At 59.8% G+C, this 57,671-nt stretch carries 47 protein-coding genes and 3 pseudogenes (1 of these 50 running past the window's edge); 37 read left to right on the top strand and 13 right to left on the bottom strand.

Going from position 1 to position 57,671, the window contains the following annotated elements:
- The 4 genes from recD to yfiB all read left to right on the top strand — a co-directional run.
- On the top strand, positions 1-70 hold the end of the coding sequence (gene recD / locus ACZRMS_RS22350) for an exodeoxyribonuclease V subunit alpha (RefSeq protein WP_463997110.1). 2,015 nt of this gene lie to the left of the window's left edge; only the last 70 of its 2,085 coding nucleotides appear in the window; the start codon falls outside the window, past its left edge; the stop codon is at positions 68-70.
- 114 nt (positions 71-184) lie between these two features.
- A complete protein-coding gene (gene yfiR / locus ACZRMS_RS22345) occupies positions 185-760 on the top strand; it encodes a regulatory sequestration protein YfiR (protein WP_463997109.1) in 576 nt (191 codons plus the stop codon).
- On the top strand, positions 757-2,013 hold the full coding sequence (gene dgcN / locus ACZRMS_RS22340) for a diguanylate cyclase DgcN/YfiN (protein WP_463997108.1): 1,257 nt from the start codon (positions 757-759) through the stop codon (positions 2,011-2,013). The genes yfiR and dgcN overlap by 4 nt, the downstream gene beginning before the upstream one ends.
- Before the next feature lie 20 nt (positions 2,014-2,033).
- On the top strand, positions 2,034-2,537 hold the full coding sequence (yfiB, locus tag ACZRMS_RS22335; RefSeq protein WP_463997107.1) for an outer membrane lipoprotein YfiB: 504 nt from the start codon (positions 2,034-2,036) through the stop codon (positions 2,535-2,537).
- Positions 2,538-2,700: 163 nt separating this feature from the next.
- Here yfiB and ACZRMS_RS22330 read toward each other — a convergent pair whose 3' ends face one another.
- The 4 genes from ACZRMS_RS22330 to ACZRMS_RS22315 all read right to left on the bottom strand — a co-directional run bounded on the left by ACZRMS_RS22330 (position 2,701) and on the right by ACZRMS_RS22315 (position 5,818).
- Entirely contained in the window at positions 2,701-2,976 is a 276-nt protein-coding gene (locus tag ACZRMS_RS22330; RefSeq protein ID WP_463997106.1) for a bacteriocin immunity protein, read from the bottom strand.
- A gap of 23 nt (positions 2,977-2,999) precedes the next feature.
- Positions 3,000-3,254 carry a bacteriocin immunity protein gene (locus tag ACZRMS_RS22325; RefSeq protein ID WP_458508948.1) on the bottom strand — a complete coding sequence of 85 codons (255 nt, stop codon included), beginning with the start codon at positions 3,252-3,254 and terminating at the stop codon, positions 3,000-3,002.
- A 7-nt stretch (positions 3,255-3,261) separates the two neighbouring features.
- Positions 3,262-4,605, bottom strand: coding sequence for an S-type pyocin domain-containing protein (locus ACZRMS_RS22320; RefSeq protein WP_463997105.1), 1,344 nt, complete (start codon positions 4,603-4,605; stop codon positions 3,262-3,264).
- A gap of 265 nt (positions 4,606-4,870) precedes the next feature.
- Positions 4,871-5,818 (bottom strand): LysR family transcriptional regulator, encoded by a 948-nt coding sequence (locus tag ACZRMS_RS22315; protein ID WP_463997104.1) that lies wholly within the window; start codon positions 5,816-5,818, stop codon positions 4,871-4,873.
- A gap of 264 nt (positions 5,819-6,082) precedes the next feature.
- Between ACZRMS_RS22315 and ACZRMS_RS22310 the strand changes: the two genes are divergently transcribed.
- Both ACZRMS_RS22310 and mmsB read left to right on the top strand, forming a co-directional pair.
- A complete protein-coding gene (locus ACZRMS_RS22310; protein ID WP_463997103.1) occupies positions 6,083-7,597 on the top strand; it encodes a CoA-acylating methylmalonate-semialdehyde dehydrogenase in 1,515 nt (504 codons plus the stop codon).
- Between the two features lie 11 nt (positions 7,598-7,608).
- Positions 7,609-8,496, top strand: a complete 888-nt coding sequence (mmsB, locus tag ACZRMS_RS22305) for a 3-hydroxyisobutyrate dehydrogenase (protein ID WP_463997102.1) — start codon at positions 7,609-7,611, stop codon at positions 8,494-8,496.
- A gap of 54 nt (positions 8,497-8,550) precedes the next feature.
- On the opposite strand, the gene ACZRMS_RS22300 is transcribed toward mmsB, so the two are convergent.
- Both ACZRMS_RS22300 and ACZRMS_RS22295 read right to left on the bottom strand, forming a co-directional pair.
- Positions 8,551-8,895 (bottom strand): cupin domain-containing protein, encoded by a 345-nt coding sequence (locus tag ACZRMS_RS22300; RefSeq protein ID WP_048362053.1) that lies wholly within the window; start codon positions 8,893-8,895, stop codon positions 8,551-8,553.
- A 171-nt stretch (positions 8,896-9,066) separates the two neighbouring features.
- Complete coding sequence (locus ACZRMS_RS22295; protein ID WP_463997101.1) at positions 9,067-10,470, bottom strand: amino acid permease; 1,404 nt, start codon at positions 10,468-10,470, stop codon at positions 9,067-9,069.
- A 277-nt stretch (positions 10,471-10,747) separates the two neighbouring features.
- On the opposite strand from ACZRMS_RS22295, the gene mdaB reads away from it, so the two are divergent.
- From mdaB to ACZRMS_RS22260, 7 genes and pseudogenes are all read left to right on the top strand, one after another.
- Positions 10,748-11,338 carry an NADPH:quinone oxidoreductase MdaB gene (gene mdaB, locus ACZRMS_RS22290; RefSeq protein ID WP_048362055.1) on the top strand — a complete coding sequence of 197 codons (591 nt, stop codon included), beginning with the start codon at positions 10,748-10,750 and terminating at the stop codon, positions 11,336-11,338.
- A gap of 148 nt (positions 11,339-11,486) precedes the next feature.
- Positions 11,487-12,398: a LysR substrate-binding domain-containing protein gene (locus ACZRMS_RS22285; protein WP_463997100.1), complete on the top strand. Its 912-nt coding sequence runs from the start codon at positions 11,487-11,489 to the stop codon at positions 12,396-12,398.
- Positions 12,399-12,521: 123 nt separating this feature from the next.
- A pseudogene (gene ggt, locus ACZRMS_RS22280) lies at positions 12,522-14,189 on the top strand (gamma-glutamyltransferase).
- 171 nt (positions 14,190-14,360) lie between these two features.
- The gene (locus ACZRMS_RS22275) at positions 14,361-15,806 is read left to right on the top strand and encodes a SulP family inorganic anion transporter (RefSeq protein WP_463997099.1); all 1,446 of its coding nucleotides are present in this window, start codon (positions 14,361-14,363) and stop codon (positions 15,804-15,806) included.
- Positions 15,807-16,052: 246 nt separating this feature from the next.
- Positions 16,053-17,402, top strand: a complete 1,350-nt coding sequence (locus ACZRMS_RS22270) for a GntT/GntP/DsdX family permease (protein ID WP_463997098.1) — start codon at positions 16,053-16,055, stop codon at positions 17,400-17,402.
- Positions 17,403-18,263, top strand: coding sequence for a MurR/RpiR family transcriptional regulator (locus ACZRMS_RS22265; RefSeq protein ID WP_463997097.1), 861 nt, complete (start codon positions 17,403-17,405; stop codon positions 18,261-18,263). It begins immediately after the preceding gene.
- A gap of 1 nt (position 18,264) precedes the next feature.
- Positions 18,265-19,695, top strand: a complete 1,431-nt coding sequence (locus ACZRMS_RS22260; RefSeq protein WP_463997114.1) for an N-acyl-D-amino-acid deacylase family protein — start codon at positions 18,265-18,267, stop codon at positions 19,693-19,695.
- A 108-nt stretch (positions 19,696-19,803) separates the two neighbouring features.
- Here the strand turns inward: ACZRMS_RS22260 and ACZRMS_RS22255 are convergent.
- Positions 19,804-20,400 (bottom strand): annotated as a pseudogene (locus ACZRMS_RS22255) (methyl-accepting chemotaxis protein); the annotation flags it as partial.
- Positions 20,401-20,706: 306 nt separating this feature from the next.
- Positions 20,707-21,726 (bottom strand): annotated as a pseudogene (locus ACZRMS_RS22250) (methyl-accepting chemotaxis protein); the annotation flags it as partial.
- Between the two features lie 368 nt (positions 21,727-22,094).
- On the opposite strand from ACZRMS_RS22250, the gene pmrG reads away from it, so the two are divergent.
- The gene (gene pmrG / locus ACZRMS_RS22245) at positions 22,095-22,817 is read left to right on the top strand and encodes a lipopolysaccharide core heptose(II)-phosphate phosphatase PmrG (protein ID WP_463997096.1); all 723 of its coding nucleotides are present in this window, start codon (positions 22,095-22,097) and stop codon (positions 22,815-22,817) included.
- A 65-nt stretch (positions 22,818-22,882) separates the two neighbouring features.
- On the opposite strand, the gene ACZRMS_RS22240 is transcribed toward pmrG, so the two are convergent.
- Both ACZRMS_RS22240 and ACZRMS_RS22235 read right to left on the bottom strand, forming a co-directional pair.
- Complete coding sequence (locus ACZRMS_RS22240) at positions 22,883-23,389, bottom strand: hypothetical protein (protein ID WP_463997095.1); 507 nt, start codon at positions 23,387-23,389, stop codon at positions 22,883-22,885.
- 92 nt (positions 23,390-23,481) lie between these two features.
- Positions 23,482-24,942 carry an ArnT family glycosyltransferase gene (locus tag ACZRMS_RS22235; protein ID WP_463997094.1) on the bottom strand — a complete coding sequence of 487 codons (1,461 nt, stop codon included), beginning with the start codon at positions 24,940-24,942 and terminating at the stop codon, positions 23,482-23,484.
- A gap of 185 nt (positions 24,943-25,127) precedes the next feature.
- Between ACZRMS_RS22235 and ACZRMS_RS22230 the strand changes: the two genes are divergently transcribed.
- The 13 genes from ACZRMS_RS22230 (at position 25,128) to ACZRMS_RS22170 (ending at position 40,596) form a co-directional block, all read left to right on the top strand.
- Positions 25,128-26,141: an ATP-grasp domain-containing protein gene (locus ACZRMS_RS22230; protein ID WP_463997093.1), complete on the top strand. Its 1,014-nt coding sequence runs from the start codon at positions 25,128-25,130 to the stop codon at positions 26,139-26,141.
- A gap of 94 nt (positions 26,142-26,235) precedes the next feature.
- Complete coding sequence (locus ACZRMS_RS22225; protein ID WP_463997113.1) at positions 26,236-27,372, top strand: phosphoribosyltransferase domain-containing protein; 1,137 nt, start codon at positions 26,236-26,238, stop codon at positions 27,370-27,372.
- Positions 27,362-28,120 carry an HAD family hydrolase gene (locus ACZRMS_RS22220; protein WP_048362069.1) on the top strand — a complete coding sequence of 253 codons (759 nt, stop codon included), beginning with the start codon at positions 27,362-27,364 and terminating at the stop codon, positions 28,118-28,120. Before ACZRMS_RS22225 ends, ACZRMS_RS22220 begins: the two co-directional genes overlap by 11 nt.
- Complete coding sequence (locus ACZRMS_RS22215; RefSeq protein ID WP_463997092.1) at positions 28,113-29,207, top strand: cysteine protease StiP family protein; 1,095 nt, start codon at positions 28,113-28,115, stop codon at positions 29,205-29,207. Before ACZRMS_RS22220 ends, ACZRMS_RS22215 begins: the two co-directional genes overlap by 8 nt.
- Positions 29,207-30,166, top strand: a complete 960-nt coding sequence (locus tag ACZRMS_RS22210; protein ID WP_463997091.1) for an HpcH/HpaI aldolase/citrate lyase family protein — start codon at positions 29,207-29,209, stop codon at positions 30,164-30,166. Before ACZRMS_RS22215 ends, ACZRMS_RS22210 begins: the two co-directional genes overlap by 1 nt.
- Positions 30,163-30,837, top strand: coding sequence for an HAD-IB family hydrolase (locus tag ACZRMS_RS22205; protein ID WP_463997090.1), 675 nt, complete (start codon positions 30,163-30,165; stop codon positions 30,835-30,837). The genes ACZRMS_RS22210 and ACZRMS_RS22205 overlap by 4 nt, the downstream gene beginning before the upstream one ends.
- Before the next feature lie 73 nt (positions 30,838-30,910).
- Entirely contained in the window at positions 30,911-31,501 is a 591-nt protein-coding gene (locus tag ACZRMS_RS22200) for a TerD family protein (RefSeq protein ID WP_463997089.1), read from the top strand.
- Positions 31,498-32,721, top strand: a complete 1,224-nt coding sequence (locus ACZRMS_RS22195) for a TerD family protein (protein ID WP_463997088.1) — start codon at positions 31,498-31,500, stop codon at positions 32,719-32,721. Before ACZRMS_RS22200 ends, ACZRMS_RS22195 begins: the two co-directional genes overlap by 4 nt.
- 66 nt (positions 32,722-32,787) lie before the next feature.
- Positions 32,788-33,237 carry a tellurite resistance TerB family protein gene (locus tag ACZRMS_RS22190; protein ID WP_463997087.1) on the top strand — a complete coding sequence of 150 codons (450 nt, stop codon included), beginning with the start codon at positions 32,788-32,790 and terminating at the stop codon, positions 33,235-33,237.
- 7 nt (positions 33,238-33,244) lie between these two features.
- The gene (locus ACZRMS_RS22185) at positions 33,245-34,291 is read left to right on the top strand and encodes a TerC/Alx family metal homeostasis membrane protein (protein ID WP_463997086.1); all 1,047 of its coding nucleotides are present in this window, start codon (positions 33,245-33,247) and stop codon (positions 34,289-34,291) included.
- Positions 34,292-34,317: 26 nt separating this feature from the next.
- Positions 34,318-34,893, top strand: a complete 576-nt coding sequence (locus tag ACZRMS_RS22180) for a TerD family protein (RefSeq protein ID WP_463997085.1) — start codon at positions 34,318-34,320, stop codon at positions 34,891-34,893.
- A gap of 37 nt (positions 34,894-34,930) precedes the next feature.
- The gene (locus tag ACZRMS_RS22175; protein WP_463997084.1) at positions 34,931-35,509 is read left to right on the top strand and encodes a TerD family protein; all 579 of its coding nucleotides are present in this window, start codon (positions 34,931-34,933) and stop codon (positions 35,507-35,509) included.
- A 377-nt stretch (positions 35,510-35,886) separates the two neighbouring features.
- Complete coding sequence (locus ACZRMS_RS22170) at positions 35,887-40,596, top strand: AAA domain-containing protein (RefSeq protein WP_463997083.1); 4,710 nt, start codon at positions 35,887-35,889, stop codon at positions 40,594-40,596.
- A gap of 30 nt (positions 40,597-40,626) precedes the next feature.
- On the opposite strand, the gene ACZRMS_RS22165 is transcribed toward ACZRMS_RS22170, so the two are convergent.
- Complete coding sequence (locus ACZRMS_RS22165) at positions 40,627-43,821, bottom strand: S8 family serine peptidase (RefSeq protein ID WP_463997082.1); 3,195 nt, start codon at positions 43,819-43,821, stop codon at positions 40,627-40,629.
- Between the two features lie 340 nt (positions 43,822-44,161).
- Here ACZRMS_RS22165 and ACZRMS_RS22160 point away from each other — a divergent pair, with 340 nt between their 5' ends.
- The 4 genes from ACZRMS_RS22160 to garD all read left to right on the top strand — a co-directional run bounded on the left by ACZRMS_RS22160 (position 44,162) and on the right by garD (position 49,235).
- On the top strand, positions 44,162-44,911 hold the full coding sequence (locus tag ACZRMS_RS22160; RefSeq protein WP_463997081.1) for a FadR/GntR family transcriptional regulator: 750 nt from the start codon (positions 44,162-44,164) through the stop codon (positions 44,909-44,911).
- A 327-nt stretch (positions 44,912-45,238) separates the two neighbouring features.
- The gene (gene kdgD, locus ACZRMS_RS22155) at positions 45,239-46,150 is read left to right on the top strand and encodes a 5-dehydro-4-deoxyglucarate dehydratase (protein ID WP_463997080.1); all 912 of its coding nucleotides are present in this window, start codon (positions 45,239-45,241) and stop codon (positions 46,148-46,150) included.
- Between the two features lie 164 nt (positions 46,151-46,314).
- Positions 46,315-47,670 carry an MFS transporter gene (locus tag ACZRMS_RS22150; RefSeq protein ID WP_463997079.1) on the top strand — a complete coding sequence of 452 codons (1,356 nt, stop codon included), beginning with the start codon at positions 46,315-46,317 and terminating at the stop codon, positions 47,668-47,670.
- Positions 47,671-47,681: 11 nt separating this feature from the next.
- Positions 47,682-49,235, top strand: a complete 1,554-nt coding sequence (gene garD, locus ACZRMS_RS22145; RefSeq protein WP_463997078.1) for a galactarate dehydratase — start codon at positions 47,682-47,684, stop codon at positions 49,233-49,235.
- A 147-nt stretch (positions 49,236-49,382) separates the two neighbouring features.
- On the opposite strand, the gene ACZRMS_RS22140 is transcribed toward garD, so the two are convergent.
- Positions 49,383-49,958 (bottom strand): ANTAR domain-containing response regulator, encoded by a 576-nt coding sequence (locus ACZRMS_RS22140; RefSeq protein ID WP_463997077.1) that lies wholly within the window; start codon positions 49,956-49,958, stop codon positions 49,383-49,385.
- Between the two features lie 14 nt (positions 49,959-49,972).
- The gene (locus ACZRMS_RS22135) at positions 49,973-51,184 is read right to left on the bottom strand and encodes a CmpA/NrtA family ABC transporter substrate-binding protein (protein WP_463997076.1); all 1,212 of its coding nucleotides are present in this window, start codon (positions 51,182-51,184) and stop codon (positions 49,973-49,975) included.
- 320 nt (positions 51,185-51,504) lie between these two features.
- On the opposite strand from ACZRMS_RS22135, the gene ACZRMS_RS22130 reads away from it, so the two are divergent.
- The 6 genes from ACZRMS_RS22130 to ACZRMS_RS22105 all read left to right on the top strand — a co-directional run bounded on the left by ACZRMS_RS22130 (position 51,505) and on the right by ACZRMS_RS22105 (position 57,533).
- Positions 51,505-52,416 carry a TauD/TfdA dioxygenase family protein gene (locus ACZRMS_RS22130; RefSeq protein ID WP_463997075.1) on the top strand — a complete coding sequence of 304 codons (912 nt, stop codon included), beginning with the start codon at positions 51,505-51,507 and terminating at the stop codon, positions 52,414-52,416.
- A gap of 38 nt (positions 52,417-52,454) precedes the next feature.
- Complete coding sequence (locus ACZRMS_RS22125; RefSeq protein WP_463997074.1) at positions 52,455-53,549, top strand: ABC transporter substrate-binding protein; 1,095 nt, start codon at positions 52,455-52,457, stop codon at positions 53,547-53,549.
- A gap of 145 nt (positions 53,550-53,694) precedes the next feature.
- Entirely contained in the window at positions 53,695-54,597 is a 903-nt protein-coding gene (locus ACZRMS_RS22120; protein WP_463997073.1) for an ABC transporter permease, read from the top strand.
- On the top strand, positions 54,594-55,379 hold the full coding sequence (locus ACZRMS_RS22115; RefSeq protein WP_463997072.1) for an ABC transporter permease: 786 nt from the start codon (positions 54,594-54,596) through the stop codon (positions 55,377-55,379). The genes ACZRMS_RS22120 and ACZRMS_RS22115 overlap by 4 nt, the downstream gene beginning before the upstream one ends.
- A gap of 25 nt (positions 55,380-55,404) precedes the next feature.
- Positions 55,405-56,169 carry an ABC transporter ATP-binding protein gene (locus ACZRMS_RS22110; protein ID WP_463997071.1) on the top strand — a complete coding sequence of 255 codons (765 nt, stop codon included), beginning with the start codon at positions 55,405-55,407 and terminating at the stop codon, positions 56,167-56,169.
- Between the two features lie 32 nt (positions 56,170-56,201).
- On the top strand, positions 56,202-57,533 hold the full coding sequence (locus tag ACZRMS_RS22105) for an LLM class flavin-dependent oxidoreductase (RefSeq protein WP_463997070.1): 1,332 nt from the start codon (positions 56,202-56,204) through the stop codon (positions 57,531-57,533).
- Positions 57,534-57,671: the final 138 nt, after the last annotated feature.

Here is a 57,671-nt window from a genome sequence, read left to right as displayed (position 1 = left end):
GGGGGTTTTTGAAGAGGCTGTGCAGCGTAAGGTCAAACGTCTGAGCGGGTTGATGCTGGGGCTGGGGTAACACTTGTTTCCTGTGGGCTCCAGCGCTCACAGGTTGTGACCTGCATCACAGTTAGTCCGCAGGTCGTGCTATCGTTGTGACACTATTCCTACAAAGATTACAGAGAAATCCCGCATGGACGTGGCTGTCTCCTCGACAGAACAGCACTTTGGATGGCGGCTCCGGCTGCTTTCACTTTGCCTGTTACTGATGAGCACTCCCTGCCTGGCCCAACCTGAACCGCCCATAAACCTGGCTGATCAGCGTGCCAAGGCTGTGACCCAAGTGGTCCTGGGCATCCTCAGCTATGCACGTTGGCCCACTGAACCGGCGCAACTGCAGCTGTGCGTGATCGGCCCGACCGAATACACCGATGACCTGCTCAAAGGCGCCACTCAGTCCAGCGGCCGGCCGGTACAGGCCCGTCGTGTACTGGCGAGTGATCCGGGCATAGCCAGCAATTGCAATGCGGTGTATCTGGGCAAGTTAAGCGTTGACGAGCGCAACCGGCTTTTCTCCAGCCTCAATACCCAAGCGGTACTGAGCATCAGCGAGGACGGTGATCAATGCACCGTAGGCAGTCTTTTTTGTCTGCATGTACGTGATGAACAAGTGTCATTTGAGGTCAACCTCGACTCCGTCGCCCGCAGTGGCGTGCGGATTCACCCCAGCGTGCTGCAACTGTCGCGTCGCCGGGCGGCTCAGCCATGATCATTTCCAGAAAGCCTAAAAACCGGCACAGATTGCGTTCGGTATTGCGCCGCGGGCACCTTGGAGTGGCACTGGTGGCCGTCACACTGGCCAGCGCCTCCATGACCCTGCTGGGGGTGCTGGCGCTCAAGGTGTACGCCGACCACAACCTGCATCTGATTGCCCGCTCCATCAACTACACCGTGGAAGCAGCCGTAGTGTTTGATGACCGTGCGGCGGCAACCGAAGCGCTGGCCTTGATTGCTTCCACCGAAGCGGTTGCCGAGGCTCAGGTCTACACCGCCGATGGTGAGTTGCTCGCGCAATGGCAGCGCCCGGAAACCGGTTTGCTGTCCAGGGTCGACATGTGGTTGGCCGATAGCTTGCTGGAACAACCGATCACCGTGCCGATTTTGCATCAGGGCCAGGAAGTCGGCCTGGTAACCGTGCGTGGGCACGGGGCCAATATGCTGAGCTTTTTGCTGAGCGGGCTGTTTGGCGTGATGGTATGCACGGCGCTCAGCGCCTGGAGTGCGTTGTATCTGTCGCGCCGGCTCCTGGGTGGCATCACCGGCCCTTTGCAGCAACTGGCTGAAGTGGCCCACGCCGCACGCCGCGAGCGGGCGTTCGACCGGCGCGTGCCGCCGGCGCATATTGCCGAGCTGGACAGCCTGGGCAACGACTTCAATGCGTTGCTCGATGAGCTTGAGTCCTGGCAAAGCCATCTGCAAAACGAGAACGAAACCCTGGCGCATCAGGCCAGTCACGACTCGCTGACCAACCTGCCCAACCGCGCCTATTTTGAAGCACGGCTAACGCGCACCCTGCGCTCGCTGAACAAAATCAGCGAGAAAGTCGCCGTGCTGTTTCTCGACAGCGATCGTTTCAAGGATATCAATGACACCTATGGCCACGCTGCAGGTGATGCGGTGCTGGTTGCCGTAGCCACGCGCGTGCGTGGCCAGTTACGCGAGGACGATGTAGTGGCGCGCCTGGGCGGCGATGAATTTGCGATTTTGCTGAGCCCGCTGCACAAGATCGAAGACGCCCAGCGCATCGCCGGCAAGATCATTGCCAGCATGCTGGAGCCCATTGAGTTGCCGGGCCAAAGCAGTGTCGTGACCTCGCTAAGCATCGGCATCGCCGTTTACCCCGAACATGGTGCAACCCCGGATTCGCTGCTCTGTGCTGCGGACCTGGCGATGTACCAGGCAAAACGTCTCGCCCGAGGCGGGCAACATGTTGCGGAGTTGGAGTACCCCGCAACTCCATGATCATCAGGAGCTACCCCCCCATGCATGTATTGACCCGGCGTTATCTGCAGTTTTTTAGCGTTGCCCTTTTACTGGCAACGCTGTCGTTGACCGGATGCCAGACCGCCCCGCCAAAAGGCCTGACCCCGGCGCAGATTACGGTACTCAAACAACAGGGCTTTGAGCTGACCGAGGAGGGTTGGGCGTTCGGCTTGTCGGGCAAAGTGCTGTTTGGCAGTGACCTTGAAGTGCTCAACGCGCAAAGCCAGGAAATCGTCGAGCGCATCGGCACTGCCTTGCTCAGCGTGGATATCCAGCGTGTACGGGTTGATGGTCACACCGACTCGTCCGGCAAAGAGTCCTACAACGAACAGCTGTCCGTGCGTCGCGCCAACAGCGTGGTCAAGGCGCTGCTCAAGGTCGGCATGCGCCCCGAGAACATCCAGATCCGGGGGTTGGGCAGCCGCGAGCCGGTGGCCAGCAACAATACCCGGGCGGGTCGTACTGAAAACCGTCGCGTATCGATCGTCGTGATTGCCGACTAGGGATTTGCACTACACCCTCGTAGGAGCGAGCCCGCTCCCACGAGGGCATGGGTCACCCCACAAATCTCATCCCCCGGGTTTCACCCTGCAACAGCGCCGCATTCTGGACTACCCGGTAGCTTCGCACCGTGGCATCGTCACACGTTGGGCCAGGTACTGGAAATCAATTGTCCTTGAATCCCGGCAAGCCATTAGCAGCGCGCCATTCTTTCACAATCTGCGTCACGCTCTCAGGGGAGTTATCTGCTCCCGGCTCTGGGTAGTAGATCAAGTCTGACCCTGCTGGGTGTTCGCTTACTTTCTCGAAGTGCAACAAGAGTAAGTCGGCACGATCATCGTTTTCGGCTTCTTCGTCTTCCTTGGCGAGTTTCTCCAGCAGCTTGATAAATTCGGCTTCGGTGTACTCCGATAAGCTGTTTTTCAGTAGCGTGTCCGTCATGTTCGGAAAATATCGCCCCTCGGTCACTCGTCTTTGAATCCCGGTAAGCCCTCAGCAGCACGCCATTCCTTCACCGTCTTGGTGACACCTTCGGCAGAGTTGTCCGCACCGGGTTCTGGGTGGAAAATCAAATCGTAGCCGTCGGGATGGCCTGCAAGCTGACTGAATTTCTCAAGCAACTCGCCAAGCTCTTCATCCGTGCCGCCTTTGTTGACGACACGTATGTTTTTGATGAAAGCGATGAATTCGGCTTCGGTGAAATCAGAAATGTTTTCCATGCTGTGCCTACTTTTTCTTGTGAAGGTCAATGTGGTTTCGAGGGGTATTCACCCTTAGGTTGTCCGCGTCGTACACCGCCCCCCCATCTTTAATTAGCTCGACGTGGTGTATTTCATAGGTGACCCGTTTGCCTACCGAGTCTCTGAATCGAACAGTAGGGGCGTTCCCAGTTAGCACACGCGCCTGATCGTCCTCACTCAGTTGGCTAAATAGCTCAGGATCGTTGCTTACTGCCTTCCAGAATGCCGCCCTGAAAGTATCGAAGCTCTTAAACTCTCGCCCCCGTAATACGTCCGCTATCCGGGTAGGGATTGGAGCACCTAACCCTGTGCCAGCTCCGGCAAGCCAGATGCCGAACACATCTTCACCCCGTCCCGTTGCGATTCCCGGTGAATACCGGGCGCTGATAACGATGTACAACGGCTGCACACCAGAATCAGCCGGGAACACCAGAATGAAATCTTTGTACGCGTCTGGGTAAATCGGACTGACGATGATGTTATCAGCCTGTTCGGTAGGCGGATAAATCCAAATCTGTGGCGCCTGTGGTGCGCCTTCTAACGCAGGAGTCCCTAAGGTGCTGGACGGGTCAGCTGCTGGGGTCCATATCAAGGTTACACCGCCACCAAAGTCAGCCACTTGCTGGGAGCCTTGGGCAACGAACTGCACTACGGGAATCATTTCCCAGTCGCGGCGCTTCTGGGTGTTGTACCCGTATCCCTTCAAAGTGCCATCGGCCTGTTGCTCAACGGTTAATCGGACACGTGTACGTCCTTCTTTAAGCGACTGGAGCTGTTCTTCTGTATATAGGCTGCTGTCGCCCAAGCTGGATGGCCACAGCAATGCAACTACTCCCGTCAATGCACCAGCAGCAACACCAGACGTAACCCCGGACGCCACAGCGCCAGCCGTACACAAACCACCACAAGACACACCGCCAGCGGTGGCAGTAGCAACGCCGCCTAATAGAAGTGTTCCCAGTGAGGCGGGTAGGGTGCCACTGATTTTCTTGAGAGGAATGTTTCCTTGTGCATCCGTTTCACGGCCACCCAGCAAGGCAAACTCGCCATATTGGCTAATCAGGTCAGTAGGAATGTATCCACCAGCGTTGTGGTCGATCACACCGTCAGGAAGGTTGCAGCTCTTGGCGAAGACGCATCCACGTGAGGCCACTTCATCCTGCTTCTTGATCGAATTCCTACGTGCGTCAGCTTCCCGCTCGTTCCTTGCATTCGCCGCCAGTGTTCTGTCCCAAGCTGTCTGTGCTTCCTCTGTCGCCTCTGCATGTCGCCTGTTGCCATCTATCCCATTACATCCCAGAGTACTCGGGAAGAGATTTTTAGCCGCCATAACACCCCCTGTGCAAATTGACCATCCATGTTTCGCCGTTTAAATGCGACAGGACGCTACTTCACGGTTGTTTGGTATGTCTGCAGGACGATTCTCAAAAGTTATGAAAAGTCGTCTGTGGCTGCATGAGTGGGGTGACGCCATTGAGCGAGGCGAAATGCAAGCGTCGGCGTGTTAGCAAGTTACGTTCGAATTCCTGTTACAAACTGTTGGGAAAGGTCTGCTCATCTCGTTACGATTCCACCACCTGATTCCTTGAAAATCCTTAGTCGGCGAACAGCATCTCGCGAGTCTCACCCATCAACAGAGCCTGATTCTGCTCAGTGACTGAACGGATGTAATCCCACAGTAAGGTGATGCGTTTCAACTTCCTCAGATCCTCCCGGCAGTACATCCAGAACTGCCGCGTAAGGTTGATCTCATCCGGCAACACGGGCAGCAAACGCGGGTCCTGGGCTGCCAGGAAGCACGGCAGAATCGCCAGCGAGCGCCCCTGCTGCGCCGCCACGAATTGCGCAATCACACTGGTGCTGCGCAGGTTGGCGCTGGCGCCCGGCAGCACATTGGCCAGGTACAGCAGCTCTGAACTGAACGCCAGATCGTCCACGTAACTGATAAACGTATGCTCCGACAAATCAGCCGCACGGCGTATCGGTGGGTGTTGGTCCAGATATTCCTGGGTCGCAAACAGCTGCAAACGGTAGTCGCACAGTTTGCAGCACACATACGGCCCGTGCTCCGGGCGCTCCAGGGCTATGACGATATCCGCTTCGCGCTTGGACAGGCTGATGAAATGCGGCAGCGGCAGGATATCCACCGAAATGGCCGGGTAGGTGTCCACAAAATGGCTGAGCTGCGGGGTGATGAAAAAACTGCCGAAGCCCTCGGTACAGCCCATGCGCACATGACCCGACAACGCCACGCCAGACCCTGAAACCTGCTCGCAGGCCATGTGCAGCGTGCTTTCGATCGACTCGGCATAGCCCAGCAAACGTTGGCCTTCCGGGGTCAGGGTAAAGCCATTGGTGCGCGACTTTTCAAACAGCAAAGTCCCGAGTGCGGCCTCCAGCGAGCTGATCCGCCGCGACACGGTTGTGTAGTCCACCGACAGCCGTTTGGCAGCGCTGCTGGCTTTGCGGGTGCGGGCCACCTCAAGAAAAAATTTCAGGTCGTCCCAGTTCAATGCGCTTAACGATGTGATGTTTTTTTGCATGTTAGACCGGCTTTTATGTGCGTTCTTATTAGAAGAACGCACACCTATACTCCAAAAACAGTCCTGCGACCAATTAAGGGGTTGTTGGCGTTTCGTTGTGAGCCGCGTCGCTGGGTCAAATTTTGCCAGGCAAGGCGCAGGGCGAAGGGAATGGTTGTTCCCTTCTCAAGCCCTGCAACGCAGCCTGGCGAAATTTGACACGCGACCCGAAACGCCAACAGACCCTCAACGCCCGTACTCACAAGAATAATTCCGGAGACTTCCATGAGCGCTTCTAGCACCCCGTACCAAAATGCCCGCTTACTGATTGATGGCGAATGGGTCGAGTCGCAGACCACCGAGTGGCACGACATCGTCAACCCGGCCACTCAGCAAGTGCTGGCCAAAGTCCCGTTTGCCACCGCCTCGGAAGTCGACGCTGCCATCGCCAGTGCCCAACGCGCTTTCCAGACCTGGAAGCTGACGCCGATTGGCGCGCGGATGCGCATCATGCTCAAGCTGCAGGCGCTGATTCGCGAACACTCCAAGCGCATTGCCATCGTCCTCAGTGCTGAACAAGGCAAAACCATTGCCGACGCCGAGGGCGATATTTTTCGCGGCCTGGAAGTGGTCGAGCACGCGTGCTCCATCGGCACGTTACAGATGGGTGAATTCGCTGAAAACGTAGCAGGCGGGGTGGATACCTACACCTTGCGCCAACCGATCGGCGTCTGCGCAGGGATCACGCCTTTTAACTTCCCGGCCATGATCCCGCTGTGGATGTTCCCGATGGCCATCGCCTGCGGTAACACCTTCGTGCTCAAGCCTTCCGAGCAAGACCCGCTGTCGACCCTGATGCTGGTCGAACTGGCGATGGAGGCCGGGGTTCCGCCGGGCGTGCTGAACGTGGTGCACGGCGGCAAGGACGTCGTGGACGCACTTTGCACCCATAAAGATATCAAGGCCGTTTCGTTTGTCGGTTCAACCGCTGTCGGCACCCACGTCTATGACCTGGCAGGCCGCCACGGCAAACGCGTGCAGTCGATGATGGGCGCCAAAAACCACGCCGTGGTGCTGCCTGATGCCAACCGTCAACAAACCCTCAACGCACTGGTTGGCGCAGGTTTTGGCGCTGCCGGTCAACGCTGCATGGCCACTTCGGTTGTGGTGCTGGTGGGCGCGGCCAAGCAGTGGTTGCCGGACCTCAAGGCGCTGGCGCAACAACTCAAGGTCAATGCCGGCAGCGAGGCGGGCACCGACGTGGGCCCGGTGATCTCCAAGCGTGCGAAAGAGCGCGTGCTGGGACTGATTGAAAGCGGGATCAAAGAAGGCGCGGTGCTTGAGCTGGACGGCCGTAACGTCAAGGTCCCGGGGTTTGAGCAAGGCAACTTTATCGGCCCGACCCTGTTTTCAGGCGTTACCACCGACATGCAAATCTACACCCAGGAAATCTTTGGCCCGGTGCTGGTGGTGATTGCAGTCGATACCCTCGACCAGGCCATCGCGCTGGTCAACGCCAACCCGTTCGGCAACGGCACCGGCCTGTTTACCCAAAGTGGCGCGGCGGCACGCAAGTTCCAGACTGAAATCGATGTGGGGCAGGTCGGTATCAACATTCCGATTCCTGTGCCGGTTCCATTCTTCAGCTTCACCGGCTCCCGTGGTTCGAAACTCGGCGATCTTGGTCCGTACGGCAAGCAAGTGGTGCAGTTCTATACTCAAACCAAGACCGTCACCAGTCGCTGGTTCGATGATGAAAGCGTGAATGATGGCGTTAACACCACCATCCATCTTCGTTGAGGGCACACACCATGAACATCGCATTTATTGGCCTGGGCAACATGGGCGCGCCAATGGCGCGCAACCTGATCAAGGCCGGGCATTCGCTGAACCTGTTTGACCTGAACAAAGACATTCTGGCCGAACTGGCAGCCCTGGGCGGCCAGATCAGCACTTCGCCCCGCGAGGCCACCAAAGGCACCGAACTGGTGATCACCATGCTCCCCGCTGCTGCCCATGTGCGCAGCGTGTGGCTGGGTGAAGACGGGGTGCTGGCGGGCATCGACCAAGGCGTGCCAGCGGTGGATTGCAGCACCATCGACCCGCAGACCGCCCGCGACGTGGCCGCCGCAGCCGCCAAACAAGGCGTGCACATGGCCGATGCGCCGGTGTCCGGCGGCACCGGTGGCGCACAGGCCGGCACCTTGACCTTCATGGTCGGCGCCAGCCAGGCCCTGTTCGACACCCTGCACCCGGTACTCGCACAAATGGGTCGCAACATAGTCCATTGCGGGGATGTGGGCACCGGCCAAGTGGCTAAAATCTGCAACAACCTGCTGCTCGGGATTTCAATGGTGGGCGTCAGTGAAGCCATGGCATTGGGCGCGGCACTGGGTATCGACAGCGAAGTGCTGGCCGGGGTGATCAACAGCTCCACCGGCCGCTGCTGGAGTTCCGAGGTGTACAACCCGTGGCCGGGCATTGTTGCAACGGCCCCTGCATCGCGCGGCTATACCGGCGGCTTTGGCGCCGAGCTGATGCTCAAGGATCTGGGGCTGGCCACTGAAGCAGCACGCCAGGCCCATCAACCTGTAGTGATGGGCGCCGTGGCACAACAGTTGTATCAGGCGATGAGTTTGCGCGGCGAAGGCGGCAAAGACTTCTCGGCCATCATCAATAGCTATCGCAAGCCCGAATAGGGCTTTTCCGGGAATCCGCGTCGGGCGGATTCCCGGTTTTTTGCGTGGGTAAAATCAGGCGAACACGAAATACTTGCGCACGGTTTCGACCACTTCCCACGTGCCTTTCATGCCCGGCTCCACGATAAAGATATCCCCGGCCCGCAGATGGATCGGTTCTTTGCCCTCAGGGGTGATGATGCAATACCCCTCGCGGAAGTCGCAGTATTCCCACTTCACATACTCCACGTACCACTTGCCGGGCGTGCAAATCCACGTGCCCATGATCTTGCTGCCGTCTTCGCTGGTGTAAGCGTTGAGGTTGACGGTATGCGGGTCGCCTTCAAGCTTTTCCCATTTGCAGGCATCGAGCACGGGCAGGGGATGGGTGTCGCGAAGCACGGTGATTGGCGCAGACATAAGACCTCCGGTGATGGGTTATCGAAACCCACCCTAACCGGGGCGCTGCTCTGGCAGATGCCTGGTTCCGACACCCAGTGACCCGAATGCGCAACTCTTCAGTGGGAGCGAGCCTGCTCGCGAACGGTCTTCGCGAGCAGGCTCGCTCCTACAGTTGAGTTCACACCCTGCTTAGTGCGTGTTGGCCAGCGCCTGGCCTTTGCTCAGGCGCAAACGGTAGAACCCGTAGATGATCAGCAACCACACCGGGATCGCATACACCGAGGCGCGGACATCGGGGATCATCCAGATCACCGAGACGATCACGGCCATAAACACCAGGCACAGCACATTGCTGAACGGGAACCAGAACGCCTTGAACGAAGGCGTTACGCCTTGTACCGCCATGGCCTTGCGGAACTTGATATGGGTGAGGCTGATCAGCGCCCAGTTGATCATCAGCGACGCAACCACCAGCGCAAACAGCAGCTCCAGCGCCTTGTGCGGCGCCACATAGTTGACCACCACACACAGCAACGTCACCAGCGCCGACACGCCCAGTGCGCGCAATGGAACGCCATTTTTGGTCAGCTTCATCAGCGCTTTTGGCGCATCACCCTGTTCGGCCAGGCCAAAGAGCATGCGGCTGTTGCAGTACACGCCGCTGTTGTAGACCGACAGCGCGGCGGTCAGCACCACAAAGTTGAGGATCTGCGCTGCGGTATCGCTGCCGATCAAGGCAAAAATTTGTACAAACGGGCTGCTGCCGTAGGCATCGCCACCGGCGCCCAGGGTGACCAGCAACTGATCCCACGGGTACAGCGCCAGCAGTACGGTCAGTGCGCCCACATAGAAAATCAGAATCCGGTACACCACCTGGTTGATAGCCTTGGGGATCACTTTTTTCGGCTCGCTGGCCTCGGCGGCGGTGATGCCCACCAGCTCCAGGCCACCGAAGGAAAACATGATAAAGGCCATGGCCATCAGTAGCCCGGTGCCGCCGTTGGGGAAAAACCCGCCGTGGCTCCACAGGTTACTGAACGACGCTTGCGAGCCGCCGGTGCCGCTGATCAGCAGGTAGCAGCCGAGCACGATCATGCCGATGATCGCCACCACCTTGATGATCGCGAACCAGAACTCCATCTCGCCGAAGACCTTCACGTTCAGCGTGTTGATCAGGTTCACCAGCACAAAGAACACCACCGCACTGACCCAGGTCGGCACCTCGGGCCACCAGAACTGGATGTACTTGCCCACCGCCGTCAGCTCGGCCATGCCCACCAGCACGTACAGCACCCAATAGTTCCAGCCCGACAGGAAGCCCGCGTAGCCGCCCCAGTACTTGTGGGCGAAGTGGCTGAAGGAGCCGGCCACCGGCTCTTCGACAATCATCTCGCCCAGCTGGCGCATGATCAGGAACGCGATAAAACCGGCAATCGCATAGCCCAGGATCATCGACGGCCCGGCCGACTTGAGTACGCCCGCCGAGCCCAGGAACAGGCCCGTGCCGATGGCGCCGCCCAAGGCGATCAGCTGGATATGGCGATTCTTCAAACCGCGTTTGAGTGTGACCGGGGGAGAGTTGTCGTCAGCCATCGGGTGCCCTGTTCGTTGTTGTTTTCAGTGTTGATCGGAATCACTCGCGCTGTGGCAGCGGGTGTCAGCAGACCGGGATCTTACTCCCGCAAAAAACGCAGGCATACAGGGGATAACCACAGGCAACAATCAAAACTATATTCGTGCATTTGAAGCAAAGGTCATTTGACTCATCACGGGTTTTTCTTACACAGGCAGATCGATATTCTGCCGGCATGTTTTTGAACCCCCCCATGCCGCTCAACAGCGCTGAGGGTTTACCCCCTGGAGGCTGATGATGAAAAAAGTACTTTTGCTTAACGGCGCGAAAAAATTTGCCCACTCCGATGGTCGCTACAACCTGACCATGCACGACACCGCACTGGCGTTCTTTGACCGTCAGGGCTTTGAAGTCAAAGTGACCCACATCGACGAAGGCTACGACATCGCCGAAGAAGTCGAAAAATACCTGTGGGCGGACGTGATCATTTACCAAATGCCGGGCTGGTGGATGGGGGCGCCGTGGATCGTTAAAAAATACATCGACGAAGTCTTCACCGAAGGCCACGGCAAGCTGTACGCCAGCGACGGCCGCACCCGCTCCGATGCTTCGCAGCGCTACGGCAGCGGTGGTTTGATCCAGGGCAAGCAGTACATGTTGTCGCTGACCTGGAACGCTCCGCAGCAAGCGTTTGACGACCCGGCCGACTTCTTTGAAGGCAAAGGTGTGGACGCGGTGTACTTTCCGTTCCACAAAGCCAATGAGTTCCTGGGCATGACCGGCTTGCCGACCTTCCTGTGTGTTGACGTGATGAAGCGCCCGCAACCCGAAGTCGACGCCGGCCGTTATGAGCAGCATTTGACTGAAGTGTTCGGCCTCAACGCCTGAGCCCTGTAGATAGTCTGTTATCGGTCTGGACCCCATGCGGGAGCGAGCCAGCCCGCGAATAATCTTCGCGAGCTGGCTCGCTCCCGCGTTAGTCTCTCTGTAGCCGCTGACGAGGCTACTCTAGGGTCATCACCAACGAGGGGCACGCGTGAAAGCCAGATCCGATGAGCTGCAAATTTTTGTTTCGGTGATTGAGTGCGGCTCGATTTCCGCCGCCGCCGAACAAGCAGGGCAAACACCTTCCGCCGTCAGCCGCACGCTGTCACGGCTGGAGGCCAAGCTCGAAACCACTTTGATCAACCGCACAACGCGGCGCATGGACCTGACAGAAGAGGGCAAGTTTTTCTTCGAGCGGGCCAAGCTGATCCTTGAGCAAATGGACGAGCTTGAAGAGCGCCTGATCTCACACCAGCGCACCCCGTCCGGGCGCCTGCGCATCAATGCCGCCTCGCCCTTCATGTTGCATGCCATCGTGCCGTACCTCCCCGAGTTCCGGGCGCTGTACCCCGAGATCCAGCTGGAACTCAACAGCAACGACCTGATCATTGACTTGCTGGAGCAGAGCACCGACATCGCGATTCGCATCGGCACCCTGGCCGACTCCACCTTGCACGCCCGCTCCCTGGGTTGCAGCCCGCTGAACATCCTCGCCAGCCCCGACTACATCGCCCGATGCGGCGCACCCGCCAGCGTTGCCGATCTGGCCAGCCACACCCTGATCGGGTTTACCCAGAACGATGGCCTCAACCAGTGGCCGCTGCGTTATGCACAGGGTGATCGCTGGCCCATCCAGCCTGCCATCAGCGCCTCCAGTGGCGAGACGGTCCGGCATTTGGCGCTGCAAGGGCAGGGCATCGCCTGCCTGTCGCACTTCATGACCGTTGAAGACATCAACGCCGGGCGCCTGCAGGTAGTGCTGGGCGAATTCAACAGCGGCTACCGCCAGCCGATCAACGCCGTGTACTACCGCAACTCGCAACTGGCGCTGCGTATTCAGTGTTTTCTGGACTTTATCCAGGACAAGCTGGCCAGCTATGCGATTTGCGACTTCAGGGGATAAACCTTGTGGGAGCGGGCTCCCGCACTTTGCATACTCCTTCGCACTTTTACTTTTGTTGTTTGAAAACGTTTCTGAAATCAGACAAGGTTCAGCATCGTCCTACAAAAACAAAAGGAAGTTGCAATGCGTGTTGTATGGTTCAAAACCCTGGCCTTGACGGCTGCCATCGCGGCCAGTTCTTCAGCTTTTGCCGTCACGCTGGACGGCGGCGCCGTTGCCGCCCCGGATCAATACGGTGCCGAAGTTGCGGCACAAATCCTTAAAAAAGGCGGTAACGCCGTAGACGCCGCAGTGGCCACCGCCTTCACCCTGGCAGTGACTTACCCCGAGGCCGGCAACATCGGCGGCGGCGGTTTCATGACGATGTACATCGACGGCAAACCCTACTTCCTGGACTACCGCGAAACGGCCCCCAAAGCCGCTACCCGCGATATGTACCTCAATGACAAAGGCGAAATCATCGAAAACCTGAGCCTGGTGGGCACTCGCGCCGCAGGCGTGCCCGGTACGGTGATGGGCTTGTGGGAAGCGCACCAGCGCTTTGGCAAGTTGCCGTGGGCCGAGTTGCTGACCCCGGCCGTGGGTTACGCCAAAAACGGTTTCAAGGTGGCCGACCAGCAATACCAGTACCGCGAAGATGCGCTGGCGCTGTTTAACGGCACCACCAACTTCAGCGACTACTTTGGCACCATGAAGCCCGGCGAAACCTTCAAGCAACCGGAGCTGGCCAAGACCCTGGAGCGCATCGCCGACCAGGGCGCCAAAGAGTTCTACCACGGCCAGACCGCGGATCTGCTGGTTGCACAAATGCAGCAGGACAAAGGCCTGATCACCAAAGAAGACCTCAACGAGTACAAGGTCAACTGACGTGAGCCGATGCGTGTGGATTTCCGTGGCAATACCCTGTACACCGCGCCGCTGCCAAGCTCGGGCGGGATCGCGCTGGCGCAGTTGATCGGTATCAAGGAAGACCGTGCGGCAGACTTCAAGGGTGTTGAGCTGAACTCCGCACCCTATATCCACTTGCTGGCTGAAATTGAAAAGCGCGTATTCGCTGACCGTGCCGATTACCTCGGCGACCCGGACTTCGGCAAGATGCCGGTGGCAGAACTGACCGACCCGGCCTACATCGCCAAGCGTGCGAAAGAGGTCAACCCGAAAGCGATTTCGCCGACGGCCAATATCAAGCCGGGCCTGGAACCGCATCAGACCACGCACTTCTCCATCGTCGACAAACAGGGCAACGCCGTCAGCAACACCTACACCCTGAACTGGGATTACGGCAGCGGCGTTGTAGTTAAAGGCGCAGGCTTTTTGCTGAACGACGAAATGGATGACTTCAGCTCCAAGCCGGGCGTGGCCAACGCCTTTGGTGTGGTGGGCGGCAATGCCAACGCCATCGAACCGGGCAAGCGCATGCTGTCGTCCATGAGCCCGAGCCTGGTGACCCGCGATGGTCAGGTCACGCTGGTGCTGGGTACTCCGGGTGGTTCGCGGATTTTCACCTCGATTTTCCAGGTGCTGAACAACATCTACGACTACAACCTGCCGCTGGAAAAAGCCGTGGCTGCACAGCGTGTGCATCACCAGTTGCTGCCTAAAGACACCATCTATTTCGACGCTTATGCGCCGCTGACCGGCAAAGTGGCCGATGAGCTCAAAGCCATGGGTTACACCCTGGAAGATCAGGGCTGGAACATGGGCGATATCCAGGCCATCCGCGTGAACGGCACCCAGCTTGAAACCGCCTCCGATCCCCGTGGCCGTGGGGTTGGCATGGTGGTGAAATAAGCGCGTCACCGGTGTGAACTCAAGTGTGGGAGCGAGCCTGCTCGCGAAAGTCTCCTTAAGGATCTTCGCGAGCAGGCTCGCTCCCACAATGGTTTTATAGCCTGCACAATTTGTTACCATCTGCTGCTTGTTACTCCCTCCGTTTATCCAGTCCCGAATTTTAGGTAAACCATGAAACTCAAACGTCTGCGCGCTGATGTCCTGGCCGGGCTCACGACGTCGTTCGCCCTTTTGCCCGAGTGCATCGCATTCGCGCTGGTGGCCCATCTCAACCCGCTGATGGGCCTGTACGGCGCGTTTATCATTTGCACTCTCACCGCGCTGTTCGGCGGGCGGCCGGGCATGGTCTCCGGTGCAGCCGGGTCCATGGCCGTGGTGATCGTCGCGCTGGTGGTGCAACACGGTGTGCAGTACTTGCTGGCGACCGTGCTGCTGGGCGGGGTGATCATGCTGGCGTTCGGTCTGCTCAAACTCGGCAAATTGGTGCGCATGGTGCCGCACCCGGTGATGCTCGGTTTCGTCAACGGTCTGGCGATCGTGATTGCCATGGCGCAACTGGACCACTTCAAGGACGGGGACACCTGGCTCAGTGGCATGGCGCTGTACATGATGGTCGGGCTGGTGGCGCTGACCATGGCCATCGTCTATCTGTTGCCGCGCCTGACCCGCGCTGCGCCGCCTGCACTGGTGGCGATTCTGGGCGTTGGCCTGGCGGTTTACCTGCTGGGCCTGCCGACCCGCACCCTGGGCGACATGGCGCACATTGCTGGCGGCTTGCCGACCTTTAGCCTGCCGCAGATTCCCTGGACCCTGGAAACCCTGTACATCATCGCGCCCTACGCCATCGTAATGGCAGTGGTCGGTCTGCTGGAGACCCTGCTGACGTTGAACCTGACGGACGAGATCACCGAAAGCCGTGGCTACCCGGACCGCGAGTGCGTGGCACTGGGCGCCGCAAACATGGTGTCGGGGGTGTTCGGCGGCATGGGCGGTTGCGCGATGATCGGGCAAACCGTGGTCAACCTCAGCTCCGGTGGGCGGGGTCGCCTGTCCGGCATCACGGCCGGGGTGATGATTTTGCTGTTCGTGCTGTTTCTGTCGCCGTTTATCGAACGTATCCCGTTGGCGGCGCTGGTGGGCGTGATGTTTGTGGTTTCGCAGCAGACCTTCGCCTGGGCCTCTTTGCGGGTGCTGAACAAGGTGCCGCTGAACGATGTGCTGGTGATCATCGCGGTGACGGTGATTACCGTGCTCACCGACCTGGCAGTGGCGGTGATGTGCGGGGTGATTATTGCGGCGCTCAACTTTGCCTGGCAGCAGGCGCGCCAGCTGTATGCCGACGCGGATTTGCAGAGTGATGGCAGCAAGCTTTACCGCGTGCATGGCACGCTGTTTTTTGCGTCCACTACGGCGTTTCTCAAACAGTTCGACCCGGCCAGCGATCCGGCTCAGGTGACGCTGGATTGCCGCCACCTGAACTTCATGGATTACTCGGCCATCGCGGCGCTGGACACCCTGCGCGAGCGCTATCGCAAGGCGGGCAAGCATCTGCGGGTGCTGCATTTGTCCGAGCGCAGCAAGAAGTTGCTCAAGCGCGCCCGTGTGCATCACGAATAACCGGTGGGAGCGGGCTTGCTCGCGATGCCGGCGTCGCGGTGTGTCTGGCATCACGCGGAGCAGGCCCGCTCCCGCAGAGCGATGTAAATCCACTCCCGCGATTTTCATTTTTGACTGTCGCTCATACCTGAACGCGACAGCACATACCGGTTTGCGAAAGTAATTTTCATAAAGATTGAAAATAGCCTTCGGTAATGCTTTTTGAGTTTCACAAGAACTCAAAAAATATTGCCGGGGGAACCTCGTATGACGCCATCGTCGGGCTACGGGCTGCTGCTGTACGCCGCCATTGCCATCATTGCGCTGATCGTTCTGATCGCGCGCTACAAGATCAACCCGTTTATCGTCATCACCCTGGTTTCCATCGGGCTGGGCCTGATGGCGGGCATGCCTGCAGGCAGTGTGATGGGGGCTTATGAGGGCGGTGTCGGCAAAACCCTGGGGCATATTGCGCTGGTGGTCGCGCTGGGCACGATGCTCGGCAAGATGATGGCCGAGTCGGGGGGCGCCGAGCAGGTGGCGCGCACCTTGATTGACCGCTTCGGTGAGCGCAACGCGCACTGGGCCATGGTCTGCATCGCGTTCCTGGTGGGCTTGCCGCTGTTTTTTGAAGTCGGTTTTGTATTGCTGGTGCCGATTGCCTTCACCGTTGCGCGCCGGGTCGGGGTGTCGGTGCTGATGGTCGGTTTGCCGATGGTGGCCGGTTTGTCCGTGGTGCACGCCCTGGTGCCACCGCACCCGGCGGCGATGCTGGCGGTGCAGGCGTATCAGGCGTCCGTTGGGCAAACCCTGATGTACGCGATTCTGATCGGTATTCCCACGGCGATCATCGCCGGGCCGCTGTTCGCCAAATTCATCGTGCCGCGCATTCAGTTGCCTGCCGAGAACCCGCTGGAAAAACAATTTATCAACCGCGAACCCCGCACACGCCTGCCGAGTTGCAGCATCACCCTGGGCACGATCCTGTTGCCGGTGGTGCTGATGCTGATCGGCGGCTGGGCTGACCTGATTTCCACCCCGGGCAGCGGCTTCAACCAGTTTTTGCAGTTCATCGGCAACTCGGTGATGGCACTGCTGATCGCCACTGTGGTCAGCTTCTGGACCTTGGGCCTGGCCCAGGGCTTTAGCCGCGAATCGATCCTCAAGTTCACCAACGAGTGCCTGGCGCCAACGGCGAGCATCACGTTGCTGGTGGGCGCGGGCGGTGGCCTGAACCGGATTCTGATCGACTCGGGGGTGACCACTGAAATTGTCGGTCTGGCCCAGGATTTTCAATTGTCGCCGCTGTTTATGGGCTGGGTGTTTGCCGCGCTGATGCGTATCGCCACCGGCTCGGCCACCGTCGCCATGACCACCGCCTCGGGGGTTGTGGCGCCGGTGGCGATTGGCCTGGGTTATCCGCACCCGGAATTATTGGTGCTGGCCACGGGCGCTGGCTCGGTGATTTTTTCCCACGTGAACGACGGCGGCTTCTGGCTGGTGAAGGAATACTTCAATATGACCGTCGCCCAAACCTTCAAAACCTGGACGGTGCTGGAAACCCTGATTTCCGTGGTGGCGTTTGGTTTTGTCCTGATCCTTTCAGAGCTGATTTAAATGGACATCCTGTATCAAATTCGCGTTCGCCAGGACACCTTCAGCGCCGCCGAAGCGCGCATCGCCCGGCTGATGCTCAGCGACATCGGCTTTGCCGCGAGCGCCAGCCTCGACGAACTGGCGCTGCGGGCCGAGGTCAGCAGTGCCACCTTGTCGCGCTTTGCCCGCAGCGTTGGTTGCCGCGACTTGCGTGACCTGCGCCTGCAATTGGCCCAGGCCAGCGGGGTGGGTAACCGCTTTCTGGACAGCGCGAGCATGCCTGAGCAATCGGCGTTTTTTCGCCAGATCGTGGGGGATATCGAATCGACGCTGCATGAGCATCTGGCCGGTTTCAACGGTGAACGATTTGCCGATGCGGTGCGGGTGCTGAGCGAGGCGCGGATGATTCACGCGTTCGGCATGGGCGGTTGTTCCAGTGTGTGCAGCGATGAATTGCAGGTGCGCCTCGTGCGGCTGGGTTACCCCATCGCCGCCTGCCGCGACGCCGTGATGATGCGGGTGGTGGCTGCGACCCTCGGGGCGGAACACGCCGTTATTGTGTGTTCTTTGACGGGGCAGACCCCGGAGCTGATCGAGGCGGTCAAGCTGGCCCACAACTATGGCGCCAAGGTGATCGCGATCACCCGGCCCGACTCGCCGCTGGCTGAGCTGGCAGATGTGGTGCTGGCGCTGCAAGGCGTGGAAACCAGCTTTATCTACAAGCCCACCGCTGCCCGTTACGGCATGTTGCTGGCCATTGACGTGCTCGCCACCGAGCTGGCGCTGTCGATGCCCGAGGCCAATCAGGAGCGCTTGCGCCGGATCAAACTGGCACTGGACGACTATCGTGGCGGCGACGACTGCCTGCCGTTGGGGGATTGAAATGCGCTACGACACACTGATTCGCAATGCACGGGTGATTGATGGCAGCAACGCGCCAGGCTATATGGCCGATGTGGCGGTGCGCGCCGGGCGTATCGAGCGCATCGGCGAGCGGATCGATGCCCGCGCCGAGCATGAGATCGACGCCGCAGGTCGGGTGCTGGCGCCGGGGTTTATTGATGTGCACACCCACGACGACACGGTGGTTATCCGCCAGCCGCAGATGCTGCCCAAGCTCAGTCAGGGCGTGACCACGGTGATTGTCGGCAACTGCGGCATCAGCGCTTCGCCAGTCACCTTGCGCGCTGAGCCGCCAGACCCGATGAACCTGCTCGGCGCCAGAGCCGCGTTTGTATACCCGCGCTTCAGTGACTATCGCGCTGCGGTCGAGGCGGCGAACCCTGCGTTGAATGTCGCCGCGCTGATCGGTCATACGGCGCTGCGCAGCAACCATATGGACGACCTGCACCGTACTGCCACGCCCGGCGAAATCCACGGCATGCGCGAGCAATTGCGCGAGAGCCTGGAGGCCGGAGCCCTTGGGTTATCCACAGGGCTGGCTTACGCCAGTGCGTTCAATGCCGAGACCGATGAGGTGCTGCAACTGGCCGCCGAACTGAGTGCATTCGGTGGGTTGTACACCACCCATTTGCGCAGTGAATTCGAACCGGTGCTGGAGGCCATGGACGAAGCGTTTTTGATCGGGCGCCAGGCCCGAGTGCCGGTGATTATTTCCCACCTCAAATGCGCCGGTGCCGGGAACTGGGGGCGTAGCCCGCTGTTGCTGGCGGCGCTGGAACAGGCGGCAAAAACCCATCCGGTGGGCTGCGATTGCTATCCCTATGCGGCGAGCTCCTCGACCCTGGACCTCAAGCAAGTGACCGATGCGTTTCGCATCACTATCACCTGGTCGACGCCGCACCCCGAAGTGGGAGGTCGTGATCTTGTGGACATTGCCGGGGCGTGGGGAGTGTCGTTAATCGACGCGGCCAAGCGCCTGCAGCCGGCCGGCGCGGTGTATTACGGGATGGACGAAAGCGATGTGCGCCGGATTCTGGCGCACCCGTTGTCGATGATCGGTTCCGATGGCTTGCCCGAAGACCCGTTCCCGCACCCGCGTTTGTGGGGGGCATTCCCACGGGTGCTGGGGCATTTCAGCCGTGACGTGGGGCTGTTCCCGTTGCACACGGCGGTGCACAAGATGACAGGGTTGTCGGCGGGGCGTTTTGGTCTGAGGGAGCGGGGCGAAATACGCGAAGGCCACTGGGCGGACCTGGTGCTGTTCGACGCCGAAAAAGTACGCGATGTGGCGGACTTCAACCAACCGCAACAGGCAGCTGAAGGGATTGACGGGGTGTGGGTCAACGGCGTGTTGAGTTATCAACAGGGCGCGGCCAGCGGCAATCGCGCCGGAGTGTTTTTAGCCCGCTGATGTTGCTGTTGTGGGAGCGGACTTGTTCGCGATTCAGGCGACTCGGTGCAACTGATACACCGCATCGATTTTGTCGCGAGCAAGCCCGCTCCCACAGGTTCAGAGTGGTTACACCTTGAAGTGGCTCACCATCCCTTGCAGTTGATTGCCCAGCCGCGCCAGTTCAACGCTGGACTTGGCGGTTTCGTCGCTGGCCGCTGCGGTTTGTTCCGAAACGTCGCGCACGTTGACGATGCTGCGGCTGATCTCTTCGGCCACTGCGCTTTGCTGTTCGGCGGCGGCGGCAATTTGCTGGTTCATCGACTGGATATTCGACACGGTGCGGGTGATGCCCTGTAACGAGGTGCCCGCCTGGCGGGTCAGCGTTACGCTGCTGTCGGTCAGGGTGCGGCTGTTGTGCATCACGCTGGCCACCTGCTGCGTGCCGCTTTGCAAGGCGGCCACCAGGGTCTGGATCTCTTCGGTGGATTTTTGCGTACGCTGTGCCAGGCCGCGTACTTCATCGGCCACCACGGCAAACCCGCGGCCGGCGTCACCGGCACGGGCGGCTTCGATGGCGGCGTTGAGGGCCAGCAGGTTGGTCTGTTCGGCCACGGCCTTGATTACGTCCATGACGCTGCCGATCTTGTCGCTTTCCTGTTGCAGCACGGCCATGGCTTCGGTCGAACGGCCGACTTCTACCGCCAGGCGCTCGATCTGATCAATGGCCTGGTTGACCACGGTGTCGCCTTCGCGGGCTTCGTTGTCTGCTGCTGCGGCCGCTTGGGAGGCCTGCTCGGCGTTGCGTGCCACTTCTTGCACGGTGGCGGTCATTTCATGCATGGCGGTGGCCACTTGATCGGTCTCGATCTTCTGGCTGTTGACCCCGGCGCTGGTTTGCTCGGTGACGGCAGACAGTTCTTCGGCAGCGCTGGCGATCTGGCTCACGCCATCGCGAATCCCGCTGATCAGCTCGCGCAGGGTGGTGCCCATGCGCGCAATGCCTTGCTGCAACACACCCAGTTCGTCGCGACGGGTGATGTGCAGGTTTTGGGTCAGGTCGCCACTGGCAATACGTTCCACCACGGCCAGGGTGTCACGCAGGGGGCCGGTGATCTGACGGGTGATGATGACCGCCGCGATCACGCCAAACAGCAACACCAGCAAGGTGGTGATCAGTTGCATGCTGTTGGCCGTGGCGCTTTCGATGTCGCGACGTTCCAGCTGGATTTTGTACAGCTCGTCACTGAGGGCAAGGACGCTGGTGCCGTATTCGGTCATGTCCTTGCGCGTGGCGATGATGGTGTTGTCAGTGTCGGTGTACACCTGCAGCGCCTGTTTGTACTGCTCCATGGTCCGGGTCAGGGTGCGCAGGGTGTCGCCAGCATCAGTGGCGAAATGCGCATTTAACCGCTCAAGGCTGGCGACGGCGCTGTCCAGTTGCTGGCGAGCGGCGGTTTCGGTTGCCGGAGTGGGCGCAGCGATATAGGCGCGTACCTGGTAACGCGAGAGCAGGAACTGCTCACGGATTTCAGACACGGTCTGGAATATGGCGAAACGGTTTTCATCCTCTGCGGGCAGTTGCACGGCGCGGGCGATCAGCGTTGCGATGGCGTCTTGCGCCAGTTTGGCGCTGCGGTCCATGGCCGCCCGTGAGGCTGCAGACTCAACGTAAGCCTTGCGCATCGTCACCAGTGCGCTTTCGTAGCGACCGATAATGGCTTGCTGTTCCTTGAGCAACTTGAGGTTGTCCAGGCTCTTGAAGCTGGCGATCAGCTGTTCTTGCTGAGCCGAAAACGCATCAATGCTGGCTTGTACCTTCTGCGCGGAGGCTTCGTCACCGTCGGTGAGCATGTACTGCAAACGCGTGACCCGCAGGTTGGTAAACGCGGTGTTGAGGCGCGTGATGTCGCTCATCCAGTTACTGCGGTCAATCAGTTTGTCCAGGCTGATCCAGTTGCACACGGCCATTACGCAGGTGAGGGCCAGTACCAGGCCAAAGCCCAGGGTCAGTTTCAGGTTGACGCTGATGTTGCTCAGCCATCTATTCATAGTGTTCTCCAGGAACGGTGCACGCATGATCTAAGTTCGCTGGAGGGTTTTATTTTTTTGGCCCAGCCGAGTGTTGTGTTGGGGGGTATCGGCGGCATTCGTCAGAGCTGAAATGTTTTGTTGGATGCAATGTTTAGATAGCTGCATACCCATCTGGACAGTGTGGTCAAACCGGGCATCACGTTTTTTTTCACATTCGTTTCACCTGCCTCTGACCTCTGCTTTTTTAGAATCCCGTTCAGCTAATGGAGACCTACGTTGTGTAAGTCTATTTCTTGCAGCGGGCGGCGAATCTATCCGCTGTCATATTCGCGTTATAGGGTGGCGGCCAGTGTCGTTCACTGACTGCCATAGGGGGCGTGTTTATCGTGACGTTGAGTCCTGTCTTGACCGCAATCAATCGAACACTGCTGCGCCGTGGGCTGGCCCGTTATAGAAATGTGCTGGTTGTAGGCGTTGCAAGCGTGCTGGCCATTGCGCTGACATTGACCTTGTTGGCGCCCGCGTCTGCGCCCAATCTGGCGCAAGCCAGCCATGCCGATCATGTGTTGTTACTCACTGACAGCTGGGCCAAAGGCGATGTGATTGCACTGGTTCGCCATGCCGAGCGTTGCGATCGCTCTACCACGCAGTGCCTGGGGCCAGAGGACGGTGTGACGGTGCGCGGTGCCGCAGCCGTTCAGGCGGTGGGCTCGGACTATGAGCAGTTGGGCCTCAAGAGCGCCGACATTTACAGCAGCTTGCTGACCCGGGCCCGGCAAACCGCCGACGCCATGTTTGCCCGGCCAGTGGAGGCCCAGGACTGGCTGTTCAACTGCCGGGGCACCATGTTGCGGGATGCCCTCAAGCACAAGGTCGCGGGTCACAACCTGGTGCTGGTCACCCACAGTGAATGCATGGACCAGATGCTTCTGGACATGCACCTGTCAACGAGCACGACGTTTGGTTACGGTGACTCATTGTTCATCAAGACCAACAGCGTCAATGGCGAACCGCAGATGCTGGGCTACATCGCACCCAAAGACTGGACGAGCATCGTGCCTGTAGTCAGCGCGACGGCCGGCCACGGGTATGAAGCCTTGCAGTTCTGAGCTGCCCCTTCAGGCTCCCACTAACGCCCGGCCATGTGCCGGGCGTTTTCATTGCGTTTGCCCAATCAGGTGCGTTTGAGCAGGCGGTTCCAGTTTTGCTCATCGGGCAATGGCAGGTCGCTGAGTTCGCGGGCCACCACATTTTCGATATCGCCGGCGCTGAGCACTTTTTCGTCAAGCCATGGCCATGTGGCATCCGCATCCCTGAAGTTGAGCTGATCGTTCAGTTGCTGGCAGGCGAGGGCGAGCAAATGCATCAGTCGCCACTGGCTGGTGATGTAGGGCTTTTGTTGTGCCGGGATACGGCTGAGCAGGGCCGTCACGTCGGGCAAATCCGGGCAGGGTGACTGGTCACTGTGCAGGTTCCATACAATCGAACCCTTGTTCGATACGTCCTGATTGGCCAGTGCCGGGTCGCAGCTGACCTCGACGCTGAGCTTGACGCGTTGCTGTTCAAGCTGATCGATCAGGTAGTTGGCCAGGTCAGACTTGCGTAAAAACGCAGTGGCTGTGTTAAAGGCCAGTTGAGCGTCGTAGTCGCTCAGGGTTTTGCTGGTAATGCTGATGCTCATGACAGGCTCCTTGAGTGGGAAACGCCCAAGGAGCGTAGCCAATACCCTGCGATCGGCCACGGCAACTGCCGTTCTGTTGCCCGGGATCAAGTTTATGGCCGGGGCGCCGCCAGGGTCACAAAGTGAAAGTGACGACGCCCCACGCTGACCTTGTCCACGATGTTCAAGGCCATACCGGGCACCTCCGGGTTTTCGATGAGCACGATGTTGTCGGGCGATGCACTGAGAAACGCCTGCAGTTCTGCGGTTGAGTCCAGGGTGTGTTGCAACTGGCGGGTGTAAAACACCACGGCGGCCAGGCGCTCGTCGGGCTTCATCAGCGCGATCTGTTTGCCGCTGGCTTGCAGGCGCATGGTGTGGGCCGCCAGGGGCTCGAATGACTCGGTTTTATCGGCGAGCGGGGCCCGGAGCGCCGCCACCATGTAGGCGATTACCACGGCGGCCAACAAGGCACCGGCGAGGGCGCGGTGGTGCTCGCTCAGGAACTTGGCCCACGCCGAGTGCTGGCCTTTTTCGCGCAGCCAGGCCAGAACAACCCGGGCGTACTCGCCCGCAATGACCGCAGCCGCTGGCGCCAGCGACATCAGGTACACCGCACGTTTGCTGGAGGCGAAGTTCAGCAGCACGAACTGCGCCACCAGCCACACACAGAAAAACAGCAGGTAGGGGTTGCTGCGCAGTTGTTTGCGAAAGTGCCAGAGCCCCAGGTAGGTCAGCAGGTTCCACGGCAAGAAGGCTTCGGGGAGTTTTCGCAGGTAGTAGTAGAACGGTTCGTAATGCCCGGCTTCGACAAAGGAGCCGCTGAAGCGGCCCACGCTGTTGGTCCACAGCAGCTCGCCAAGCGCTTGCATGCCGCCGCGCTGATACAGCACGCACAGCCAGATCATCAGCGGGACCAGCCCCAGCAGGGTCAGCAGCGCAGGTCGCAACCAGTTGCGCGGTACAAAACGTTTTTCGATCAGGCTTTCACACAGCAGAAAAACAAAAATCACCACCCCCGGCAATGCCAGGCCCAGTACGCCTTTACTCAAGGTCGCAATGGCAATGCCCGCGGCAAACAGCAGCCAGCTGCCCCGGGCAAAACGCAGTTGGCGGCTGGCATGAAAAAACGCCAGCAAGGCCATGGTCACACCCAGGGTCAGCAGCGCGTCTTCACCCACCTGTCGCACATTGCCCCAAAAACTGCCCATGGTTGCCAGCATCGCCGCGGCGGTCCAGGCCAGTGCGCCAGGGCGCCCCAGCTTGCGCAACATGGCATACAGCAACAGCACGCAAAACAGTCCGGCAAAAGCCGAGGCCAGACGCACGGCGAATGGCTGGGCGCCAAACACACGAATGGCGCCCGCATCCAGCCACAGACTCAGGGGCGGTTTTTCAAGGAAGGGCTCATTGAGCAAGTTGGGTGTGACCCAGTCGTCGCTCAGGTGCATTTGCATGGCGATGCCCGCCACCCGCGACTCGGTCGAGCCTTGCAGCTGGTGATTGCCCAGCGCAAAAAAGAACAGCACCCCGGTGAGGAGCAACAGCAGCAGAGCGGGACGAGTCAGACGCATTGGGCTACCAGGCAGAAAAGGCAGGGGAATACTGCGCGGGAGTATAGGAGGGTAATTATTTACAAAATGTGAAAGCGCCTGAGCCCAGGCTTGCCGGCGATGCGGTTTGTCAGGTGGTCGCAGGCGTCATCCGCTAGAATCCCGCGTTTAGACCGCCTCTCCACTATCTGTAGCAAGGGATGTCCATGATCTGGTTTCTTGAAGGGCAATCGAGCCAACGCGACGTGATTGCAGGTGCCCGCGCGGCGCTGCCCGATGCGGTTCGGATCTTTGCCTCACACCGACAAAATCGCCCTGAAATTACCGGGTTGGCGGATGTCGCCTGGCGCGAGCCCCAGGACAATCAAGAACGCATCGGCTGGGTTATCGAACAGGCGCGCACCCATCAGATCCGCGTGGTGCTGGCCGGACGCGTGGGGCAGGTCTATGAAGCACACCGCGCCGAGTTCGAGGCCGCTGGCCTGCAACTGATCACGGGCGCCCTGGATCTGGACACCTTTGAACGGGTAGACGACAAAGCGGTATTCACCCGCGAAGCACTGGCGGCCGGGCTGGCGTGCATTCCGGCAATTGAGGTGAGCACTCAGGCCGAGCTGCAAGCGGCATACGCCCAGCTGTCCCGTGATGGCCAGGTTTGCGTAAAACCGACACGAGGCATTTATGGTCAGGGCTTCTGGCGCCTGGCCGATGACGTCGACCCGTTCCGCAGCTTTGCCAACGCCGACGCCCATGAAGTCAATGCAACGGTATTTGCCCACGCCTACGGGCAATCAGAAACGCCCAAGCCGTTGCTGGTGATGCCGTACATGCCCGGCAGCGAGTGCTCGGTGGACATGGTGTGTGAAGCAGGCGAGGCCGTGGCGTTTGTCGGCCGGCGCAAGCAGGGCCTGATGCAGACGTTCGAGCGCGACGGTGCTGCGGTTGAACTGGCGATCAAGGCCGCACGGCACTTCAAGTGCGACGGCATCGTCAACGTGCAGACCCGCGATGATGCGGCGGGCCAGCCACACCTGCTGGAGATCAATCTGCGTTACTCCGGTGGCATCGGCTACACCCGCGAAGCCGGAGTCAACCTGCCCGGTATTTTTGCCGCCCGTCGCCTTGGCCTGCCGGTGCCGGCCAGCGACTGGCACGAGGATGTGCAAGTCAAGGCAATCACGGTGGTCGTTCCGGTTCGCGGGGAATCGCTGTTAAGGTGAGTTGACGTTTTCGGTAACCATTTTTCGCTTGTCTTAAGTCATTGACTCGCTGATCGTCCCCCACTTTTTATGTATTTCCAGGTAGTAAATGTTGATGAATAGCGGTAACCCCATGACCGAACCCAAGGTTTTGCATGCAAACCTTAAGCGCGGTCGCCTGGAGGTGGAGGTCAATGCATCGACCTTCGAGCCTCAGGCACTTTTCAGTTTTGCCGAGCGGCGTAATCCAAAGCGGGCCTTTTTGTTTGTTTCCCGCGTGCTGGGCCGTCATATCCCGGCCCGTCCCTCGCTGATGGCTGAAAGCTTCAACGCCCTGGCCGGCAAGATCCCGGCGGACCTGCCCGGCCCGGTGCTGGTGATCGGCATGGCTGAAACTGCTGTCGGGCTGGGCGCCGGCGTACACCGTGCGTTGAGCCAGACCCGCAACGACAGCGTGTATCTGTGCAGCAGCCGTCACCCCACGGGCAGCGAACTGTTCGCCCGTTTTGAAGAAGAACACAGCCACGCCAGCTCGCACCTGCTGCATCTGCCACAGGACGCGCACACCCGCGCCCTGATGCTCAGCGCCCGCTCACTGGTGCTGGTGGACGACGAAGCGTCGACCGGCAATACCTTTATCAACCTGTCCCGGGCGCTGGCCGAAGCGGGGCTTGACTCGATTGAGCGCATCGTCACCGCGACCCTGACCGACTGGTCCCGGGATGCTGTGCGCAAGGCCATGGGCGACCACGTCAGCAGCGTCTCGTTGCTCGACGGTCGCTACACGTTCGCCGAAGATCCCGCCGCTGAACTGCCGGACATGCCCGAAGTGGGCAGTGTGGCCCAAGGTGACTGGGCGCTTGACCCGAGCCGTGACTGGGGGCGTATGGGCGTGTGTGAACACCTCGACACCCTGGCGCCCGACTTGCAGGTCACGCCCGGTGAACGGGTATTGGTCATCGGTACCAGTGAATATGTCTGGCCCCCTTTCCTGTTGGCCGAGCGTCTGGAGCGGGCGGGTGCCGACGTGCACTTCAGCTCCACCAGCCGCTCCCCGATTGCCTTGGGCCATGCCATCGACCACGCGTTGTCGTTCTCTGACAACTACGGGCTGGGCATTCCCAACTTCCTTTACAACGTCGCCCCGGGCCAGTTTGACCGGGTGCTGATTTGCAGCGAAACCCCGGCGGCCGCCGTCGACCCGGCGCTGATCAGCGCGTTGAATGCGCAGGTGATCGTAGATGAGCAGTAATCGCCCACTGGTATTCGTCGATCTGGACGACACCCTGTTTCAGACCGCCCGCAAAATGGGCGATGAGCCCCGCTTTGCCGCCACGCTGGACGTAGACGGTCAGCCCAATGGCTTTATGAGCGCGACACAAAAAAGCTTTGTGGAATGGCTGCTGGCCACCAGCGACGTGGTCCCCGTGACTGCGCGCAGCATCGAGGCCTATCAACGGGTGCAATTGCCCTTCGCCCACGGTGCGGTCTGCGCCCATGGCGGGGTGATTCTCAACCCGGACGGTTCGCTGGACCTGGACTGGCATGCCCGCATGTGCGACCAGCTGGCACTTGAGCAGACCCGTCTGCACCAGTTGAGCGAGCAAACCCTGGCCATTGGCGCCGAGCTTGGTTTTTCGCTGCGCGGTTGGGTGGTTGAAGAGCAGGGCCTGGCCAATTACGTGGTCACCAAGCACAACAACGAAACCGATGAAGCGCTGCTCACCGTGTTGGCCGAGGTCAAGGCGCGGGGCTTGCTGGACGGGCTGTATGTGCACGGCAATGGCAACAACCTGGCGTTCCTTCCCGTAGCGCTGCAAAAGCGTGAAGCGGTGCGCGAGTGGATTCGTCGCGATCAGGCGATCAACGGCAAGCGGCCGTTGCTGGGCTTTGGTGACAGTGTGTCGGACCTGGGCTTTATGGCCGAGTGCGACTGGTGGGGCACGCCCAAGCGCGGTCAGTTGGCCAGTCATGTATTGGCGAGCGTCAGTCATGAGTAACGCTTTTGCAGGGCTGAACACCGTCGGCAGTGGCAGCTATGACGCCGATGACGTGCACTTTTTACTGCGTGCCATGCAGATTGAAGCCACTGACGTGCAGGAAAAAGAGCGCCTGATCCAGACTCAGCAGCGTCATTACTCCGAGATGATCAGCGAGGAGCACGCGCCGTCCGACACCCATAAAAACCTGTATCAGCTGGCCCTGGCACAAAACGGTGCCCGTATGGCGGCCGATGTGCAGGCGCTGGCCCAGGCGTTGAATGAACGTTACAGCGGTCCTTCGATTGCGCTGGTGTCGTTTGTGCGGGCCGGTTTGCCGCTGGGCGTATTGTTGCGCCGGGCGCTGCTCGATCTGGGCCGTGAGGCCCGGCACTACGGGATCAGCATTATTCGTGACCGTGGAATCGACAATGTGGCACTCGAAGCTATCATCAAGGCCCACGGTGCCGAGAACATCGTGTTTGTCGATGGCTGGACCGGCAAGGGCGCGATCAGCGGCCAGATCCGCGACAGTCTGGCGGGCGACTCGCGTTTCCCGGCAGATCCGCGTCTGGTGGTGCTGGCCGACCCTTGTGGCCGCGCCTGGCTGGCGGCGTCGGCGCAAGACTGGCTGATCCCGTCGGGCATTCTCGGGGCGACGGTTTCCGGCCTTGTTTCACGCTCCATCTGGCCGCAAACCCCGGGCCTGCATGGTTGCGTGGTGTACGACCACCTGGCTGAGCACGACGTGACCATGGGTTTCATCCACAGCATCGAAGCCGAGCGAGCGCAGCTGGCGCCGCAGGCATCGGCCCAACCCTGGACACCGGAGCAGGCATTGGCTTTGCAACGCTCGGCGGTGGCTGCGGTCGAACGTATCTCGACACGGTTTGAGGTGACCAACCCCAACCGGGTCAAGCCGGGTATCGCCGAGGCCACCCGGGCCGTGATGCGCCGGGTGCCGGACCACGTGCTGGTACGTGACCGTGACGATCAGGACGTGCAACTGCTGCTGCACCTGACGCGTCAGGCCAATATCGAGGTTCAGGAGGTCGGTGACCAATTGGGGCCGTATCGCGCTGTGACCGTAATCAGGAGTGTTCGCTGATGATCAAGCACTCAGCCTATGCCTTGGGCGCCACTCTTTATATGCCGGCTACCCGTCCCGACATTCTGGAGGTGGTACTGGGCGAAAAGATTCAGGGTCTGCGCTCGCTGGTGGTGTGCCTGGAAGATGCGGTGGCCGAAACCGACGTGCAACAGGGGCTGAACAACCTCAAGAACCTGTTGCTGGGGATCGAAGCCCGTGGCGGCCGGCCGGCCGGCGGCCCGATCCTGTTTGTGCGGCCACGGGACGCGGCCATGGCGGCGGTGCTCAATGAGTGGTCGCTGATGCGTCATGTCGACGGCTTTGTGGTGCCCAAACTGAGCCTGCGCAATATCCGCCAGTGGCAACAGGCGGTCACCCGCAGCGATTTGATGCTGATGCCAACCCTGGAAACCCCGGAAGTGTTTGTGCCGGACGCCATGGTCGATCTGCGCAGCGCCATGCAGGAGCAATTGCCGGGCCGTATCATCGCCTTGCGCATTGGCGGTAACGACTTGATGGGCTGCCTGGGCTTGCGCCGCCCCCCGACGATGACCCTTTACAGCACGCCCATGAGCTATGTGATTGCGATGTTGTGCGGGGTCATGGGGTCGGCAGGTTTTGCCCTGACCGCGCCGGTATTTGAACAACTCAACACTCCGCACTTGCTGGAGCAAGAGCTGGCGCTGGACATGGCTCACGGGCTTGTGGGTAAAACCGCAATCCACCCGTCGCAAATTGCAGTTATCCACAGGGCGTTGCAAGTCACCCTTGAAGATCTGAACAGTGCACGCCAAATACTGAGTGAGGCGGCGCCTGCGGTGTTCAAGTTCAACGACGCCATGTGCGAGCCCGCGACCCATTACAAATGGGCGCAAACGATTATTGAACGGGCACATTGGCAAGGGGTTCGCTCCGAAGTCGCCAGCTCGTCAGACACTTTTGGAGGCAGCCTGCGATTGGCTGAATTAGTGGGTTGAACGACGATTTGAAGACACCGGTCAAAGGCAAGCAGGTTCTGTCGGCTTTCGATTTTGATGGCACGCTGACCTATCACGACACCTTTGTGCCGTTTTTGCGCTTTGCCTTCGGCAATCGGTTGTTCGCGATGCGCTTGTTTCGGATGATTCCGGCCACTGCGTGCTATCTGCTGGGTAGGATTACGCGTAATGAGCTGAAAGAAAAGCTCATCGCGGTCTACCTGACTGGTGCCAAAGAGGTGTGGGTAAAAGAGCGCGCAGAAGCATTTTGTGACGTTTCGTGGCAGCGCTTAATGCGGCCTTTGGGCTTAACATCCGTCGCCAACCAGCTTGAGCAGGGCGCCAACGTTACGATTTGCTCGGCGTCCCCGGAATTGGTGCTCACACCGTTTGCCAGAAAGCTCGGTATTGGCCTGATCGGAACACGTCTGGCGTCAGTCGATGGCGTGCTGACCGGGGCGATCGACGGCACCAACTGTCGCTGTGAACAAAAAGTCATTCGGCTGGAGGCGCAATACGGGCCTTTGGACCAATACACACTGCGTGCCTGGGGTGACACCGTAGGCGATGAACAAATGCTCGGGGCCGCTCAGGAGCCACATTGGCGCGAATTTCACGCGCTGTGGCGTCGCAAGCGGCCACTTGACGTGTGCCTGCGTGAAGGACTGTAAGCAAGGCGTAAGCAACGCATGTCAATAATCAGCAATAACCTATCGTGCTTGAATGCAGACAAGGAGACGCTTCATGGCCATTTCGCTGTCCAAGAACCAAACCATTTCTCTTGAAAAAGAAGCCGGCACCGGCCTCAAGAAAATCCGCATGGGCCTGGGCTGGGACCCGGTCAAACCGAGCGGCTTTTTTGCCAAACTGCTGAGCAGTGACACCGCCATCGACCTGGATGCCTCATGCATCCTGCTCGACAGTGCCAAGCAGCCGCAGGACCTGGTGTGGTTCCGTCAACTCAAGTCCAATGACGGCTCCATCGTTCACTCCGGCGACAACCGCACGGGTGAAGGCGATGGCGACGACGAATCGATCCAGGTCAACCTCGAGCAGTTGCCTGCCGGCGTCAAGCATCTGGTGTTTACGGTGAACTCGTTCACCGGGCAAAACTTCGAAGCGGTAGAAAACGCCTACTGCCGCATTGTTGATGAGCTGACCGGCAAAGAGCTGGCGCGCTTCAACCTGTCCGATAAAGGCCGGCACACAGGCGTGGTCATGGCCTACATGAGCCGTACTTCGGCGGGTTGGGACCTGACTGCCGTCGGTACTGTCGCCAATGGCCGTACGGCCCAGGACTTGAGCAGCGAAGCGGCTCAGGCGGTGCGCCCATGACGGCCCTGACACCGGGCGCCAATACCGCCGTTGCCCCAGGCACCCTGAGCGTCACCATCACCTACACCCCGGTGCCGGGCGCTGATCTGGACGTGTCGGCGTTCCTGCTCAATGAGTCGGGCAAGGTGCGTGGCGACAATGACATGTGCTTCTTCGGCCAGCAGAGCGTCAATAATGGCGCGGTCAAGCTGGTCGAATCTGCTGCAGGGCGCAGCGTGTTCAGCGTCAACCTGGACGCCGTTGACCAGGCCATCGAAAAAGTCGCACTGACAGCGACCATTTACGAGAACAAGGCCCGTTTCGATGCTTTCCCGCAACTGACCGTCTCGGTGAGCGGCGGTATTGAAGCCCCGATCCCGACCCAGGGCATGCAAGAGACCGCGTTGATCCTCGGCGAGTTCTATCGTCGTCAGGGCGCCTGGAAGTTCCGTTGCGTGGCCCAGGGCTTTGCCGGTGGCCTGGCGCCTTTGGCCCAGCACTTCGGGGTTGATATTGCTGCACCTGCACCTGCACCTGCTCCGGCTGCCGCGCCGACGCCACCGCCTGCTCCCGCACCTGCTGCGCCAGCACCGGCATCGAAGGTCAACCTGTCGAAGATCACTCTGGACAAGCAGCGCCCGTCCATCAGCCTTGAGAAAAAAGACGGTGATTTTGGCGAGATCAAAATCAACCTGAACTGGAACCGCAGCAACCCGAACGACAGCGGTGGCGGTGGTGGTTTTTTCGCGACGCTGCGCAGCAAGGCTACCGGCAAGTCGGGCGGTATCGACCTGGACGTGGGTTGCCTGTACGAAATGGAAAACGGCCGCAAGGGCGCGGTTCAGGCCCTGGGCAATGCCTTTGGCGATTTCCGTGACGAGCCGTTTATTCAACTGATGGGCGACGACCGTACCGGCTCCGTGAGCGACGGCGAGTGGTTGCGCATCAATGGCAAGGAGTGGCGCAAGATGCGTCGCGTGCTGGTTTACGCGTTCATCTACGAAGGCGCACCGAACTGGCAGGCGACTGACGGCGTGATCACCTTGTACATCCCGGGTGAGCCGCCGATTGAAGTGCGTCTGAGTGAAGAGGGGGGCACCAAAGGCATGTGCGCCATCGCTTTGCTTGAAAACGTCGGTGGCAGCGTGAAGGTCAACCGCAAGGTTGAGTTCTTCAAGGGTCACTCAGATATGGATAAGGCGTTCGGTTGGGGCATGCGCTGGTCTGCCGGCTCCAAATGAGCGCTATGTAATTGGCCGCCTGCCGAGGCAGGCGGTGGTCCTTCAATTTCTGACAAGGTGAATCCAATGCTCGAATGGCTCAAAACCAACGCAACCGCCGCCCGTGACAAGCTTTCGGCGGAAGTCAGCAAGTTCAAGAACCGTGAGTTCATGGAAGCCGTGGTTTCCGGGTGCGCACTGGTGGCCGCTGCCGATGGCAACATCAGCAGCGACGAAAAGCAGAAAATGGTCGGTTTTATTCAAAACTCTAATGAATTGAAGGCTTTTGACGTTAAAGACGTGATCAAGGCTTTCAACTCGGTATGCGAGAAGTTTGAGTTTGATCAACAGATCGGTCGTGCTGAAGCACTGAAGTCGATCGGTCAGTTACGTAAAAAAGAAGATGCTGCCCGTCTGCTGGTGCGTGTTTGCTGCGCAATCGGTAGTGCCGACGGCAACTTTGATGAAAGTGAGCGGGCTGCTTGCCGCATTATCTGCAATGAGCTGGGGTTGAACCCTGGCGATTTTGATCTCTGAGGACATCATGGAAAACACGGCAATTGGCTTTCCGCCAACTACCATCGCAGTATTTGTGGCTCTGGCGGTCATTGCTCTGGCAATCGACCTGTTTACCCACAAAAGCGATAAACCGGTCTCGCTGACCAACGCCGCCGTATGGTCGGTGTTCTGGGTGCTGATCTCGCTCGCGTTCGCGGGCTACCTGTATTACGCGCACGGCCCAAGCGTGGCCAGCCTGTTCGTCACCGGTTACGCGCTGGAAAAAGTCCTCAGCGTCGACAACCTGTTCGTATTCATGGCCATTTTTGCCTGGTTCAAGATCCCGGACGCATTGCGTCACCGTGTTCTGTACTGGGGCATCATCGGCGCCATCGTGTTCCGCCTGATCTTCGTGGCAATCGGTACCGGCCTGCTGGCGTTCGGCCCTTGGGTCGAAGTGCTGTTCGCCGTGGTTGTGGCCTGGACCGCGATCATGATGCTGCGCAGCAAGGAAGAGGATGAGGAGGAGGATTACTCCAAGCACATCGCCTACCGCTTTGCGAAAAAACTGTTCCCGGTTTGGCCAAAGCTGCACGGACATAATTTCTTTGTTTCGCGCTCAGAGCTTGAAAAAGAGATCACGAAGCCGCAGAACAAGGGAATGACTCTTGTAGGCAAGGGCGCTCTTTTTGCGACACCACTGTTTTTGTGTGTGGTGGTGGTTGAGGTTTCAGACATTCTGTTCGCCTTCGACTCCGTACCGGCAGTGATTGCCGTGAGCCGTGAACCGTTGATCGTGTACTCGGCCATGATGTTCGCAATTCTGGGTCTGCGTACCATGTACTTCGTTCTCGAAGCGCTGAAACGCTACCTGGTACACCTGGAAAAATCGGTTATCGCGCTGTTGTTCTTTATCGCCGGCAAGCTGGCCCTGAACGCTACCGATCACCTGTTTGGCCACGGTATCAGCATTGACCCGAACACCAGCCTGATCGTGGTGTTAGTGGTATTGGCCATCGGTATCGTGGCCAGCATCATGTTTCCAGGTAAGGAAGAAGAGCAATCCGACGTTAAAAACGACACGAACGCTTGATCGCACATTATTAAGGAGAATTACACATGGCACTTTCCCTTTCCAAAGGCGGCAACCTGTCCCTGTCCAAAGAAGCTCCGGGGATGACTAAAGTCCTCGTGGGCCTGGGCTGGGATGCTCGTTCCACTGATGGTCAAGACTTCGACCTGGATGCGAGCGCTTTCTTGCTCAAGGCTGACGGTAAAGTCCGCGCTGACTCCGATTTCATTTTTTACAACCAGCTAAAAAGCACTGATGGCTCGGTTGAGCACACCGGCGACAACCGTACCGGTGAAGGCGACGGCGATGACGAGGCGATCAAGGTCGACCTGTCCAAAGTCCCTGCTGACATCGACCGTATCGCGTTCACCGTGACCATTCACGAAGCCGAAACCCGCAAGCAAAACTTCGGTCAGGTTCGTGGTGCGTTCATTCGAATCGTGAACCAGGACAACAACAGCGAAGTGGCGCGTTACGACCTGGCAGAAGACGCCAGCACCGAAACCGCGATGATTTTTGCCGAGCTGTATCGCAATGGCTCCGAGTGGAAATTCCGCGCTGTAGGTCAGGGTTTCAACGGTGGCCTCAAGCCATTGGCTGAAAGCTATGGCCTGAAGTTTTAATCGACCCATTCATCTTTTTATATAAGGGTTCACGAACATGGCAGTAAGTCTGAGCAAGGGCGGCAACGTCTCCCTGACCAAAGAAGCACCTGGCCTGACAGAAGTTATTGTTGGCCTGGGTTGGGACCCACGTGTGACTGACGGCCAGGAATTCGACCTGGACGCCTCGGTGTTTATTGTTGGCGAGAGCGGCAAAGTGCTGAACGACGGCAGCTTTGTGTTCTACAACAACAAGACTTCGCCGGACGGCAACGTTGTTCACCAGGGCGACAACCGCTCGGGTGCTGGCGAAGGTGACGACGAGCAAGTGAACGTCAACCTGGCGGGTCTGTCGCAAGAAGCCAAAAAACTGGCTTTCGCGGTGACCATTCACGACGCTGACGGCCGCAAACAAAGCTTCGGCCAGGTGTCGAACGCTTATATCCGCGTTCTGAACAAGGCGGATAACAAAGAGCTGGCACGCTTTGACCTGAGCGAAGACGCTTCGACCGAGACCGCTATGGTCTTCGGCGAGTTGTATCGCAATGGCGAAGAGTGGAAGTTCAAGGCAATCGGCCAGGGTTTTGCAGGTGGCCTCGCGCCATTGGCTTCGAACTTTGGCGTTAACCTGGGCTAAACCCCGGCGTTAATCAAAAAGGCCCTCCCCGGTTTCGGGGAGGGCCTTTTTTTTGTGCGTTTTTCCATCGCCTGTGGGAGCGGGCTTGCTCGCGATTGCATCACTGCGGTGCAACAGGCAAACCTTGTCACTTGCATCGAGAGCAAGCCCGCTTGAAGTGATTAGCGCGATGGCGAGCGCAAGGGGGCATGACGAACGACCTTTCGGGAGTAACCGGGTGGTCTTGTACAGCGAGTGGTTTTTACAAAATGATGTATCTGAATACCACCGCAACCTCTGTATCGTGTAGACCATTGCAGATTTTTCGCTTTCACCTGGCGCCTTCAGGTTTTCTCCATGAATACCGCGCCCCCTTATCAAAGTGGTTCAGTTCAAACATGGATACAGTACGCGCACGTCTCGCCGGTCTGATTGAGTTTGTAAAACAGACGGCACTCATGCAAAAGCGGCCCGCGTTAACCGTCAGCCAGCACAACGCCTTCAGTGCCAGCGAAGAAAAGCTGCGGGCATTGCCGGGTGTCAGCCTGGATGTGCTGGAGGGCGACGAAGACGAAATCTGGCTGCGGCTTGAGCGTCTGCACGAGACCCGTCCGCCGGCGCCCCTGAGCCCGCTGCTGGCGCTGTGGATCGAACTGGCAGGCAACCCGCAAACCGAGCCGGCGCTCAAACTGCGGGTGGCACACGAAGCGTTGGTCAACAGTGCGGCGGTGTCCGGGCCCGAGCTTGAGCGTTTGGCCACGGCCGGTATCGAGATCGGTGAGGATGCCCCGCTGGATGAGTGGGTGAATCTGGAAGACTGCCTGGATGCGGGCGAGATCAAGGCCCAGTTCAAGTCCTACAGCCAAACTGCCTGGCGCCTTTGGGCAGTAGAGGAAAAACTGCGCCGCAAAAGCATCGAACTGTATGCCGAGCTGTTTCTGCTGGTGCAGCAAATGCAGGGCAACCTTGGGGATGCACAGCTGGAGCTGGTCTGGGGCCTGGGGGTATCGACGTGGGAACATCCGGTGGTCGGCGTCATCCATTACCCGCTGATCAGTCAATTGGTCGAGATTGCCATCAACCCGGACAGCATGGCGATTGAAGTGCGCCCGCGTGCCGCCGAACCGCGTCTGGAAGTGGACGCCTATGTGGCGGCAGATATTGCCGGCGTCGGGCCGTTGGCAACCCTGGCCAAGGACTTTTTCAAGAAAGACCAGGCCGGGATCAGCCCGTTCAACCCCGTCAGTTATGAGCCGGTGATCCGTTCGGCCTCTTCGTTGCTCGATGCCCAAGGGCAGTTTTTGCCGGTGACGGTGGCCGAAGGTGATCGCAGCGTGCCCAAGGCCGGTGAGCACCTGTGCGTGACTGACACCTGGACCCTGTTTGCCCGCGCCCGCGACAGCAACATGTTTATTGAAGACCTGGGGCGCTTCGAGGGCGAGATCGAGGCGATCGGCGAGTTGCCAGCTGCCTTGCAGGCGATCCTGACCGAACCATCGAGCGTGCTTGAAGACGTAGTGCTGCCACCGTTTCGTGGCCTGTCCTACGTCAGTGGTTCGCAAAGTGATGGTGCCCCGGCGGCCAAAGCCCACGAACTTTATTTCCCCAAGCCGTACAACGACGAGCAGGTGCAAATCATCCAGCTGCTTGAAGTGCACGACGGGGTTGTGGTGCAAGGCCCGCCCGGCACCGGCAAAACCCACACCATCGCCAACGTCATCAGCCACTACCTGGCCAATGGCAAGCGGGTGTTGGTGACGTCGATGAAAGACCCGGCGCTGGCCGTGTTGCAGGAAAAACTTCCCGAAGACATTCGCCCGCTGGCGATCAGCCTGCTGAGCAGCGAAGCGGATGGCATGAAGCAGTTTGAATTCGCCATTCAAAAGATTTCAGCTGAAGTTCAGCGCATTGACAGGTCGCTGTATAAACGCGAAATCAGCCAGATTGATGACGAAATCAATACCCTCCACGGTCAGATGGCCAGTGCCGATCGTGAGATCACCCAGTGGGCCGAGCGTAACTTGTCGGACCTGGAAATCGACGGCGAACGCCTAAGCCCCACCCATGCCGCGCTGCAGGTCGCCACGGCCCAGGACGAGATCAACGGCTTTGCCGATCAGATCGGGATTGGCGATGAGCATCGCCCGCGTTTTGCCCTGCAAGACATCATCGCCTTGCGCGAGGCGCGGCTGGTGCTCGCAGACGCGTTGTCTTACCTGGGGCACAAAGTGCCGCAACTGGAGGATTTCCCACCGGCGCAAACGCTGATTCAGGTGCATCAGGATCTGGCTCAGGAAAGCCAGTTGCAGCACAAGGAAAGCACCGGCGAGGTGCCGCGTTTGCTGGACGCCAGTGTGCAGACCCTTGAGCAGGCACAGGCCCTGGTCGAGCATCTGGAGCACTTGCAGGCCCTGCGTACGCAGCTGGCGACTGCCGAGCATGGCTGGGTGGCGGCCATGCAGGCCTATTTGATGCGCAACCCGAATGCCGATGTGCTGGCGCTTTTTGACAGCCTCAAGGCTGAAATCGAAGAGGCACTGGGCGGGCGCAAGGCGTTTGTGGCCAGGCCGGTGAGCTTGTCATTCGAGCCCCAGGCGCAGCCCGAAGTGGTGGCTGCCATCGACAACCTGGCCTTGGGACGGCGCCCGTTCGGGTTGTCCGGCCTGATCGGCAAGGGCAGCCAGAAACAGTTGCTGGACGCCATTGTGGTGCTGGGCAGCAAGCCGCAAAACGATCAGGACTGGGCGCATGTGCAAGCTTTTGTGCGCTTCCAGCAAGTGGGTCGTACCTTGCTGTTGCGCTGGAATGCACTGGCCGCCGAAATGCCGCTGCCGACCCTTGAAGCCGACGCCGAGCAACTGCTGGCGGCTACCCGGGCGATTGAGCAGTACGACAACATTATCCGTGCGGAGCACGGCGAAGCCCGCGCCCACGCCGAGCTCAGGCACCTGCTCCCGGACTGGGTTGAAGTCAGCCGGTTGCGCAGTGACGAGGCCGTGCTGGGCAAGGGCGCGAGCATTCTGCGTCATTACCTGATGCGCCACCGTCTTGCGGCCACCTGGGTGCTCAAGGAAACGTTCAACAAGGCCCTGGCCGGTTGTGGCGGCGCAGTCAGCGAGCGTCTGCAAGGGTTTCTCGATGCCAGCCTGGGCCAGCCGGATGTGAGCGTCACCGAGCTTCAGGCGCAATGGTCCGAGCTGATGGACGAACTGCGCCGTGTGCTGGCGCTGAACGGCGCACTTGAAACGGTGCAGCGGGTGACGGACGTTATTGCGCAAAGCGGCGGGCTGATCTGGGCTGCCCGCTTGCGTGACGAACCGTGCACCGGGCCGGTGGATGTCCTGCTTGCGGATAACTGCCTGGACGTATGGCGCCTGAGCCGTTTGGCGCAGTACCTGAAGAGCATTGATGGTCGCGAAGACCTCAAGCGCCTGTTCACATTGCGCGGTGAACTGGAGCTGAGCCTGTCGCGTCTTTATCAGGATGCAGTGGTTAAACGCACCTGGTTGCGCTTGTCAGAAAACGCCACGCCGAGTGTCCGCGCAGCCCTTGAGTTGTATCGCACCGCGATCCGGAAAATCGGCAAGGGCACCGGCGTGCGTGCCGGGCGTTATCGCCAGGATGCGCGACTGGCCGCCGACGTGGCGATCTCGGCGATCCCGTGCTGGATCATGCCGCACTACCGCATTTGCGAGAGCTTGCCGGCGCAGTACGGCGCGTTCGATCTGGTGATTATCGATGAAGCATCGCAGTCCGATTTGACCGCGCTGCCGGCCTTGCTGCGGGCGAAAAAAGTGCTGGTGGTGGGCGATGACAAGCAAGTCTCGCCGGACGGCATCGGCATGGAAGAAGAGCGCGTGCAGAACATGATGGCGCGCTTTTTGGGCAACCAGGTGGGGCTCTATCGGCCCTTGATGTCTCCAGAGCGCTCGCTGTATGACCTGTTCAAGGTGGTCTTTGCCAAGAGCGGCACCATGCTGCGCGAGCACTTTCGCTGCGTGGCGCCGATCATCGAATACTCCAAGCGCGAGTTCTACAACCACGAACTCAAGCCGCTGCGCCTGCCAATGATGACCGAGCGCCTGGACCCGCCGCTGGTGGATCTGCTGGTGATGGACGGGGCGAAAAAGGGCAAGTTCAACCTCGGCGAAGCCAATGTGATTGTCGAGGAAATCCGTCGCTTGATCGCTCTGCCGCAAATTGTCGGGCGCAGCATTGGCGTGGTTTCGTTGCTGGGAGCGGAGCAAGCGCAAAAAATCATGCAGATGCTGACCAAGGAGCTGGGTGAAGAAGTGATCACCCGGTTCCAGATCAGCTGTGGCGATGCGCGCACTTTCCAGGGCAAGGAACGGGACATCATGTTCCTGTCGATGGTGGCCAGCCCCGGTGATTGCTTCGCCAATAGCCGCGACTCCATTGCTCAGCGTTTCAACGTGGCCGCGTCCCGGGCGCGGGACCGCATGTACCTGGTGCGCAGTGTCGAGCTGACCGACCTCAGCGCGGTCGATGGCTTGCGCCGGGGCCTGATTGAGCACTTTGAAACACCCTTTACCCAGGATGCGGCACAGGTCAGCGATTTGCGGGAGTTATGCGAGTCGGGCTTTGAGCGCGATATGTACGATGAGCTGACGCAGCGCGGCTATCGGGTGATTCCCCAGGTCGGCGTGGGGGCTTATCGCATCGACATGGTGGTTGAAGGTGATAACGACAGCCGCCTGGCCATCGAGTGCGACGGCGACCGCTTCCACGGGCCGGATCGCTGGGACAGCGACATGCGCCGCCAACGTATTCTGGAACGGGCGGGCTGGCGTTTCTGGCGCTGCTTCGCTTCGGCGTTCACCCTCAACCGACAGCAGATTATTGAGGATTTGCTGGCCACTTTGAAGGCCATGAGCATCGAGCCTTCCAGTGGCGCAGGGGCGGCGCCGAGTATTCATGTAGAACGGCGCCAGGTGTACGGCTTTCGACGGGCCGGTCAATCGGGTGAAGAGGGCGCCCGGCCTTATGACGACCGGCCGGCCAAGGACCCGTTCCTGATCTGGGTCCCGGACGACCTGGTTATCGTGAGCGATATTCAGGAGGATCAGGCTTCACCGCAGCTGGCCTGAAGACAGACCGGTCGTTGTTGCGGCCGGTCTTCAGAACTCAAACTGATACTGCGCCGACACACTGCGTTCTTGCGAACGCTCACCGCGCTGATCACTCAGATTCACGCTGCCTGAGCTGCTGCGTGTGAGCCGTGCCACCGCTCCCAGGTTCAGTTTCAATGCTGTGCTGTTCAACGGCGCGCCGGTGATGTGCATCGTGCTTGCGCCTTGCCAGGCGACATCGACCGCTGGGGTCAGGTCGCCGCTGGCGCGGGTGTAGGCCAGGCCGCCGTTGAAGCTCAACCAGGCAGGTCCGGTCTGGGTCTTGGCCATATCGAGTTTGAAGAGCACGCCGCCGGTGGCCAGGTTGACGCTATTGGTCGAGCTTTTACCCTTCAGGGCACTGATGCCACCGCGCTCGTTGAAGCCATCGTTGCGGCTACGGATATGGGCCAGTTGCACATACGGCTGCCATTCGAGCGCGCCCTGTTCCAGGCGGTAATTGCTTTCGATAAACAGTTGCCCGGTGCGGCTGTTGTATTTGGCGGCCAGTTGCTCGTTAACCCCAGGGAAGCCGACTTGGCGTTTGCTCTGGATTTGGTTGTTGGCATAGCTCAAGCCGCCGTATAGACCGAAAGCGTCCCAGGTGTGGCCCAGATACAAGCCGGTCTGGTAGGTGTCGATGCTGGCTTTGCCGCGGCCCCCCGCTTTTACGTCGCCGCGGCTGCTGCCCAGCAGCATCCCGGCTTGCGTGCCTTGTTCGAAGACGTGGTCGATGCCTATCAGCAGGCCGGTGCTGCTGTAGCTGACGTTTGAGGTCGTGCGGTCGCTATCGAGGCGGCCGTTTTTATGGGGCAATTGCACCCAAACGCCAGAGCGCGGTGTACCCGCTTGCGGGTCGTCGGTGCGTGGGGTGCTGCGGGCACGTTCCAGTGCTGCATCGCGGATGCCCCGGCTATTTTCGAGCATCACCCCTTGGGTGCTGGCATGCAGTTCGCCGCTCAGTTGGTCCAGTGCTTCGGGTGCCTGGGCGGGGAACAGTGAAGTCAATCGTTGTGCCAAGGGCTGTGACAGGGACAGGTTATCGGCGGCAGTCGCGGTGGCGCGCTGGTTGGGCGTGCGTGCCACTGAAGCCAGAGGCAGGCCGCGCCCCACATCCACCATCAAGGCATTGGCGTTCAGACGCTGGGTAAAACCCAGAAAGGGCGAGAATTGTTGACGATCAATCGTGCTGAATGCCCCCGTGACCCCGCCATCAGCCTGCAACACGCGGTATTGCTGGCCGAGCACCGAACCATTGGCACCACGGGTCAGGCGCAAGGTACCGCCTTCGATGCTGGCCAGACCGGTGGTCTTGAGTGCCGGTACGTTAGCGTTGTTCAGACCGACGCGGGCCACCAGGTTTGAGCCGGCGGCCTGTACATAGGTGCCATTTACGGTCAGCGGGCGCAGTTCGCTGCCGGGAACAATAGTGCCCTCGACGCGGGTGTTGGCCAGCATGCCGTCGCCACTGAGCAAGGCCCCGGCCCCGACCAGGGTCTGGCCGCCATGTTGCTGGCCGTTGATGTGGGCGCTGCCGCTTTTCAGGTTGAGATCGGTGCCCTGCAGGGTGCCATTGAGCCGCAGCAAGCCTCCGTTGACTTGAATGTCCCGGCTTAGGCGGTTAACGCCATCGAACTCTAAAGTGCCGCTGGTGAGGGTTGCACCGGCAAAGCTGTTGTTGCCGCTGAGGCGCAGCCAGCCAGGGCCTGATTTACCCAGGCGGCCGGGGCCGCTGATGTCGTTACGCCAGTCGTCCCAGGCTCCGCCTTGCCAGATTTTGGCGCCACCGGCCCGCTGGTTCATCACTACGTTGGTATCGACCCGAAGTTGCCCCGGCCCGTCGATGCCTTTTTTTAAATCTATCAAGCCCCAGCCATACACCTCATCGACGCCGGGCGTGCCCAGGTCACGGGCAGTGGTCAGCAATACGTCGCGGATCTGCGGGTTGTCGAGGTAGGGGAAGCGTTCCATCAGGAGTGCCAGCGCGCCGCTGACATGAAGGGCGGCCATGGAGGTGCCGGTTTGCGACCCGTAGCCGAAAACCGGTCGATCTGCCGTGATCGTAAAGCCATTCACTTTTGTGTCAGGGCCGTAATTTCTTTGCGTGTCGATCTCACCGCTGACGATGGATGAGATGATGCCGGTCCCCGGTGCCGCCAGGCACCAGTTCATGCTGTACCCGCAACGGAACGAGCTGCTATCGAGCGTGAGGCTTTGATTCAGGTTGACCACGCTGAGCCAGTAGGGCTCTAGCTCGGGGCGGGCTCGCGGCATGCTGGGCAGTGTGTCGGCGAAGAGCGCCGTCTCGGGCGAGGTGTTTTGACCCTTGCGGTTATTCCCTGCCGCCCAGACCTGCAGCAGGCCAAAATCCCGGGAGCCTTGGCCTAGTGCATTGCCCAGAACGCCGGTTTCTGCTGCCAGGTCGGCATCCAGAACCTCGAGGCTCTCCAGATCCACAGGGGGGCCCCAACTGTGGTTGATGACACGAACATTATCTTGGCGCAGTTGCGCATAGGCACCCGTGATGGCGGCCAAGCTCTGAGCGCGGCCGGTGAAATTGGCAGACGGGGGGTTGTAGTACTCGTGGGTGGCATAGCGAATGGCACTCAAGCTGCTGTTGTAGGCGACGCCGTGAAAGGCGCTGCCGTCGCGATTGGCGACCATGGTTCCAGCTACATGGGTGCCGTGGTCATCGATACTTTTTCCGAGAGTTGAGCTGTAAATTTGAATAAAGTCATCGGTCAGCGTCCCGCTGGCTATCAACTTTTCGAGCTGTAGTTTGTTGTCCGGGGTCAGGTCAATCCACATAACGGCAGTTCGATCACCCTCAGTAAAAAAGCAACCCGTGTCGGGAGAAAGGTTTGCTTCACTCAGGCAACCAGGTTCGGCCATGCGCACCCCCCGGTGGCCTTTTCCTGCGAATTCGCGGTGACGAAGATCCGTGCCGCTGTCGTAAATGGCGATCCTTACACCCTTACCACTCAATCCACGGGCATAGCCGTAATCAGCGCCAATGGCCTGAAGGCCCCAGTCGCGTTTGAACTCATCGCTGCGCCAGCTGGACGGGTCGTGCAGGCGTCCTTGTTCTTTATATGGCAGGGCTGCCTGGACGGGGGGCGCCCATAAATCTGCCAGCAGGATCAAGGTAAGGGTGGTATTGCGTAACGAACGGTTCAGGAGGGAGCGGGTTTCGGAATTCAGCATGTTCAAGGGCTCAGTGCTTGAATGAGTGCCGCGTAGAGTGGGTAATCAGCAAAAGAGGGTGTATCAGGTATGTCGGAGTTTCTGGGGGATAAGTATTCTTGTGTAGTAGGAGTATTCAAGTAGTCGGGGTTTTGTGGAGAAAGCTCTGCCAGGATCCTGTGGAGGTAGAAGTAGGGCCTGAAGGTATTGGGTGTCAGCAGGTGATCGTACAACTCGCTTGAGCTATCATGCGCCCATACGGGGGCAGTGCAGTGCAGCGTCCAGATCCGCCAGACCGATTGTTCAGCTGCTTTAATGATCAGTGCTCCCGATCCCTTTGAATTCGAGAAAAATGTTCACCATGGATAACCAGACCGACGTACCCCGCCTCCCTCGCAAGCGCCGTAGCCTCGCGCAAGAGTTGGTGACGGTGCTGTCCGAGCAGATCCGCGACGGCATGCTCAAGCGTGGCGACAAGTTGCCTACCGAGTCAGCGATCATGGAAGCGCATGGCGTCAGCCGCACGGTAGTGCGTGAGGCGATTTCCCGCCTGCAGGCCGCAGGGCAGGTCGAGACCCGGCATGGTATCGGCACCTTTGTGCTGGATACACCGAGCCCGAGCGGGTTTCGGATCGACCCGGCCACCGTTGTGACCTTGCGCGATGTACTGGCGATTCTTGAACTGCGTATCAGCCTTGAAGTGGAATCGGCCGGGTTGGCTGCCCAACGCCGCAGCGACGAGCAACTGGCCGCAATGCGTGCGGCGCTGGATGCCCTGAACGAGAACACCGCCCGTGATGGTGATGCCGTGGCCTCTGACTTTCAGTTCCATTTGCAGATTGCGCTGTCGACCGGCAACCGTTACTTCACCGATATCATGACCCACCTGGGCACCAGCATCATTCCGCGCACCCGGCTCAACTCGGCGCGCCTGGCCCATGATGACCAGCAGCAGTACATGAACCGGCTGAGCCGTGAGCACGAAGAGATTTACCAGGCCATTGCCCGTCAGGACTCGGAAGCTGCCCGTGCGGCCATGCGCTTGCATCTGACCAACAGCCGCGAGCGCCTGCGTCATGCCCATGAAGAAGCGGAAGCGCAACGCGGGTAAGCCCCCCTGTGGGAGCGAGCCTGCTCGCGAACAATTTTCGCGAGCAGGCTCGCTCCCACAGTTGAAGTACCTCCTCAGCGGGTACGGACTAAAGTCTGTTCTCGGACAACCTACCTCTGCTCTGGAATTAAATTCAAACGCTGCGTAACGCCAACAAAGCCCGTAATAGACGGGCTTTGCGCTTTTTGTCTGCCAAAATTCGGCCACCGGTTAGCATGATTTAAAGAAATGAGATTGACGTTCCTTTTTTAAGTTGTACGATGACGTACGACGTAGCAAAGCGCTAACGTATTTTCCATCACAACGTGCTCCCAGGGTGTTCGAATAATGAATCCACAAGAACTGAAGTCCATCCTCTCTTCCGGTCTGTTGTCGTTCCCGATAACCGACTTTAATGCTCAAGGTGATTTCCATCGCGAGGGCTACATCAAGCGTCTGGAATGGCTGGCCCCGTACGGCGCCTCAGCCCTGTTCGCTGCCGGTGGTACCGGTGAGTTCTTCTCCCTGGCAGCCAGCGAATATTCGCAAGTGATCAAAACTGCAGTCGATACCTGCGCCAACAGCGTGCCGATCCTTGCCGGTGTCGGCGGTTCGACTCGCCAGGCCATCGAATACGCTCAGGAAGCCGAGCGTCTGGGCGCCAAAGGTTTGCTGCTGCTGCCGCACTACCTGACCGAAGCCAGCCAGGACGGCGTTGCCGCCCACGTTGAGGCAGTGTGCAAGTCGGTGAAAATCGGCGTGATTGTCTACAACCGCAACGTCTGCCGTTTGACTGCGCCGCTGCTGGAACGTCTGGCCGAGCGCTGCCCGAACCTGATCGGCTACAAGGATGGCCTGGGTGACATCGAGTTGATGGTGTCGATCCGCCGCCGCCTGGGCGATCGCTTCAGCTACCTGGGCGGTTTGCCGACTGCCGAAGTCTACGCTGCAGCTTACAAGGCACTGGGCGTACCGGTTTACTCCTCGGCGGTGTTCAACTTCATCCCGAAAACCGCGATGGATTTCTACCGCGCCGTGGCCCGTGAAGATCACGTCACCGTGGGCAAGATCATCGATGACTTCTTCCTGCCGTACCTGGACCTGCGCAACCGCAAGGCCGGTTACGCCGTGAGTATCGTCAAGGCCGGTGCAACCATTTCCGGTTACACCGCAGGCCCGGTACGCACCCCCCTGACCGATCTGTTGCCAGAAGAGTACGAAGCACTGGCCGCCTTGATCGACAAGCAAGGCCCGCAGTAAGCAAGCACCAAGGCCGCTGAGTAATCAGCGGCCTTTTGCGTAAGGGAATATGCTCGGCGGCTGTAAAAATTCTCCCAAAGAATCACACACAGCGTCACCTGAAAGCCCGCCACATCAAAAAATATTCACCCGCGCATAAAAATAATCAGTGGGAGTAGTACTACATGCAAGCGACCAAGCCTACGCGCGTCCGCTATTTGATTTTGCTCATGCTTTTTCTGGTGACCACGATCAATTATGCAGACCGTGCGACCATCGCCATTGCGGGCTCCAGCCTGCAAAAAGACCTCGGCATCGACGCCATCACTCTGGGTTATATCTTCTCCGCATTTGGCTGGGCTTACGTGGCCGGACAAATCCCCGGTGGCTGGCTGCTCGATCGATTCGGTTCGAAAAAAGTCTACGCCCTGAGCATCTTCACCTGGTCACTGTTCACGGTGCTGCAAGGATTTGTCGGTGAGTTCGGCATGTCTACAGCGGTGGTTGCACTGTTTATGCTGCGTTTTCTGGTGGGTCTGGCCGAAGCGCCATCCTTTCCCGGTAACGCCCGCATCGTGGCCGCCTGGTTCCCGACGGCAGAACGTGGCACGGCATCCGCCATTTTCAACTCGGCGCAGTATTTCGCCACGGTATTGTTCGCTCCGTTGATGGGCTGGATCGTCTATTCCTACGGCTGGGAACACGTGTTTATTGTCATGGGCCTGTTCGGCGTCGTGTTTTCAGGCATCTGGCTGAAAGTGATCTACAGCCCTCGCGAACACCCGGGCATTAACGAAGCCGAGTTCAAGTACATCGCTGAAAACGGCGGCATGGTCGACATGGACCAAAAAGGCAAAAAGGCTGACGGTCCAAAGTGGGATTACATACGTCAACTCCTGACCAATCGCATGATGCTCGGCGTTTATCTGGGGCAGTACTGCATCAACGGCATTACCTACTTCTTCCTGACCTGGTTTCCGGTGTATCTGGTACAGGAGCGCGGCATGACCATCCTCAAGGCCGGTTTTATCGCCTCATTACCCGCCATCTGCGGGTTTATCGGCGGGGTGCTGGGCGGGGTGATTTCCGATTACCTGCTGCGCAAAGGCCATTCCCTGACCTTCGCCCGCAAGGCGCCGATCATTGTTGGCCTGTTGGTATCGAGCAGCATCGTGGCGTGCAACTACGTGGATGTTGAGTGGATGGTCGTCGGCTTTATGGCCCTGGCGTTCTTCGGTAAAGGTGTAGGTGCACTGGGCTGGGCCGTCGTCTCCGACACCTCGCCCAAACAGATCGCCGGGTTGAGCGGTGGCCTGTTCAACACCTTCGGCAACGTCGCTTCAATCACTACCCCCATCGTCATCGGCTACATCATCAGCTCCACTGGCTCGTTCAAATGGGCGCTGGTGTTTGTCGGTTGCAACGCACTGGTGGCGGTATTCAGCTACCTGGTGATCGTAGGGCCGATCAAGCGTGTGGTACTTAAAGAGCCACCGTCCAGCGGTTCGAAAATCGCTGAACTTGCACCTGTCCATTCTTGAGGAGCGGCGTCATGACGTTAATTGAACATTCCGACTCGCCGCGCTCGATCCGCCTGCACCCGCTGGATAACGTTGCAGTCGTGGTCAACGATCAGGGCGTACCGGCCGGGACAGTGTTTGCCGACGGCCTGGTGACCCTGGACTTTGTGCCCCAAAGCCACAAGGTAACGCTGGTCGACATTGCCGAAGGCGGCGAGGTGATTCGCTACGGCCAGGTCATCGGCTATGCCTTGAAGGCGATTGCCCGTGGCAGCTGGGTCAATGAAGACCAGCTGCGCATGCCCACCGCACCGTCGCTGGACAGCCTGCCGCTGGCCACCGATGTTCCGCCCGCGCAGTCGCCGCTTGAGGGCTACACCTTCGAGGGGTATCGCAACGCCGACGGTACCGTGGGCACGCGCAATATTCTGGGCATCACCACCACCGTGCAGTGCGTGACCGGGGTGCTGAACCATGCCGTCAAGCGGATCAAGGATGAACTGCTGCCCCGTTACCCCCATGTCGATGACGTGGTGGCGCTGACCCACAGCTACGGTTGCGGGGTGGCGATCAGTGCCACCGATGCTTATATCCCGATCCGTACCGTGCGCAATCTGGCACGCAACCCCAACCTGGGGGGCGAAGCGCTGGTCATCAGCCTGGGCTGCGAAAAACTGCAGGCCGGCCAGGTGATGCACGACAACGACAGCTCGGTGGACCTCAGCGATCCGTGGCTGTATCGCTTGCAGGACGCCACCCAGGGCTTCAACGAAATGGTCGAACAGATCATGGCGCTGGCCGAAATCCGGTTGAAAAAACTCGACCTGCGCCGCCGCGAAACCGTGCCGGCGTCCGAGTTGATTCTGGGCATGCAATGCGGCGGGAGCGATGCGTTTTCCGGGATCACCGCCAACCCGGCACTGGGCTATGCCTCGGACCTGCTGCTGCGGGCGGGGGCGACAGTGATGTTTTCCGAAGTCACCGAAGTGCGCGACGCCATCTACTTGCTGACCTCCCGCGCTGAAACCCGGGCCGTGGCTCAGGAACTGGTGCGCGAAATGGACTGGTACGACCGCTACCTGGCCAAAGGCGAAGCGGATCGCAGCGCCAACACCACCCCGGGCAACAAAAAGGGCGGGCTGTCGAATATCGTCGAAAAATCCCTGGGCTCCATCGTCAAATCCGGGACCAGTGCGATCAATGGCGTGCTGGGCCCCGGCGAGCGTTTCACGCGCAAAGGGCTGATTTTCTGTGCCACCCCCGCCAGCGACTTTGTGTGCGGCACCTTGCAACTGGCTGCCGGGATGAACTTGCACGTGTTTACGACCGGTCGCGGCACGCCCTATGGCCTGGCGATGGCGCCTGTGGTGAAAGTCTCGACCCGTACCGAGCTGGCGCAGCGCTGGCCGGACCTGATCGACATCGACGCCGGGCGCATTGCCACCGGGCGCGTGAGCATCGAAGACCTCGGCTGGGAGCTGTTCCACTACTACCTGGACGTGGCCAGCGGCAAAAAGCACACCTGGGCCGAGCGGCACAAATTGCACAACGACCTCACCTTGTTCAACCCGGCGCCGATTACCTGATCGACCAGACCACGGATTTAGGGTGGAAAGTCTGCGGTGGGAGCGAGCCTGCTCGCGATGGGATTGCTGCGGTGTCGCGGCCTGACCGCATCGTTTGCATCGCGAGCAGGCTCGCTCCCACAGTTGAAGTATTTACAGGGACGGGTGTCAGCCCAGCAGCTCACTCATGGCGATGATCTGTTCGGCCACTTGAATCAGCTTTTGCTGACGGCTCATGGCTTGGCGTCGCATCAGGGTGTAGGCCTCTTCTTCGTTGCAGCTTTTCATTTTCATCAACAGGCCCTTGGCCAGTTCGATGCGCTTGCGCTCGGCCAGTTGCTGGTCGCGGGCGTGCAGTTGGGCGCGCAGGGCCTGGTCGCTTTCAAAACGCGCCATGGCCACATCAAGAATCGGCTGCAGGCGCTGTGCGTGAATGCCCTCGACGATGTAAGCGCTGACCCCGGACTTGATCGCCTGGCGCATCACACCGCGGTCGTGCTCGTCGGTGAACATCACAATCGGCCGTGGCTGGTCACGTGTGACCAGCACCACTTGCTCCATCACATCGCGGCTGGGTGACTCGGTGTCGATCAGGATGACATCCGGGCGCACCATTTCGACCCGTGCCGGCAGGTCGATGGTCAGGCCTGATTCGTCAATCACTTCAAAGCCGGCTTCGGTCAGCGCAGCTTTCAGGCGGCCGACTTTTTTCGCCGTGTCGTTGATCAGCAAGATACGCAGCATGGGACAGGCTCCGGTCAGCGACGGGCAAGAAGGGGAGCGCTGGCGCTCATGGCATGCAGCGCAAAGCTTCGTGCATAGCCTGCAGGGTCCGAGCCGTCCCACACCTTGCCATCGATCAACTGGCTGCTGCGCAAGTCCGCTCCACTTGCAACGACCCCTGCGTCGCTGGCGGCGTCGCGGTACAGCGCCAGTTGCTGAACCTGACGGGCAACGCCCAGGTAGTCAGGGTCTTCGCGCAACAAGCCCCAACGGCGGAACTGGGTCATGAACCACATGCCATCGGACAGGTACGGCAAGTTGACCTCGCCGCCGCCATGAAAGCGCAGCGCGTGCGGGTCTTGCCAGTGATTGCCCAGACCGTCGCTGTAGTGGCCGAGCAGGCGCGGCTCGATGCATTCAACGGGTGCATTCAGGTACGCGGGGGCGCTCAACAGCTGCGCGGTGCTGCAGCGGTTTTCGTCGCTTTGTTCGATAAAACGGCTGGCTTCGAGGATCGCCATCACCAGCGCACGGGCGGTATTGGGGTACTGCTCGACGAACGCCCGGGTGCAGCCGAGGACTTTTTCCGGGTGGTCGGGCCACAGCGCCTGGGTGGTGGTGAGGGTGAAGCCCATGTTTTGTTGCACTGCACTGGCGGCCCATGGCTCGCCCACGCAAAACCCGTCAATGCGCCCCGCCTGCAAGTGCGCAACCATCTGCTGCGGCGGCACCACCACGCTGTCGACGTCTTGCAGCGGGTGGATGCCTTGACTCGCCAGCCAGTAATACAGCCACATGGCATGGGTGCCGGTGGGAAACGTCTGGGCGAAGGTCAGTTTTGAGCGACTTTGGTGCACGTGTTGTTGCAGTGCCTCAGGACGGGTCACGCCCTGGGCCTGCAAGGCGTGGGAAAGGTTGAGGCTCTGGCCGTTCTGATTGAGCCCCATCAGCACCGCCATGTCCGTGGCCGCCACGCCGCCAATCCCCAGATGCACGGCATAGATCAGGCCGTAGAGGCTGTGGGCAGCGTCGAGCTGGCCGCTGACCAGATTGTCCCGCAGGCTGGCCCAGGAAGACTGGCGCTTGAGGTTCAGGGTCAGGCCAAAAGGCTGGGCGAACCCTTGAGTGGCGGCCACCACCACCGAGGCGCAATCACTGAGGGCCATAAAACCGAGGTTGATTTCGGTTTTTTCCGGGGCATCGCTGCCGTTTACCCAGGCCAGAGGGCCGGCGGATGGTTCGTTCATGGGGGCTGCACCTTGGCAAAAGCATACTGCGAGGGTGCAAGGCATATGCCAGAGGGCTTAACCCATCCGCAAACAAGCTTTGCGCAGCAATGGAAACAGCACGCGCCTGATTGGCGACAGACGCGTGATTAATAGATGTCGATATTCTTCAGTATGGTTATTAACTTACAACCAAAACACCTATAACTGTTCGCGCGCCTTTAAATCGCCTTGGTTCTATTAAAGTCTCACTCTATCTTTAGATTAAATAGTGATTAGTCAGCGCTGGTTTTATGCCTTTATGATCTGTCCACAACATGTCGTTAGGCAGGAGTGGCGCAATGACTATTCAAATAAAACCTGTAGCAGGTCGGATTGGTGCACAACTTGAAGGCATAAAACTGGGCGGGGATATTAGCGCCGAATCTTTCGAGTTTATTAATCAGGCATTGTTGAAATATAAAGTTCTGTTCTTTCGCAGCCAACATCTGGATGACGCCGAACACGAAGCGTTTTCTCGACGCTTCGGCGATCAGGTGCCGCATCCGACCGTGCGCTCCGCCGAGCAAAGCGCCGCCATCCTGCATCTGGATGCCAAGGAAACCCGTGCCAATTCCTGGCACACCGATGTGACCTTTGTTGCCAATTACCCGAAGATTTCCATCTTGCGCGGCGTGGTCATCCCGCCTTATGGCGGCGACACCGTGTGGGCCAATACTGCGTCGGCCTATGCCGACTTGCCAGAACCTTTAAAACAACTGGCCGACAGTCTGCGCGCCTTGCATACCAATGTTTATGACTATGCCGCGCCGCGTAATACCGATGAGTCGGGACTTAAACGTTATCGCGAACAGTTCACGGCCCAAGTGTATGAAACCGAACATCCGTTAGTGCGTGTTCACCCGGAGTCGGGTGAAAGAAGTTTGTTGTTGGGCCACTTTGTCAAAGAGATACAGGGCGTCAGCAGCAGCGATTCCAAACAACTGATCCGACTGTTCCACGACCGCATTACCCATGTGGATAACACCGTGCGCTGGCGCTGGCAGGAAGGCGATGTGGTGATCTGGGACAACCGCGCCACACAGCACATCGCGATCAACGACTACGGCGATGCCCCGCGCATCGTGCGCCGAACCACCATCGACGGCGATGTGCCGGTGGGTGTGGACGGTCGACTGAGCCAGGCGCTCAAGCCGACCCCGGACACTCGCTCGCCGAAAACCGAAGCCGACAAAAAACACCTCGCCGCCTGACAGGGCCCCCATTCCCTTGCTCCAAGGAAGACGTGCATATGGCCTCATTCAAACGTAATGCCCTGTTTCGCAAGGGCCGCATTGCCGCCGTGTTGGCGGCGGTTCTGGCAGCCCCTCTGGCCCAGGCCGATGTAGTGCGCATCGGCGTCGCGACCGCAGGGGGTGGTGAGCCGGTCACGTTCAGCGGCTCGACCCTGGGCATCGTGCGCAACCAGCAATTGCTGGAAAAAGCATTCGCAGGCAGCGGCACCGACGTGCAGTGGTTCTTCTTCAAAGGGGCAGGCCCGGCGGTCAACGAAGCCTTGTCCAACCAGCAGCTGGACTTCGCCTACCAGGGTGATCTGCCGGCTGTGGTCGGGCGTTCCAACGGGCTGGACACCAGATTGCTGGCCGCCCTGGGCGTTCGGGCCAATCTTTATCTGGCGGTGCCCAAGGGCTCGGACATCAAGAGCATCGAAGACCTTAAAGGCAAGAAGGTTGCGGTGTTTCGCGGCACCAACGGCCATCTGGTGTCGATCAACCTGTTGGCCGAACACGGGTTGACCGAGCGCGATATCAAGGTGATCAACCTCGATACCGGCAGTACCCAGGCCGCCCTGGTTTCCAATGGAGTGGATGCCGCCTTCGGCGGTCGCGAACTGTTCAAGCTGCGGGACAAAGGCCTGATCGACATCATTTACGACAACCCGGCACAGGACGTGCGCTACACCCGCCAGACCGCATTGGTGGTACGCGGTGCCTATGAAAAGGAGCATCCGGCCAACGTGCAAAAGGTCGTCGATACGCTGGTGGACGCGGCGAAATGGACGTCTGAAGACAGCCACCGTGACGCCGTTTTCACCGAGTGGGCCAAGAGCAACGACCCGGTGGATTCACTGCGCGCCGACTTTATCGGGGTCAGCCTGCGGGACAGGGCGTCGCCGCTGATCGACACCTTTCTGGTGAGTCGTTATCAGGCGGTGGCGGACCAGGCCAAGGACGAAAAACTTATTCGCCGCCCGGTCAGCATCGACGGCTGGTTCGAGCCCGTCTACTTGCAGACCGCTCTTAAAACCAAAGGGCTGGAAAACTTCTGGACGGCCTATGGCCCGGATGGCAAGCAGCCTGCTGGTAATGCCGTCGCTGGCAAGTAACCGCATACCCCTATGGGGCTACCCCTTTGGGAGCGGGCTTGCTCGCGATTGAGTCGACGCGGGTATCCAGACAGACCGTGTCGTCTGCATCGCGAGCAAGCCCGCTCCCACACAAACCTATCGTGGCAACAAGAAGGACAGGCATATGCCCAGGGCACAGACGGTCACACGAGAGCAGTACGCTCCGGCGCTACCCAAGGACAACGTCAAGCGCTTGCCGCCGTCACCGCCCCGGCCTGTACGCAAGGTCGAGGTGGTGCGCACATCTTCCTGGGCCACGAAACTGGGTGACAGCGCCTTGCCCTGGCTGTTGCCGCTGGCGCTGCTTGGCCTGTGGTATCTGGGGGTTGAGCGGGGCTGGCTTTCCGAGCAGGTGTTGCCGCCGCCAGCCTATGTTTACGAGACTCTGTCGGACCTGTTCACGTCCGGGGATCTGTGGACAAACGCGGCCGCCAGCCTGCAGCGGGTGGTGCTCGGATTTGCCCTGGGGGCCGTTGCCGGTGTGGCGCTGGGGCTGGCCATGGGGCTGTCGAAAACCGTAGAGGATTATTTGCTGCCCACTTTCAACGCCCTGGTGCAAATACCGGTACTGGGCTGGCTGCCGTTTGCCTTGCTGGTGTTCGGCATCGGCGAGCCGCTCAAGTATGTGTTGATCGCCAAGGCGGCGATGGTGCCGATCACGCTGTGCACCTTGCAGGCTTTTCGTCAGGCGCCCAAAGGGTTGCTGGAGGCAGGGCGGGCCTACGGTTTCAGCCGCTGGCAGAGCGTTGTGTTCATCGTCTTGCCGGCGGCCATTCCAACCCTCTTCACCGGGCTGCGACTGGGCTTCACCAAAGCCTGGCTATCGCTGGTGGTGGTTGAGCTGGTGGCTTCGAGCGAGGGGCTGGGTTACCTGATTGTTTATGGTCGCCAGCTGTTCCAGCTGGATCTGGTGATGGCAGCCGTGGTGGTGGTCGGTGCGATCGGGCTGATGATCGATCGCGGTTTCGATTACGCCGAGCGGCGCCTGCACCGTGGTCGCGCACCTGCAGCGGGGCGCCTGTCATGAGTACTGCTCTGGCAATCAATCATGGCAGCCGCCGCTATCGCGGCTGGGTGGTGCCGATTACCGCCGCAGGTGTGTGGTGGCTGGCTTCGCACATGGGCTGGAGCCAGTCCGGCCTGCTGGTATCACCGGAGAAGGTGGCGGCCACGGCCTGGGACCAGATTGCTTCGGGCAAATTCTGGCGGGCCATCAGCGCCAGCCTGGCGCGCAACCTCAGTGGCTTTTTTATCGGCACCACCCTGGGCCTGGTGCTGGGCTGCCTGCTGGGCCTGTCGCGGCACTTCGAGCGTTTGGTGGGCCCCAGTTTCAACACCTTCAAGCAAATTTCGCTGTTCGCCTGGATCCCTTTGATCTCGGTGTGGTTCGGCCTGGGCGATGTGGCCAAGGTGGTGTTTCTGTCACTGGCAGCGCTGGTGCCGGTGGTGGTGAATACCTGCGACGGGCTGCGCAATGTGCCGCCCAACCTGCTGGAAGTCGCGCGGGTCTACCGCTTCAGCCGCTGGCAAACCATCGTCGGGGTCATGCTGCCCGCCGCCTTGCCGTCGATCTTCACCGGGCTGTACCTGGCGCTGGTGTACTCGTGGCTGGCGACCATCGGGGCCGAATACCTGCTGGTTTCGGGGGAGGGCATTGGCAATACGCTGATCGATGGCAGCGAGCATTTCATGATGGACCTGGTGCTGTTCGGCATGGTGGTGATCGGCCTGGTGGGCTGGAGCCTCAATGCACTGGCACGGATTTTTGAGCGGCGGATGCAGCGCCTGTACGGCATCGCACCGGTTTGACCGGCACTTTCAGAAGGATTGCAGCATGCTCAATAACAGCCTGACCCTGAGAAACATCAGCAAGCGTTTTGCTTCCCGCCCGGGCAGCTCGACCCAATTGCAGGTGCTCGACAACATTCAGCTCGACATCGCCCCCGGTGAGTTCATCAGCATCGTTGGCGCCAGCGGTTGCGGCAAGTCCACCCTGTTGCGCCTGATTCTTGGCCTGGACGAGGAATACGAAGGGCGCATCCTGCTCGATGGCAAACCCATCAAGGGCACTGGCCTGGAGCGCGGCATCGTGTTTCAGGACCACCGCCTGTTCCCCTGGCTCAACGTTGAACAGAACGTCGCGGTTGCGCTCAAGAACTCGCCCCTGAGCCCCAGGGAAAAACGCGACACCGTGCGCGAGCACATCGAGCTGGTGGGCCTGCAAGATTTTATCGATGCCTACCCGCACCAGATCTCCGGCGGCATGGCCCAGCGTGTGGCCATCGCCCGCGGTCTGGTCAATCGCCCCAGCGTGCTGTTGCTGGACGAACCGCTGGGGGCGCTCGATGCCCTGACCCGGGCGCGCCTGCAGGGCGAGCTGCAAAACATCTGGGCCAAGGAAAAAATAACCATGATTCTGGTCACCCACGATGTGGATGAAGCGGTGTTTCTGGGCGATCGCGTGGTGGTCATGCAGCCCAACCCCGGTCGTATCCGGCGCATTCTGGACGTCGACCTGCCGCGCCCGCGCAACCGCAGCGACAGCCGTTTTATCGCCCTGCGCGACGATGTGCTGAGTGACTTCGCCGAATTGCATTGACCCCCTGCCACCTAACATTCAGAGAACGGAACATGCCCGAACGTCAGCTCAGCCTCAACCTGTTCATCTACCCCAATGGTCATCACGAAGCCGCCTGGCGCCACCCGCAGTCGGTGCCGGAGTTGTCCATGGATATCGGCTATTACCAGCAGTTGGCGTTACGGGCCGAACGGGAAAAGCTCGATGCGATTTTCTTTGCCGACTCGCCATCGCTGGCCGAAAGCGGCCATGAAGGCCTGCGCATCCGCTTTGAGCCCGTGACCTGGCTGGCGGCCATTGCGGCGGTGACCCGGCGCATCGGCCTGATCGCCACGGCCAGCACCACCTACAGCGAGCCCTACAACCTGGCCCGCTCGTTCAGTGCCCTGGACCACCTGAGCAAGGGCCGCGCCGGCTGGAATATCGTGACGACCTCCATGGCCGCCGCAGCCGCCAATTTTGGCCTCGACCAACATCCGTCGGCCCATGACCGCTACGCCCAGGCCGAAGAGTTCGTGCAAGTAGTCGGGGATTTGTGGGACAGCTGGGAGGACGATGCGCTGGTGCTGGACAAGGCGGGCGGGGTGTTTGCCGACAGTGACAAGGTGCACGCCATCAACCACGTGGGCACCCACTACAGAGTCAAAGGGCCCTTCAACTCGCCGCGCTCGCCACAGGGGCGGCCGGTGCAGGTACAGGCCGGTTCTTCCGAGGATGGCCGGGACTTCGCCTCTCGGCATGCCGAAGCGATTTTTACTGCCCATCAGACCCTGCACAGCGCGACCGAGTTTGCCAACGATATCCGTGCCCGGGCCAAAGCCGTGGGCCGCGATCCACGGCAGTTGAAAATCCTTCCGGGCATCAGCCCCTACATCGCCAGTACCGAAGCCGAAGCGCAGCGCAAGTTCGATGAACTCAACGAACTGGTGCTGCCGCATATTTCGCTGGGCCAACTGCGGCGCATGCTGGGTGTGGACCTGTCGGGGCAGGATCTGGATGCACCGTTTCCGCGCCATCTGATCGACTTCGACAGCACTGAAAGCCAGTCCAGCCGCTTCAAATTGATCATCGATATCGTCGACCGCGAAAACGCCACCTTGCGCCAGTTGATCAACCGCCTGGCCGGGGCTCGCGGGCATTGGGTGCCGGTAGGCACGCCGGTGCAGATCGCCGACCTGATCGAGCAGTGGTTCCGCAGCGGTGCGGCGGATGGTTTCAACGTAATGCCGCCGTCGCTGCCGGAGGGCTTTGAAGTGTTTCTGGATGAAGTGCTGCCAATCCTGCGCCAGCGCGGCTTGTTCCGCAGTGAGTACGCGGGCAGCACCCTGCGCGAGCATTACGGCCTGACGCGCCCGGATTCGCGTTACGCCCTGAAAACCGCCTGACTCCCCCCACCCCTGCTCGCGAAGCAGGCCTTGAACCCTTCGCGAGCAGGCTGAACTGGCCTAATGAATTCGGACACATCAATAGGGCGCTATGATTGCGCCCAAATCTGAGGTGTGTTTGATGATGCGAAAGTCCTA

It is taken from the genome of Pseudomonas sp. B424 (genome assembly GCF_055408345.1).
Note: the sequence above shows the minus strand (reverse complement) of the source record. Positions and strands in the feature narration are given on the sequence as shown.

Excerpts from the sequence above, each read along its gene's own strand:
- ACZRMS_RS22185 (WP_463997086.1), top strand. The coding sequence starts at position 33,245 with ATGGAAAACACGGCAATTGGCTTTCCGCCAACTACCATCGCAGTATTT.
- yfiR (WP_463997109.1), top strand. The coding sequence starts at position 185 with ATGGACGTGGCTGTCTCCTCGACAGAACAGCACTTTGGATGGCGGCTC.
- garD (WP_463997078.1), top strand. The coding sequence starts at position 47,682 with ATGACGTTAATTGAACATTCCGACTCGCCGCGCTCGATCCGCCTGCAC.
- ACZRMS_RS22170 (WP_463997083.1), top strand. The coding sequence starts at position 35,887 with ATGGATACAGTACGCGCACGTCTCGCCGGTCTGATTGAGTTTGTAAAA.
- ACZRMS_RS22310 (WP_463997103.1), top strand. The coding sequence starts at position 6,083 with ATGAGCGCTTCTAGCACCCCGTACCAAAATGCCCGCTTACTGATTGAT.
- ACZRMS_RS22120 (WP_463997073.1), top strand. The coding sequence starts at position 53,695 with ATGCCCAGGGCACAGACGGTCACACGAGAGCAGTACGCTCCGGCGCTA.
- ACZRMS_RS22125 (WP_463997074.1), top strand. The coding sequence starts at position 52,455 with ATGGCCTCATTCAAACGTAATGCCCTGTTTCGCAAGGGCCGCATTGCC.
- ACZRMS_RS22220 (WP_048362069.1), top strand. The coding sequence starts at position 27,362 with ATGAGCAGTAATCGCCCACTGGTATTCGTCGATCTGGACGACACCCTG.
- ACZRMS_RS22210 (WP_463997091.1), top strand. The coding sequence starts at position 29,207 with ATGATCAAGCACTCAGCCTATGCCTTGGGCGCCACTCTTTATATGCCG.
- ACZRMS_RS22270 (WP_463997098.1), top strand. The coding sequence starts at position 16,053 with ATGACGCCATCGTCGGGCTACGGGCTGCTGCTGTACGCCGCCATTGCC.
- ACZRMS_RS22105 (WP_463997070.1), top strand. The coding sequence starts at position 56,202 with ATGCCCGAACGTCAGCTCAGCCTCAACCTGTTCATCTACCCCAATGGT.
- ACZRMS_RS22160 (WP_463997081.1), top strand. The coding sequence starts at position 44,162 with ATGGATAACCAGACCGACGTACCCCGCCTCCCTCGCAAGCGCCGTAGC.
- ACZRMS_RS22325 (WP_458508948.1), bottom strand. The coding sequence starts at position 3,254 with ATGGAAAACATTTCTGATTTCACCGAAGCCGAATTCATCGCTTTCATC.
- ACZRMS_RS22295 (WP_463997101.1), bottom strand. The coding sequence starts at position 10,470 with ATGGCTGACGACAACTCTCCCCCGGTCACACTCAAACGCGGTTTGAAG.
- ACZRMS_RS22300 (WP_048362053.1), bottom strand. The coding sequence starts at position 8,895 with ATGTCTGCGCCAATCACCGTGCTTCGCGACACCCATCCCCTGCCCGTG.
- ACZRMS_RS22260 (WP_463997114.1), top strand. The coding sequence starts at position 18,265 with ATGCGCTACGACACACTGATTCGCAATGCACGGGTGATTGATGGCAGC.
- yfiB (WP_463997107.1), top strand. The coding sequence starts at position 2,034 with ATGCATGTATTGACCCGGCGTTATCTGCAGTTTTTTAGCGTTGCCCTT.
- ACZRMS_RS22275 (WP_463997099.1), top strand. The coding sequence starts at position 14,361 with ATGAAACTCAAACGTCTGCGCGCTGATGTCCTGGCCGGGCTCACGACG.
- ACZRMS_RS22235 (WP_463997094.1), bottom strand. The coding sequence starts at position 24,942 with ATGCGTCTGACTCGTCCCGCTCTGCTGCTGTTGCTCCTCACCGGGGTG.
- dgcN (WP_463997108.1), top strand. The coding sequence starts at position 757 with ATGATCATTTCCAGAAAGCCTAAAAACCGGCACAGATTGCGTTCGGTA.
- ACZRMS_RS22110 (WP_463997071.1), top strand. The coding sequence starts at position 55,405 with ATGCTCAATAACAGCCTGACCCTGAGAAACATCAGCAAGCGTTTTGCT.
- ACZRMS_RS22225 (WP_463997113.1), top strand. The coding sequence starts at position 26,236 with ATGAATAGCGGTAACCCCATGACCGAACCCAAGGTTTTGCATGCAAAC.
- mmsB (WP_463997102.1), top strand. The coding sequence starts at position 7,609 with ATGAACATCGCATTTATTGGCCTGGGCAACATGGGCGCGCCAATGGCG.
- ACZRMS_RS22175 (WP_463997084.1), top strand. The coding sequence starts at position 34,931 with ATGGCAGTAAGTCTGAGCAAGGGCGGCAACGTCTCCCTGACCAAAGAA.
- ACZRMS_RS22140 (WP_463997077.1), bottom strand. The coding sequence starts at position 49,958 with ATGCTGCGTATCTTGCTGATCAACGACACGGCGAAAAAAGTCGGCCGC.
- ACZRMS_RS22195 (WP_463997088.1), top strand. The coding sequence starts at position 31,498 with ATGACGGCCCTGACACCGGGCGCCAATACCGCCGTTGCCCCAGGCACC.
- ACZRMS_RS22150 (WP_463997079.1), top strand. The coding sequence starts at position 46,315 with ATGCAAGCGACCAAGCCTACGCGCGTCCGCTATTTGATTTTGCTCATG.
- ACZRMS_RS22200 (WP_463997089.1), top strand. The coding sequence starts at position 30,911 with ATGGCCATTTCGCTGTCCAAGAACCAAACCATTTCTCTTGAAAAAGAA.
- ACZRMS_RS22135 (WP_463997076.1), bottom strand. The coding sequence starts at position 51,184 with ATGAACGAACCATCCGCCGGCCCTCTGGCCTGGGTAAACGGCAGCGAT.
- ACZRMS_RS22115 (WP_463997072.1), top strand. The coding sequence starts at position 54,594 with ATGAGTACTGCTCTGGCAATCAATCATGGCAGCCGCCGCTATCGCGGC.
- ACZRMS_RS22265 (WP_463997097.1), top strand. The coding sequence starts at position 17,403 with ATGGACATCCTGTATCAAATTCGCGTTCGCCAGGACACCTTCAGCGCC.
- mdaB (WP_048362055.1), top strand. The coding sequence starts at position 10,748 with ATGAAAAAAGTACTTTTGCTTAACGGCGCGAAAAAATTTGCCCACTCC.
- ACZRMS_RS22180 (WP_463997085.1), top strand. The coding sequence starts at position 34,318 with ATGGCACTTTCCCTTTCCAAAGGCGGCAACCTGTCCCTGTCCAAAGAA.
- kdgD (WP_463997080.1), top strand. The coding sequence starts at position 45,239 with ATGAATCCACAAGAACTGAAGTCCATCCTCTCTTCCGGTCTGTTGTCG.
- ACZRMS_RS22330 (WP_463997106.1), bottom strand. The coding sequence starts at position 2,976 with ATGACGGACACGCTACTGAAAAACAGCTTATCGGAGTACACCGAAGCC.
- ACZRMS_RS22190 (WP_463997087.1), top strand. The coding sequence starts at position 32,788 with ATGCTCGAATGGCTCAAAACCAACGCAACCGCCGCCCGTGACAAGCTT.
- ACZRMS_RS22215 (WP_463997092.1), top strand. The coding sequence starts at position 28,113 with ATGAGTAACGCTTTTGCAGGGCTGAACACCGTCGGCAGTGGCAGCTAT.
- ACZRMS_RS22320 (WP_463997105.1), bottom strand. The coding sequence starts at position 4,605 with ATGGCGGCTAAAAATCTCTTCCCGAGTACTCTGGGATGTAATGGGATA.
- ACZRMS_RS22315 (WP_463997104.1), bottom strand. The coding sequence starts at position 5,818 with ATGCAAAAAAACATCACATCGTTAAGCGCATTGAACTGGGACGACCTG.
- ACZRMS_RS22130 (WP_463997075.1), top strand. The coding sequence starts at position 51,505 with ATGACTATTCAAATAAAACCTGTAGCAGGTCGGATTGGTGCACAACTT.
- ACZRMS_RS22165 (WP_463997082.1), bottom strand. The coding sequence starts at position 43,821 with ATGCTGAATTCCGAAACCCGCTCCCTCCTGAACCGTTCGTTACGCAAT.
- ACZRMS_RS22240 (WP_463997095.1), bottom strand. The coding sequence starts at position 23,389 with ATGAGCATCAGCATTACCAGCAAAACCCTGAGCGACTACGACGCTCAA.
- ACZRMS_RS22230 (WP_463997093.1), top strand. The coding sequence starts at position 25,128 with ATGATCTGGTTTCTTGAAGGGCAATCGAGCCAACGCGACGTGATTGCA.